The sequence below is a fragment of the Flavobacterium sp. N3904 genome, from assembly GCF_025947305.1.
GTDB lineage: Bacteria > Bacteroidota > Bacteroidia > Flavobacteriales > Flavobacteriaceae > Flavobacterium.
The window spans coordinates 1,892,843-1,950,350 of the sequence record NZ_CP110009.1; the positions used below are offsets into that span (position 1 = coordinate 1,892,843).

Genomic DNA, 57,508 nt, shown 5'->3' on the forward strand with positions numbered 1-57,508 from the left:
ACCGTTCTTTGCGTGTACTTGATGGTTTGGTTTTCTTATTTAGTGCGGTTGATGGTGTTGAGCCACAATCAGAAACTAACTGGAGATTAGCAGATCAATACAGAGTACCACGTATTGGATTTGTTAATAAAATGGATAGACAAGGATCTAACTTTTTGATGGTATGTCAACAAGTAAGAGATATGTTGAAATCAAATGCTGTTGCAATCACTTTGCCAATTGGTGAGGAAAATGATTTCAAAGGTGTTGTGGATTTGGTTAAAAATCAAGCTATAGTATGGCATGAAGAAGGTTTAGGAGCAACTTATGATATTGTGCCTATTCCAGAAGATATGCTTGAAGAAGTTAAAGAATACAGATCGATTCTTATTGAAGCAGTAGCTGATTATGATGAGACTTTGCTTGAAAAATTCATGGAAGATGAAAGCTCTATTACAGAGGAAGAAATCAACATTGCATTAAGAGCAGCTGTAATGGATATGGCTATCATTCCTATGATTGCTGGTTCTTCTTTCAAAAATAAAGGAGTTCAATTCATGTTAGATGCAGTATGTAAATATTTGCCATCTCCAATGGATAAAGAAGGTATTACGGGGATTCATCCTGATGATGCTGAATTATTAGAAGAAGATCAAACTAAAATATTGCGTAAGCCAGATGTTAAAGAGCCATTCGCTGCTTTAGCTTTTAAAATTGCTACTGACCCATTCGTAGGTCGTTTAGCTTTCTTCCGTGCTTACTCAGGACGTTTAGATGCTGGTTCTTATGTTTTGAACACTCGTTCAGGAAACAAAGAAAGAATTTCTCGTATCTACCAAATGCACGCAAACAAACAAAACCCAATCGAATATATCGAAGCAGGTGATATTGGAGCAGCAGTTGGTTTTAAAGATATTAAAACTGGAGATACATTGTGTGATGAAAAACACCCAATTATTCTTGAGTCAATGAAATTTCCTGCACCGGTAATTGGTATCGCAATTGAGCCTAAAACTAAAGCTGACGTAGATAAAATGGGTATGGCTTTGGCTAAATTAGCTGAAGAAGATCCAACATTTACTGTGAGAACAGATGAGGCTTCAGGTCAGACTATTATTTCTGGTATGGGTGAGCTTCACTTGGATATCTTGGTAGATAGAATGAGACGTGAATTCAAAGTTGAAGTGAACCAAGGTGAGCCTCAAGTTGAATACAAAGAAGCTTTTACAAAATCTGCTCAACACAGAGAAACGTACAAAAAACAATCTGGAGGTCGTGGTAAATTCGGTGATATCGTATTTAAGTTAGAGCCTGCTGATGAAGTTGACGGTAAAGCTGCTGTAGGTTTACAGTTTATTAATGCTGTAAAAGGTGGTAACGTTCCTAAAGAATATATTCCATCTGTAGAAAAAGGTTTCCGTGAAGCTATGAAAACTGGTCCTTTAGCGGGTTACCAAGTAGATAGTTTGAAAGTAACTTTATTAGACGGATCTTTCCATCCTGTGGATTCTGATGCACTTTCTTTTGAACTTGCGGCAAGAATGGGTTATAGAGAGGTTGCTAAAGCAGCTGGTGCTGTTATTTTAGAGCCAATCATGAAAATGGAAGTTATTACACCAGAAGAAAACATGGGAGATATCGTAGGTGATATTAACCGTCGTAGAGGTCAGGTGAATGACATGGGAGATAGAGCTGGTGCAAAAACCATTAAAGCAGATGTGCCATTATCAGAAATGTTTGGATATGTAACAACATTAAGAACATTGTCTTCAGGTAGAGCGACATCAACAATGGAATTTTCACACTACGCTGAAACACCTTCTAATATTTCAGAAGCAGTTATCAAAAAAGCAAAAGGAAACGCATAATCTTTAAGAAAATGAGTCAAAAAATCAGAATAAAATTAAAATCTTACGATCACATGTTGGTAGACAAGTCTGCTGAAAAGATTGTAAAAACGGTAAAAAGTACCGGTGCAGTTGTTACAGGACCAATTCCATTACCAACACACAAAAAACTTTTTACAGTTCTACGTTCTCCACACGTTAACAAAAAAGCGAGAGAACAATTTGAAGTAATGTCATACAAGAGATTGATTGATATTTATTCATCTTCATCTAAAACTATTGATGCTTTAATGAAACTTGAATTGCCAAGTGGAGTTGAAGTTGAAATCAAAGTTTAAGTACTTCAAGAGTAAAAAGGAGCGCTGTTTTTGAGTAAAAAATATTTTTTTGGTTTGTATGCAAATAAGTTATACTTTTGCACCCACTAAAAAAATAGGATTTGCTTAAAAGCTGCGTTCTATATTTATATTTAATAATTAATAATTAATATTTATGTCTGGGTTAATTGGTAGAAAAATCGGCATGACTAGTATTTTCGACGAAAACGGGAAGAATATTCCTTGTACAGTAATTGAAGCTGGTCCATGTGTTGTTACCCAAGTCAGAACCAAAGGTGTTGACGGGTATGAAGCGTTGCAACTTGGTTTCGATGACAAAAACGAGAAACATTCCACAAAAGCGGCTTTAGGTCACTTTAAAAAAGCGGGAACTGTAGCTAAGAAAAAAGTCGTTGAATTCCAAGATTTCGCAACAGAACAAAAATTAGGAGATCTTATTGATGTTTCTATTTTTGCTGAAGGAGAATTTGTAGATGTACAAGGTGTATCTAAAGGTAAAGGTTTTCAAGGGGTTGTAAAACGTCACGGTTTTGGTGGTGTTGGTCAAGCAACTCACGGTCAACACAACCGTTTAAGAGCGCCAGGTTCTGTAGGAGCTTCTTCTTATCCATCTAGAGTATTCAAAGGAATGCGTATGGCTGGAAGAATGGGAGGAGATAATGTAAAAGTTCAAAACCTTAGAGTTTTAAAAGTAGTGGCTGAAAAGAACCTACTTGTTATAAAAGGATGTGTTCCTGGATGTAACAACTCTTATGTAATCATTCAGAAGTAATGGAAGTAAAAGTATTAGATTTCAACGGAAAAGATACTGGAAGAAAAGTTCAACTTTCTGATTCAGTATATGCAATTGAGCCAAACAATCACGCAGTATATCTTGATGTTAAGCAATATCTTGCTAATCAAAGACAAGGAACGCACAAAGCTAAAGAAAGAGCTGAAGTAGCGGGAAGTACACGTAAGATTAAAAAACAAAAAGGAACTGGTACTGCTCGTGCGGGTAGTGCAAAAAACCCTTTGTTTAAAGGTGGTGGAACAGTTTTTGGACCAAGACCAAGAAGTTATTCATTCAAATTGAATAAAAGCTTAAAACGTCTTGCTAGAAAATCTGCTTTCTCTATTAAAGCAAAAGAGTCAAATATAATTGTACTTGAAGATTTTAATTTTGAAACACCAAACACTAAAAATTTCATTAATGTTTTGAAAGCTTTAGAGTTAGAAAACAAAAAATCACTGTTCGTGTTGGGTGATACAAATAAAAATGTATATTTGTCCTCACGTAATTTAAAGGCGGCTAATGTTGTAAGTAGTTATGAATTAAGCACTTACGCTATTTTAAATGCTAATAATTTAGTGCTTTTAGAGAGTTCTTTGGAAGTAATTGAAGAAAATTTAAGTAAATAATAGGATATGAGCATCATAATTAAACCTATAGTAACGGAAAAAGTAACCAAAGAAAGTGAAGTTTTAAACCGTTTTGGATTCGTTGTTAACAAAAAAGCAAATAAAGTTGAAATTAAGAAAGCTGTTGAAGCTGCTTATGGAGTAACTATTTTGAGTGTTAACACAATGAATGTAAGACCAGACAGAACTACTAAATACACTAAAAGTGGTTTAATCAGTGGAAAGACAAATGCTATTAAAAAAGCAATTGTACAAGTACAAGAAGGAGAAACAATTGATTTTTACAACAATATCTAAGATAAAATGTCAGTAAGAAAATTAAAACCTATTACCCCAGGTCAGCGATTTAGAGTTGTGAATGGTTATGACGCCATTACAACTGATAAGCCGGAACGCTCTTTGATAGCGCCGATAAAAAACTCTGGAGGTAGAAATAGTCAAGGAAAGATGACCATGCGTTATACGGGTGGTGGTCACAAGCAGAGATATCGTATTATTGATTTCAAACGTACAAAAGAAGGAATTCCAGCTACAGTGAAATCAATCGAATATGATCCAAATCGTACTGCGTTTATCGCATTATTAGCTTACGCTGATGGTGAGAAAACTTATGTTATTGCTCAAAACGGATTGAAAGTTGGTCAGAAATTAGTTTCTGGACCAGAATCTCAACCAGAAATTGGTAATACATTACCTTTAAGTAGAGTTCCACTTGGAACTGTAATTTCTTGTATCGAATTGAGACCAGGACAAGGAGCTGTAATCGCTCGTTCTGCTGGAACATTTGCTCAATTGATGGCAAGAGATGGAAAATATGCAACAATTAAAATGCCTTCTGGAGAAACAAGATTAATCTTGTTGACCTGTTCGGCTACAATTGGTGCGGTTTCTAATTCAGACCACCAATTAGTTGTATCAGGAAAAGCTGGTAGAACAAGATGGTTAGGAAGAAGACCTAGAACAAGACCTGTTGCAATGAACCCTGTCGATCACCCAATGGGTGGTGGTGAAGGACGTTCTTCTGGTGGACATCCACGTTCAAGAAATGGAATACCAGCTAAAGGTTATAGAACTCGTTCTAAGAAAAACCCGAGTAACAAGTATATCGTAGAACGTAGAAAGAAATAATAAGATATGGCACGTTCATTAAAAAAAGGACCTTTCGTTCATTATAAGTTAGACAAGAAAGTTCAAGAAAACATTGCAGGTGGAAATAAAGGAGTAGTTAAGACCTGGTCTAGAGCTTCTATGATTACTCCAGACTTTGTTGGACAAACTATCGCAGTTCATAACGGTCGTCAATTTGTACCAGTTTACGTAACAGAAAACATGGTAGGTCACAAATTAGGAGAATTTTCACCAACTAGATCTTTTAGAGGTCATGCTGGAGCAAAAAATAAAGGTAAAAAATAAGAAGCAATGGGAGTTCGTAAAAGAGAAACAGCAGATGCGAGAAAAGAGGCTAATAAGTCTTTAGCTTTCGCAAAATTGAATAACTGCCCTACTTCACCTAGAAAAATGCGCTTAGTAGCGGACTTGGTAAGAGGTCAGAAGGTAGAAAGAGCACTAAACATCTTAAGATTCAGTTCTAAAGAAGCTTCAAGAAAATTAGAAAAATTGGTTTTATCTGTAATTGCCAACTGGCAAGCAAAAAACCCTGACGCTAATATGGAAGAAGCTGGTTTATTTGTTAAGGAAATCCGTGTAGATGGTGGAATGATGTTGAAAAGACTTCGTCCAGCTCCACAAGGAAGAGCACACAGAATAAGAAAACGTTCAAATCACGTAACAATCGTGTTGGGAGCTATCAATAACACACAAAGCAATTCTTAAGCAGCATGGGACAAAAGACAAATCCAATTGGAAATAGACTTGGTATCATCAGAGGATGGGACTCAAACTGGTATGGTGGAAATGATTACGGCGATAAATTAGCCGAAGATTATAAAATCAGAAAGTATATCCACGCTCGTTTATCAAAAGCTAGTGTATCGAAAGTAATCATTGAGAGAACTTTAAAACTTGTAACCGTTACTATCACTACTGCTAGACCTGGTATCATTATCGGAAAAGGTGGACAAGAGGTAGACAAGTTGAAAGAGGAACTTAAAAAAGTTACTGACAAAGAGGTTCAAATCAACATCTTTGAAATTAAAAGACCTGAACTTGACGCGTATCTAGTTGCTACAAGCATCTGTCGTCAAATCGAAAGCAGAATTTCTTACAGACGTGCAATCAAAATGGCTATTGCTGCTTCTATGCGTATGAACGCAGAAGGTATCAAAGTTTTGATTTCTGGTCGTTTGAATGGTGCAGAGATGGCTCGTTCAGAAGGTTTCAAAGAAGGTAGAATTCCTCTATCAACTTTCAGAGCTGATATTGATTATGCACTTGCTGAAGCGCATACTACTTATGGTAGAATGGGAATCAAAGTGTGGATCATGAAAGGTGAAGTTTATGGAAAGAGAGATCTTTCTCCACTTGCAGGAATGGATAAAAAACAACCTGGTGGTGGTAAAGGTGGCGATGCTCCTAGAGGAGACAGAAAGCCTTTTAATAAAGGTGGAAAACCAGACGCTCGTAAACGAAAGTAAATTTTTAAACTAAAGAAAAATGTTACAGCCTAAAAGAACAAAATACCGTAAGGTACAAAAAGGTAAAATGAAAGGAAATTCTCAAAGAGGACATGAACTTTCAAATGGAATGTTTGGTATTAAATCTGTACATGAAGATGGAATGTTCTTAACCTCTCGTCAAATCGAAGCTGCGCGTATTGCTGCAACTCGTTTTATGAAAAGAGAAGGACAATTATGGATCAAAATATTTCCAGACAAACCTATCACTAAGAAGCCTCTTGAGGTACGTATGGGTAAAGGTAAAGGTGCAGTTGAGTATTGGGCTGCCGTTGTTAAACCCGGAAGAATTATGTTTGAAGTTGGAGGAGTTCCTTTATCAGTTGCAAAAGAGGCGTTACGTCTTGCAGCTCAAAAGCTTCCAGTAAAAACCAAATTCGTAGTTGCTAGAGATTTCGAAGCATAATCTATATTATATTATGAAACAATCAGAAATAAAAGATCTTTCTGCAGCGGAGTTGCAAGAAAAACTTAGCCAGACTAAGAAGGCATATGCCGACCTAAAAATGGCTCACGCTATTTCACCAATTGAGAACCCACTTCAAATTAGAAGTGTAAGAAGAACAGTTGCAAGATTAGCTACCGAACTTACTAAAAGAGAATTACAATAATTCTGCTGAAAGATGGAAGAAAAAAGAAATTTAAGAAAAGAAAGAGTTGGGGTTGTTACTTCAAACAAAATGGATAAATCCATTGTAGTTGCTCAGGTAACAAAAGTAAAACACCCATTATACGGTAAGTTCGTGTTGAAAACAAAGAAATTTGTAGCGCATGACGAAACAAACGACTGTAACATAGGAGATACTGTAAGAATTAGCGAAACGCGTCCTTTAAGTAAATCAAAATGTTGGAGATTAGTTGAAATCCTAGAAAGAGCTAAATAATTATGGTACAACAAGAATCAAGACTAAAAGTCGCAGATAACACTGGAGCTAAAGAAGTTTTAACTATCCGTGTTTTAGGAGGTACCAAAAGAAGGTATGCCTCTGTTGGAGACAAGATTGTAGTTTCTATCAAAGATACAGCGCCTAACGGAAGCGTTAAAAAAGGAGCTGTTTCAACTGCAGTTGTTGTACGTACCAAAAAAGAAGTAAGAAGAGCCGATGGTTCTTATATCCGTTTCGATGATAATGCATGTGTTCTTTTGAATGCAGCAGGGGAAATGAGAGGAACTCGTGTTTTTGGTCCGGTAGCAAGAGAACTTCGTGAAAAACAATTCATGAAAATTGTATCATTAGCACCAGAAGTGCTTTAATTCGTTTTAAGATGATAAAGCTAAAAATAAAATCAGGAGACATCGTAAGAGTAATTGCTGGAGACCATAAAGGTGCTGAAGGTAAAGTATTACGTGTATACCGTGAGAAAAACAAAGCAATTGTTGAAGGTGTAAATATGGTTTCAAAACATACGAAACCTAGTGCAAAAAGCCCTCAAGGTGGTATTGTAAAAAAGGAAGCTTCTATACAAATATCTAATATTTCTCTTATTGATCCTAAAACAAAGGAAACAACTAGAGTAGGTATCAGAGTTGAAGGAGATAAGAAAGTAAGATTTTCAAAAAAATCTAATCAAGTACTATAGTAATGGCATATATACCTAGACTAAAAGAAGAATATAAGAGTAGAGTTATCTCTGCTCTTAAAGAAGAATTCGGTTACACAAACGTAATGCAAGTTCCTAAATTGGAAAAAATCGTTTTGAGTAAAGGAGTTGGTGCAGCAGTATCTGATAAAAAATTGATTGACTATGCAGTTGATGAATTGACAAAGATCACTGGACAAAAAGCAGTATCTACTATTTCAAAGAAAGACGTTGCGTCTTTTAAATTAAGAAAAGGGATGCCTATTGGAGCAAAAGTAACTTTGCGTGGTGAAAGAATGTATGAGTTTTTAGATAGACTTATTACTTCAGCATTGCCACGTGTGAGAGACTTCAGTGGTATTAAAGCTACTGGTTTTGATGGTAGAGGAAATTATAATTTAGGTGTTTTAGAGCAAATCATTTTCCCTGAAATTGATATTGACAAAGTAAATAAAATATCTGGAATGGACATTTCTTTTGTAACTACTGCAAAAACAGACAAAGAAGCAAAGTCATTGTTGGCTGAATTAGGTTTACCTTTTAAAAAGAATTAAGATATGGCTAAAGAATCAATGAAAGCCCGTGAGGTTAAAAGAGAAAAAACGGTAGCTAAGTATGCTGAGAAAAGAAAAGCTTTGTTAGAAGCTGGAGATTTCGTAGGTTTGCAAAAATTACCGAAAAATGCTTCTCCAGTTCGTTTGCACAATCGTTGTAAATTAACAGGTAGACCAAGAGGGTATATGCGTCAATTCGGTATTTCACGTGTTACATTTCGTGAAATGGCTAATAATGGACTAATACCAGGTGTTAAAAAAGCATCTTGGTAGAAAAATATTCAGACGTGAGTAATCACGTCTGTTTTTCACATTTATAAACTGGTTTCAGGTTCGATTACGTTTAATCGAAAACCGTTACCGCAAATCAATACATATGTATACAGATCCAATTGCAGATTATTTGACGAGAGTTAGAAACGCTGTGGCTGCAAACCACAAAGTTGTCGAAATTCCAGCTTCTAATCTAAAAAAAGAAATAACAAAGATCTTATTTGATCAAGGTTATATCTTAAGTTACAAATTTGAAGACAACGCTGTACAGGGTTCAATCAAAATTGCTTTGAAGTACGATAAAGATACTAAAGAGCCTGTAATAAAAGATATCCAAAGAATTAGTAAACCAGGTTTACGTAAGTATGCAGGTGCTTCTAAAATACCAAGAATCCTTAACGGATTGGGAATTGCTATTGTTTCAACTTCAAAAGGGTTGATGACAGGTAAACAAGCCAAGCAATTAAATGTAGGTGGAGAAGTAATTTGTTACGTATACTAATTTTAAAGACTATATAAGATGTCAAGAATAGGTAAAAGCCCAGTAACAATACCAGCTGGAGTAACTGTTTCGGTTGCTGATGGTATTATTACAGTAAAAGGAAAAAATGGTCAACTGACACAGGAGTTTTCGGACGTAACTGTTACAGTTGAAGGAGATCAAGTTCAAGTAGAAAGATCTTCTGATCACAAAGACCAAAGAGCAAAACATGGTTTGTACAGATCTTTAATCAATAACATGATTATCGGAGTGTCTGAAGGTTTTACAAAATCTTTGGAATTGGTAGGAGTTGGTTATAGAGCTTCAAATCAAGGTCAAAAATTAGATTTGGCTTTAGGTTTTTCACACAATATTATTCTAGAAGTTGCACCAGAGGTAACTCTTGAAACAATATCTGAAAAAGGTAAAAATCCAATTGTAAAATTAACATCATTTGACAAACAACTTTTAGGTCAAGTTGCGGCAAAAATTAGAGGTTTCCGTAAACCTGAGCCGTACAAAGGAAAAGGTGTTAAATTTGTAGGTGAAGTATTAAGAAGAAAAGCAGGTAAATCAGCTTAAAAAATAACATTATGTCATTAACAAAACCTGAAAGAAGACAAAGAATTAGATTCAGAATTAGAAAAACGATCAGTGGTACTGCTACTAATCCAAGACTATCTGTTTTTAGAAGTAACAAAGAAATTTACGCTCAATTAATTGATGATGTAAACGGAGTTACTTTATTGGCTGCTTCTTCAAGAGAAAAAGAAATAGGAAAAGGTACGAACGTAGAAGTTGCAACTGCAGTTGGGAAACTAGTAGCAGAAAAAGCTTTGAAAGCCGGTATAGATGTTGTAACATTCGATAGAGGAGGTTATTTATATCATGGTCGTATTAAATCATTAGCGGAAGGCGCGAGAGCGGCTGGACTTAAATTCTAATATAGTATGTCTAATAGTAAATACAAGAATGTAGAGCTAGTAAAACCAAGTGGTCTTGAACTAAAAGATCGTTTGGTAAGTGTAAATCGTGTTACTAAAGTTACAAAGGGAGGTAGAGCTTTTGGTTTTTCTGCTATTGTAGTTGTAGGTGATGAAAATGGAGTGGTTGGTCACGGATTAGGAAAATCTAAAGACGTTTCTGAAGCAATTGCGAAAGCAGTAGAAGATGCTAAGAAAAATTTAGTAAAAATTCCTTTGAATGGACAATCTGTTCCTCACGAACAAAAAGGTAAATTTGGTGGTGCACGTGTATTCTTAATTCCTGCCTCTCATGGTACAGGAGTTATTGCTGGTGGAGCTGTTCGTTCAGTTCTTGAATCAGTAGGAATTCATGATGTATTGTCTAAATCACAAGGATCTTCAAATCCTCACAACGTAGTGAAAGCAACTTTTGATGCTTTATTACAAATGAGAAGTGCTTATACTGTTGCAAAACAAAGAGGCGTTTCTTTAGAAAAAGTTTTTAAAGGTTAATTCAAGGAAATTATGGCTAAATTATTAGTAAAACAAGTTAGAAGCAAAATCAACTGCCCTCTTACTCAAAAAAGAGGTTTGGAAGCTTTAGGTCTACGTAAAATGGGACAAGTTGTAGAGCATGATTCAAATCCTACAATCCTTGGGATGATAAATAAAGTTAAACACTTAGTTTCTGTTGAAGAAACTAAATAACAAATACTGTTATGAATTTAAGTAACTTACAACCTGCTGAAGGTTCTACACACAATCAAAATAAAAGATTAGGTAGAGGAGAAGGTTCTGGTAAAGGTGGTACCTCTGCAAGAGGACACAAAGGAGCAAAATCTCGTTCTGGTTATTCTAAAAAGATTGGTTTTGAAGGTGGGCAAATGCCTCTTCAAAGACGTGTGCCTAAGTTTGGTTTCACTAACATCAATCGTAAAGAATACGAGGGTGTTAATCTTGATACTCTTCAATTATTAGTTGATAATGGAGTAATTACAGATACTGTTGATATGACAGTTTATGTAGCTAATCGTCTTGCTACCAAAAATGAAATCGTTAAGATTTTAGGTAGAGGAGAATTGACAGCAAAATTAAAAGTAACTGCTCACAAATTTACTGCTACTGCAAAAGCTGCTATTGAAGCTGCTGGAGGAGAAGCTGTAATCATGTAATTTTTCAATTAAGATGAAGAAATTTATTGAATCAATAAGTAATGTTTGGAAAATAGAAGAACTAAAGAATAGAATTCTTATTACTTTAGGTCTACTTCTTGTTTATCGTTTTGGTGCTCATGTTACACTTCCAGGAATTGACGCAACTCAATTAACTGGTTTAGCAGGACAGACAAAAAATGGATTAGGATCTATTCTAGACATGTTTACCGGAGGTGCATTTTCTAAAGCTTCAGTTTTTGCTTTGGGAATTATGCCTTACATTTCTGCATCTATTGTAGTGCAACTTATGGGAATTGCAATTCCTTATTTGCAAAAACTTCAAAGCGATGGAGAGAGTGGTAGAAAAAAAATCAATCAAATTACCCGTTGGTTAACTATTGTTATTACATTAGTACAAGGACCAACTTATATCTACAATCTTTATAGAACTTTACCTAGTTCAGCATTTTTATTAGGGTTTAACTCTTTTGAATTCTTATTTTCTTCAGTGGTTATTCTAGTTACAGGTACAATTTTTGCCATGTGGTTAGGAGAAAAAATTACTGATAAAGGAATCGGAAACGGTATTTCCCTTTTGATTATGGTTGGTATATTAGCTAGGTTGCCTCAAGCTTTTATGCAAGAATTCACAACTAGAGTTACTAATAATAATGGAGGACCAATGTTATTGGTTATCGAAATCATTATTTGGTTGCTTGTTATTATTTCTTGTGTATTATTAGTTATGGCAATTAGAAAAATTCCAGTGCAGTATGCTCGTCGTACAACTTCTGGAGATTTCGAACAAGATATGATGGGTGGTAACAGACAATGGATTCCATTAAAGCTTAATGCATCTGGTGTAATGCCAATTATATTTGCACAAGCAATTATGTTTATTCCTGCTGCTGTCGCTGGTTTGTCTAAGTCAGATGCATCACAATCTATTGTTGGTGCTTTTAGTAACATGTTTGGATTTTGGTATAACCTTGTTTTTGCAACTTTGATAGTTGTATTTACTTTCTTTTATACTGCCATTACAGTACCTACTAACAAAATGTCTGATGATTTAAAGAGAAGCGGTGGTTTTATTCCTGGGATTAGACCCGGAGCAGAAACTTCTGATTATCTTGATAAAGTGATGTCTTTGATAACTTTTCCAGGATCTTTATTTCTTGCTTTGATAGCTGTGTTCCCAGCGATTGTTGTGAGTCTTATGGATGTTCAACAATCTTGGGCTATGTTTTTTGGAGGGACTTCATTGATAATTATGGTTGGAGTTGCAATTGATACAATTCAACAAATTAATTCATACTTGTTGAATAAACATTATGATGGTTTGATGAAAAGTGGTAAAAATAGAAAAGCGGTAGCTTAACTTATGGCAAAACAATCAGCAATAGAACAAGACGGATCCATCATCGAAGCATTATCAAATGCGATGTTCCGTGTAGAGTTAGAAAATGGACATATTGTAATTGCTCATATTTCTGGAAAAATGCGTATGCATTATATCAAATTATTACCTGGTGATAAAGTGAAACTAGAAATGAGTCCTTATGATTTGTCAAAAGCAAGAATTACTTATAGATATTAAAGGATATTCACTATGAAAGTTAGAGCATCAGTAAAAAAGAGAAGTCCCGAGTGCAAAATTGTGCGTAGAAAAGGGAGATTGTACGTAATAAACAAAAAGAATCCTAGATTTAAACAAAGACAAGGATAATTATGGCAAGAATAGCAGGGGTAGATATCCCGAAAAATAAGAGAGGTGTTATAGCACTTACCTACATCTTCGGATTAGGAAATAGTAGAGCAATTGAGATTTTAGAAAAAGCTCAAGTTAGCCAAGATAAAAAAGTTCAAGACTGGAATGATGACGAGATCGGAGCAATTCGTGAGGCGGTATCAGCTTTCAAAATTGAAGGAGAATTACGTTCTGAAGTTTCTTTAAACATCAAACGTTTAATGGATATTGGATGTTATAGAGGTATCCGTCATAGATCTGGTCTTCCATTAAGAGGACAAAGAACTAAAAACAACTCTAGAACAAGAAAAGGTAAAAGAAAAACTGTTGCGAACAAGAAAAAAGCAACTAAATAATAAGTAATATGGCTAAAGCAACTGCAAAAAAACGTAAAGTTATCGTTGAATCAACGGGAGAAGCTCATATTTCTGCTACCTTCAATAACATCATTATTTCTTTGACTAACAAAAAAGGTGAAGTTATTTCTTGGTCTTCAGCTGGTAAAATGGGTTTTAGAGGTTCTAAAAAGAACACTCCATACGCAGCTCAAATGGCAGCAGAAGATTGTAGTAAAGTAGCTCTTGAGGCTGGACTTAAAAAAGTAAAGGTTTATGTAAAAGGACCAGGAAACGGACGTGAGTCTGCTATCCGTTCTTTGCATAACGGTGGAATTGAAGTTACAGAGATTATCGATGTTACTCCAATGCCTCACAATGGATGTCGTCCTCCAAAAAGACGTAGAGTTTAATACTCAAAAATTTTTATAGTATAACCTAGATTGAATATAGATTATCGAAGGATAAGACCTGAATTCATAATCTCAATCTTAAACAATTTAAAATGGCAAGATATACTGGTCCTAGTACAAGAATCGCTCGTAAATTTGGCGAGGCAATTTTCGGAGACGATAAAGCTTTCGAAAAAAGAAATTATCCACCTGGTCAACACGGGATGGCTAAAAAAAGAGGGAAAAAATCTGAATATGCTGTCCAGTTAATGGAAAAGCAAAAAGCTAAATATTCTTATGGAATTTTAGAAAAACAATTCAGAAATTTATTCGAAAAAGCATCAGCTACCAAAGGTGTAACTGGTGAAGTATTGTTACAATTGTGTGAAGCAAGACTTGATAATGTAGTTTTTAGAATGGGGATTGCTCCATCTAGAAGAGGTGCACGTCAAATCGTTTCTCACCGTCACATTACAGTAAACGGAGAAAATGTAAATATTCCTTCTTATCACTTGAAACCAGGTGATGTTGTTGGTGTTCGTGAAAAGTCTAAATCTATAGAAGCTATCGAACGTTCTTTATCTAATTCAAGTCATGTTTATGAATGGATTACTTGGAATAATGAAACTAAATCAGGTACTTTTGTTACTGTTCCTGCTAGGCTTCAAATTCCAGAAAACATCAAAGAACAATTAATCGTAGAGTTGTACAACAAATAATAATTGACTTAGTCGAAATTTATGGCAATATTTAATTTTCAGAAGCCCGATAAAGTTATCATGATCGATTCAACCGATTTTGAAGGTAAGTTTGAATTCAGACCTTTAGAACCAGGATACGGATTGACCGTTGGTAATGCACTTAGAAGAGTTTTGCTTTCAGCATTAGAAGGTTATGCAATTACATCTGTTCGTATAGAAGGTGTAGATCATGAGTTTTCTACTATTTCAGGAGTTGTTGAAGACGTTACCGAAATTATCCTTAATCTTAAACAAGTACGTTTCAAACGTCAAATTGAAGATATAGATAATGAATCAGTTACTATTTCTGTTTCAGGTAAAGATCAATTGACAGCTGGTGATTTTCAAAAATTCATTTCAGGTTTCCAAGTTTTGAATCCAGAATTGGTTATCTGTAATTTGGATAGTAAAATCAAACTGAATTTCGATTTAACCATCGAAAAAGGTAGAGGATATGTTCCTGCTGAAGAGAACAAAAAACAAAATGCTGCAATAGGAACTATTTTTACTGACTCAATTTTTACTCCGGTAAAAAATGTTAAGTATTCAATTGAAAACTTCCGTGTAGAGCAAAAAACAGATTACGAAAAATTGGTTTTTGAAATAAAAACTGATGGTTCTATCAATCCTAAAGATGCTCTTACTGAAGCTGCAAAAGTTTTAATTCACCATTTTATGTTGTTTTCTGACGAAAGAATTACACTTGAGGCTGATGAAATTGCACAAACAGAATCGTATGATGAAGAATCATTACATATGAGACAATTGCTTAAAACTAAGCTTGTTGATATGGATTTGTCTGTTAGAGCATTAAATTGCTTGAAAGCGGCTGAAGTTGATACACTTGGAGATTTAGTATCGTTCAATAAAAATGACCTAATGAAATTCCGTAATTTCGGTAAAAAATCTTTAACGGAACTAGACGAACTAGTTGCGATTAAAAATTTGAACTTCGGAATGGATTTGGCAAAATACAAACTAGATAAAGAATAAATTACTTCATATTTTGCTCTCCAAAGTGGATAGTAGCAAGATGAAGTTATAAAAAACAAGTCATGAGACACGGAAAAAAATTCAATCACTTAAGCAGACAGACTGCACATAGAAGTTCTATGTTGGCTAATATGGCTTGTTCTCTTATTGAGCACAAACGTATTAACACTACTGTTGCTAAAGCTAAAGCGCTTAAACAATTTGTTGAACCGCTTATAACAAAATCAAAATCAGATACAACTCACAATCGTCGTATCGTTTTTGCTTACTTACGTAGTAAATATGCAGTAACTGACTTGTTCAGAGATGTAGCTGCTAAAGTAGGTGATCGTCCAGGAGGATACACACGTATCATTAAAGTTGGAAATCGTTTAGGAGATAATGCTGATATGGCAATGATCGAATTGGTAGATTTCAATGAGCTTTACAACGGAGGTAAGAAAGAAGTTAAAAAAGCAAAAAGCCGTCGTGGTGGGAAAGCTAAAAAAGCAGACGAAGCTACTGAAGCTCCAGCTGCTGAAGTTGAATCAACTGATACTGCTGCTGAATAATTATGAAAATAATCATTCGATAATAATCAAGGATAAACTATTTATAGTTTATCCTTTTTTTTTGTTTTCTAAAACCATTTTTGTTCATTTTACTAATTATCGAAAACAGAATTGTAATCATGGCATTTTGTAATGTAAAAGATTATTTCTTTCTTTTTTTTGAACAATTTTTTGTCTTTTTGTTACTCTTTGTTATCGAGTACCTCATTGATTGAATTATTTATTAAAAACATTGCATCCGCTGTTTTAAAAAATTAAATTTGCACAATATTAAATTACACATGAAATATACAACACGAAAAAGCGCTATTCTTCTATTAAGTGACGGAACAATTTTTCACGGAAAATCTATTGGAATAAGTGGTAAAACATTTGGAGAAGTTTGTTTTAATACAGGCATGACCGGTTATCAGGAGATTTTTACTGATCCTTCTTATTTTGGTCAGTTAATGGTTGCTACAAATGCCCATATTGGGAATTACGGGGTAAATGACAAAGAGGTTGAATCTAACAGTATTAAAATAGCAGGTTTAATTTGCAAAAATTTTAGTTTTAATTATTCTCGTGAAGATTCTGCGGGTAGTTTAGAAGATTATTTTATCAAAGAGAATTTGATCTGTATTTCAGATGTTGATACTCGAGCATTAGTAAGTTATATTCGTGAAAACGGGGCAATGAATGCTGTTATATGTACTGATGACACTGCTGTAGAAGAATTAAAAATCTTATTAGCTGAAGTTCCTGACATGAAAGGATTGGAATTGGCTTCAAAAGTTTCTACTAAAGCGCCTTATTTTTATGGAGATGAAAACGCTACTTATAAAATTTCTGCTTTAGATTTGGGAATTAAAGAAAATATACTTCGTAATCTGGCAAAAAGAGATTGTTATATTAAAGTGTTTCCTTATGATGCTACTTTTCAGGAATTGGCATCATTTGATCCTGATGGTTTTTTCTTGTCTAATGGTCCTGGAGATCCAGATCCTTTAGAAAGTGCCATAAACGTAGCTAAAGAGATAATCGTAAATGATAAACCTTTGTTTGGAATTTGTTTAGGGCATCAGGTTATTGCTTTGGCAAATGGTGTTTCAACTTATAAAATGTTCAATGGTCACAGAGGGATTAATCATCCTGTAAAAAATATAATAACGGGGCGTGGTGAAATCACTTCTCAGAATCATGGTTTTGCAGTAAATAAAGAAGAATTGGACGATCATCCTGATTTAGAAATTACTCATTTGCATTTGAACGATGGTACAGTTGCAGGTATGAGAATGAAAAATAAAAATTGTTTTTCTGTTCAATATCATCCTGAAGCTAGCCCTGGACCGCACGATTCTTCTTATCTTTTTGATCAGTTTATTGAAAATATCAAATCTGTACAAGACTAAAACGTTATCGTTAATAAATAAAAACATATTAACGTTTTAAGAATAAAGACTTGTGATTTTTTTTACTTAATTTTGAGTAAAATACAAATTAATAACATAAAAAATAAGAATAATGAGTATTATTATTAAAATTCACGCAAGACAAATTTTTGATTCAAGAGGTAATCCTACCGTAGAAGTTGATGTAATTACAGAGAATGGAGTTTTAGGTAGAGCCGCTGTTCCTTCAGGAGCTTCTACAGGAGAGCATGAAGCACATGAATTACGTGATGGTGGAAAAGCTTTTGTTGGAAAAGGTGTTTTGAAAGCGGTTGAAAATGTAAATACTAAAATTGCTGAAGAATTAATTGGAACTTCTGTTTTTGAGCAAAATCTAATCGATCAAATGATGATTGATTTAGACGGTACACCAACTAAATCTAGTTTGGGAGCTAATGCAATTCTTGGAGTTTCTCTTGCTGTTGCAAAAGCTGCTGCAAATGAATTGGGATTACCTTTATATAGATATGTTGGTGGTGTTTCTGCAAACACTTTGCCTTTACCAATGATGAATATTATCAATGGTGGGTCACATTCTGATGCACCTATTGCTTTTCAGGAGTTTATGATTATGCCAGTTAAGGCAACTTCTTTTGCACAAGCTTTACAAATGGGAACAGAAATTTTCCATAACCTTAAAAAAGTATTGCATGACAGAGGTCTTTCGACTGCTGTTGGCGATGAAGGTGGGTTTGCTCCAACTTTAGCTGGTGGTACTGAAGATGCTTTGGATACTATTAAAAAAGCTGTTGAATTGGCAGGTTATACTTTTGGTGACGAAATTATGATTGCTTTGGATTGTGCTTCTGCAGAATTTTATGTAGATGGTAAATATGATTATTCTAAATTTGAAGGTCCAACTGGAAAAATTAGAACTTCTGCTGAACAAGTTGAATATTTAGCTGAATTAGTAGCTAAGTATCCAATTATTTCTATCGAAGATGGTATGGATGAAAATGACTGGGATGGTTGGAAACTACTTACCGAAAAAATTGGTCATAAAGTACAGTTGGTTGGAGATGATTTATTTGTAACAAATGTAAAAAGATTATCTACAGGTATTGAGAAAGGTATAGCTAACTCTATATTGGTAAAAGTGAACCAAATTGGAACTTTAACGGAAACAATTGCTGCTGTGAATATGGCTAAAAATGCAGGATATACTTCAGTAATGTCTCACCGTTCAGGGGAAACTGAAGATTATACAATTGCAGATTTAGCAGTTGCATTAAACTGTGGTCAAATTAAAACAGGATCTGCTTCTCGTTCAGATCGTATGGCGAAATACAATCAATTATTAAGAATTGAAGAAGAACTTGGGAATTCTGCATATTTTCCTGGAAAAAACGCTTTTAAAATTAAGTAATACTAATAGGATTATAATAAAAAAGCCATTCATCTCAAGTGAATGGCTTTTTTATTGAATATTTAACAAATTGATTGACCATTTAGTTTTTAATTTAATGTGGAATTCCTTAGATTTGGTAAATTATAATTTAAATTTTATTTCATAAAAAAATATGTCAAAAATAGCGATATTAGAAATCGATGGTAATAAATTTGAGCTTCCGGTAATTATTGGAAGTGAGAATGAAGCTGCCGTAGATATTAGTAAATTACGTGATATGTCGGGGGTGATTACTCTTGATCCGGGTTATAAAAATTCTGGTGCTTGTAAAAGTGAAATTACTTTTTTGGATGGGGAACTTGGGATTTTACGTTACAGAGGTTATTCTATTGAAGAGTTAGCTGAAAAATCTCATTTTCTTGAAGTTTCTTATTTAATAATTTTTGGAAATTTGCCCTCAGTTGAAAGACTGCAACAATTTGAGAACGACATTCGCAAATTCACTTTGGTAAGTGAAGAAATGAAGATTATTCTAGATGGTTTCCCAAGAACTGCACATCCGATGGGAGTTTTGTCTGCCTTGACAAGTGCTTTGACCGCATTTAACCCTAAGTCTGTAGATGCCGATAATGAAAAAGACATGTATGACGCAGTTTGTAAAACTATTGCTAAATTTTTAGTTATTGCTACCTGGACTTATAGAAAAAGTATGGGATATCCTTTGAATTACTATGATAATACAATTGGATACGTTGAGAATTTTATGAATTTGATGTTTAAGTTGCCTACAGGGCCTTATACAGCAAATCCAATTATAATAGATGCATTAGATAAATTATTTATTTTACACGCAGATCATGAACAAAATTGTTCTACATCTACAGTTAGAATGGTAGGTTCATCTCATGCTGGTCTTTTTGCTTCAATTTCAGCAGGAGTTTCGGCTTTATGGGGTCCATTGCACGGAGGTGCTAACCAAGCCGTACTTGAAATGTTGGAAGAAATACATGCCACTGGTGGTGATGCAGACAAATATCTGGCCAAAGCAAAAGATAAAAATGATCCATTCAGATTAATGGGTTTTGGTCATAGAGTTTACAAAAATTTTGATCCAAGAGCCAAAATTATCAAAAAAGCGGCAGATGAAGTTCTTGCTACTTTGGGTGTAGAAGATCCAATTCTTGAAATTGCTAAAAAGTTGGAGATTGCCGCATTAGAAGATGAATATTTTAAATCAAGAAATTTATATCCGAATGTAGATTTTTATTCCGGAATTATTTATAGAGCATTAGGAATTCCAACAGATATGTTTACTGTATTGTTTGCAATAGGCAGATTACCAGGTTGGATCGCACAATGGAAAGAAATGAGGGAGAATAAAGAACCTATTGGAAGACCAAGACAGATTTATACTGGTTATCCTTTGAGAGAATATCCAAAGTCATAATATCATAAATACGATAAAAAGCTTCACTAATTGGTGAAGCTTTTTTTTTATCTTTGGCAAAAGTTTAAAAAAATGCTAGAATTAAATATTAAAAACGAGACTTCAAGATTGAGAGTGGTAGTGTTGGGATCAGCGGTTAATAACGGGCCAACTCCATTAGAGAACGAAGCTTACGATCCCAAATCTTTAGAACATATTTTAGCAAATACTTATCCTCTTGAAAAAGACATGGTGGTTGAAATGGAGGCTTTCAATAGTGTTTTTCAAAAGTATGGCGTTACTGTTTTGAGGCCTGAAATGATTGAAAATTACAATCAGATTTTTGCTAGAGACATTGGTTTTGTAATTGATGATACTTTTGTAAAATCAAATATATTACCTGATAGAGAACGAGAATTGGACGCCATTCAGTATGTTATTGATCAAATTAATCCGGCAAAAGTGGTTCGTCCACCTGAGGAAGTTCATATTGAAGGTGGTGATGTGATGCTTTGGAATGATTATGTTTTTGTAGGCACTTATAAAGGAAGTGACTATGCGAGTTATATAACTGCAAGGACCAATTGGCAGGGAGTAAATTTTATAAAAGAATTGTTTCCAAACAAAATTGTCAAAGAATTTGATTTGGTAAAATCGAAAATAGAAGCCCGTGATAATGCTTTACATTTGGATTGTTGTTTTCAACCGGTTGGAAACGATAAGGGAATTATATACAAAAGAGGATTTAGAGAAGAAGCTGACTATATGTTTCTGGTAGATTTATTCGGAAAAGAAAATTTGTTCCATATTACAAGAGACGAAATGTATCATATGAATTCGAATGTTTTTTCGATAGATACAAATGTTGTTGTTTCTGAAAAGAATTTCACAAGATTGAATAATTGGTTACGGGCAAATGGATTTGTAGTAGAAGAAATTCCATATGCCGAAATAGCAAAACAGGAAGGATTGTTGAGATGTTCTACTTTGCCATTAATTAGAGATTAACAAATCAATTTGGGTTTTATTGTTTAACTTTAAGCAATAGATTCTTTTAACGATATTACCATAAAAATATGAAATGCGCCTAAACGATTATTTGTAGCGAGTACTAATGAAGATATGCGAATTACGTATGACCAATAAAAAACAATAAATATCAACATATGAAACAAACAACAAACTCCATTTTGATGATTCGGCCAGTTGCATTCCGTATGAATGAACAAACGGCAGTGAATAATTATTATCAAAAAGTTTTAGACGGTCTTTTGCCAGCCACAGTAAATGCAAAAGCACAACAGGAATTTGATGTTTTTGTTGAAAAGCTTCGCGCGGTTGGGGTTGATGTAACCGTAGTAGATGACAAAGAAAATTCGGATACACCGGATAGTATTTTTCCAAACAATTGGATTTCTTTTCATGAAAATGGTGATGTAGCTTTATATCCTATGTTTGCCGAAAATCGACGTCATGAACGTCGTGAGGATATTTTGGATACACTAGAAGAGAAAGGATTTGTAATCGATAATATTATGGATTATACATCGGCAGAAGAGGATGGTTTTTTCTTGGAAGGTACTGGAAGTTTAGTATTAGACAGAGAGAATGGTAAAGCTTATTGTGCTCTTTCTCCGCGTGCCGATGAAGAATTATTTATTGAATTCTGTGAAGATTTTGAATTTACTCCCGTAATTTTCGAAGCATTTCAAACAGTCAATAACGAACGTAAATTAATCTATCACACCAATGTGATGATGTGTCTTGGTGAGACTTTTGCCGTTATTTGTGCAGATTGTATCGACGACAAAAAGGAAAGAAAAATGGTTCTGGATAGCCTAAAAGGGGATGAGAAAGAAGTGATTCTAATTACCGAAGAACAAGTCAATAATTTTGCGGGTAATATGCTTGAGGTTAAAGGCGCTGACGACAGAAGGTATTTGGTAATGAGTGCCTCAGCTCATCAAAGTTTGAGTAAAAAGCAAATTACTCAATTAGAAGAACATGTTACGATTTTGAGTTCTAGTCTTGATACGATTGAAGCTTGTGGTGGCGGAAGTGCCAGATGCATGATGGCAGAGATTTTTTTGCCAAGAGAATAAATTATAATTACAATGAAAAAAACCAGATTCCAATTTAAAAAAATGGGAATCTGGTTTTTTTGAAATCTTTTGGGCTCACATCAAATTTCCTTTGATGATATTGATAAGCGCACTCACTATATATTGAATTCCAATTGCAATTACTATAAAACCAACAATTCTAGAAATAGCAACTATACCAGATGCTCCAAGTAATTGAGCCAGAAAATGAGCGCTTTTCAGAATTATGAAAATAGCAACAGCTATAGCCAGTATGGCACAGGAAGCAATGATGAGTTCATTTGTTGCATGGTGCTCCTGATAAAACGCAATTAAAAGAGAGATAGATCCAGGTCCAGCTAACATTGGCATTGCCAGAGGAGTTAATGCTATATCATTTCGTTGCTGTGCATCAGTCTCTATCTTTTTGTTTATACCTCTTTTTTTATTGAATTTCCCAGAGAGGAGTGAAAAACCTGAACTAACAATTATTAAACCGCCAGCGATACGAAGGGAATCAATGCTGATTCCAAAAAAACTTAAAACGTATTTTCCAATAAAAAACGAAATTATCAGGATAAGAAAAACATTTATTGCTGTCCATAATGATATTCTTGATCGTTCTTTTTTTGAGTCTCCACTAGTTAATCCAACAAAAATAGGAACAGTTCCAATTGGGTTTAATACCGAAAATAGTGCGGCAAATAGATAGATAAATAAATCCATGCAGTTTTATTTTTTTATTGTAAAAATACACTTTTTTAAAGAACTGGTTTTATTGCCGTGTTAGGATATTGTTTTTTATTGCCGATAATTCATTTATTACTAACTTTCTCTTTTCGGTATTTTAATAAAATCATAAATATGCAAACCTATAAGTAGACAAATTGCAGGCACTTGCTCCTTTTTGTTTACTTTTGCAGTAGATATAGAAAAAAAATGATAAAAAATAAAAAAACGCTTATTCTAGGAGCAACTACAAAACCAGAAAGAGCAGCATACAAGGCCATCGAAATGTTGGTAGGCAAAGGTCACTCAGTTTTGGCTTTAGGGCAAAATATGGGAGAAGTTGCCGGAATTAAGATTAAAACCAAAGCAATTCCAATAAAAAATATAGACACAGTAAGCCTTTATATTAATCCTACCCGTCAAAAGGATTATTATAATTATATAGTTGAGGCAAAGCCTAAGCGTGTGGTCTTTAATCCTGGTACCGAAAATCCAGAGTTTTATCAGTTATTGGAATTAAACAATATCAAGGTTGAAGTTGCTTGTACATTAGTATTATTGACTTTAAATAAATATTAATTTATTTTAGTATTTATCTGGGACAACCAGAGACAAAACTGTTTATTAATAGCAACAATTTTATATTTTGCATTTGTTTTGCTTAAAAAAATGAAATTTGGATTTTAAAATAAGCCTAATTTTCTAAAAATGCAGTTTGTCAAATTGCTTACTTTTGTATCCATGGAATTTTCTTCAAAATTAATAGAAAAAGCAGTCAATGAAATGTCTCAGTTACCAGGAATTGGTAAGCGAACCGCATTGCGACTGGTTTTGCACATGTTGAAACAGCCCAAAGAGCAAGTCGCTTTTTTGTCACAGGCATTGTTATCCATGCGTGAAGACATTAAGTATTGCAACAGTTGTCATAATATTTCGGACAGTTCTACTTGTGAGATATGTGCCAATAAAAACAGAAACCATCAAATCATTTGCGTTGTCGAAGATATTCGGGATGTAATGGCTATAGAAAATACAGGTCAATTTAGAGGCATCTATCATGTTTTGGGAGGGAAAATTTCGCCTATAGATGGAGTAGGGCCCAGTCAATTGAACATTATTTCATTGGTCGAAAAAGTTAAATTGGGTCAAGTAAGCGAAATAATTTTTGCGTTAAGCTCTACAATGGAAGGAGATACGACTAATTTTTATATCTACAAACAAATTGCAGATAGTGCTATTATTGTATCTACAATTGCCAGAGGAATTTCTGTAGGAGACGAGTTAGAATACGCAGACGAAGTAACTCTCGGGCGCAGTATTTTGCATAGGGTGCCTTTTGAAAAATCTTTAAAAACCAATTAAGCAGTTTATTAAGCTATAATGCTTTTTAAATAGTAATTGAAAAACTATATTTGTTATTAAATTTTCAAAAATGAACAGACGTTTATTCTTTATATTCTTATTGATTAGTATCTTATTTACTTCTTGTATTCCGGTGAAGGATTTAGTTTATCTTCAAAAAAAAGGAGATCCTATAAGTGAAAATTCAATTGCAATGGTAGAGTCAAAACCTTATCGATTGCAAACACATGATGTTTTGAGCATTACTATAAAAGCAGCCGATCCAAAACTAGTTGCAATTTTTAATCCCACAACAGATGGTCAAGCTTCAGGTCAATCGGAATCAGGTTTATATTTTGACGGATTTACAGTAGACGATCATGGTAACATTAGAATACCTGTTTTGGGCGAGATGAATGTGATGGGATTTACTTTGGAAGAAGTAAGAGTAAGTATCGAGAAACAGTTGTTGACTGATTATTTTAAAGAAAATGCCAGTATTTTTGTCGTTGTCAAACTAGCAGGTTTTCGTTATACCATAAATGGTGAAGTACAAAGTACAGGTACCAAAACATTGTTTCAAGAGAAAGTAAATGTTATGGAAGCTATTGCAAATGCTGGAGATATAACCACAACAGGTGACCGGAAAGCAGTAACCATTATCAGGCAAACCCCCAACGGAACTGAGATGAAGGATATTGATTTGACAAATATCAGCGTAATGAATTCTCCGTACTATTATCTACAGCCTAATGACTATATCTATGTTAAGCCACTTAGACAAAAAACTTGGGGAACGGGCAGTACAGGGATTCAATCATTGACAACTATTATCACGCTTTTGTCATTGTTTACTACCACCTATTTATTGCTAAAAAATTAAAATCAATTTCAAAATATGTTAGATATTAAAGATTTTTCGGTTTTTGAAAATCAATCTAGTTTTGATTTTAAGGGTTTTTTAATAAAAATCTTAAGTTATTGGAAATGGTTTTTGGCAACAACATTTTTAGCCCTTTTTATCGCTTATCAAGTTAATATTCGTAAAGAAAAGATTTACGGTATCGAAACTCTTATTTCAATAAAAGAAGAAACAAATCCGCTTTTTACTTCCAATACGAGTTTGGTGTTTAATTGGGGAGGAACTTCAGATCAAATTCAAACCATTTCGACCACACTTCAATCGCGGTCCCATAATGAATTGGTAGTTGCTAATTTGCAATTTTACATTGATTATTTAATTCAAGGAAAATACAATCTGGAGGATGCTTATGGAGCAGTACCTTTTTATTTGGACATTGACAAAAAACAGGGACAAGTAACGGGACATCTTATAGGGATTAAATTTTTGAGCGAAAACGAATATCAAATAAGAATCCCTTTTGAAGGAACATCTGTCTCTTTGATTCACTATTCTGATAATAGCTATAGCAATACAGCGGTACAAGAAGGTGAATTCGTAAAAAAATACAAAGTAGGTGAACAAGTGACTTTGCCTTTTTTGAATTTGAAATTGCAAATAAAAGACAATCCCGGGCTTTACAAAGGGAATGAATACTTTGTACGATTTAATGATTTTGATGGGACAGTTTCAAACTATAGAGGGATAAATGTAAAAACGGATGACAAAGGAGGCTCTATCATTACCTTGGGAATGCAAGGGACAAATAAGGCCCGGATGGTTGATTATCTGAACGCGACTGTTAATATGTTGATAAAAAGACAATTGGACAGTAAGAATCAATTTGCAACCAATACAATTCGCTTTATTGACAGTACGCTCGTTGCTATGGAATCCCAATTAAAACAGACGGGTGATGAGCTAAAATCATTTAGGAAAGGGAAAAACATTTATGATGTAGAAGAAGGAGGAAGTGACAAATTTTCGAATAAAATTTTGGACTTTGATGTTCAGAAAGATGCTGTAAATAGAAAAATAACCTATTATAATTCATTAAAAACCTATTTAAAAAATAGCGTTGATTATTCAAAACTTCCAGCTCCATCAGTTGCGGGAATTGAAGATCCAAATATTGTTGTCAATGTTTCTAAATTAATTGCGCTTTCGGCCCAGAGATCTGAAATGGCATATGCTGTCAAGAGTGAAAAAATATTTCGTGATTTTGACAATCAGATGGAAGCGATAAAAAATGTTTTACTTGAAAATATTACTACCGCAAAAGCTTCACTCCAATATGATTTGGCCATGGTTGAAAGCAAAATCAATGAAGCGGAAAGTAAGATAAAAAGTCTTCCGGATGATCAGCAAGAGCTTATTAAAATCAAAAGAAAATATGATTTAAACGATAATATTTACAACACTTTTCTTCAAAAAAGAAGTGAAGCCGATATTGTAAAAGCTGCCAATTTATCGGATATACATTTTATAGATCCGGCAAAAGATATAGGTGGCGGTTTGATAGGTCCAAAAACGGGGGTAAACTATATCTTGGCGTTATTTTTGGGATTGTTACTCCCATTGCTAGTCATTGTTGGAATTTTCTTTATCAACAATGCGATTCACAATCCCGAGGACATAAAGGCGCTTACGGGTATTCCGTTAATCGGTATTATAGGGATAAACACCCAAAAAGACAGTTTGGCTGTTTACGAGAAACCAAATTCAGCTTTGTCAGAATCCTTTAGGGCGATTCGTTCTTCTCTTCAATTTTTATATAAAAAGAATAATGTTGCAGGAGCAAAAACGCTGATGATTACTTCTTCGGTAAGTGGTGAAGGAAAAACATTCTGTTCTATAAACATTGCTACAGTGTTTGCTTTAAGCGAAAAAAAGACAGTTATTGTTGGTTTGGATTTAAGAAAACCAAAATTATTTGAAGAATTTAATTTGACCAATCAAGTTGGAGTAGTCAATTACCTAATCAAGCAAAAAAAATTGGAAGAAATTGTAAATCACACTTCAGTTCCTTTCCTAGATGTAATTCTGTCTGGACCCGTACCGCCAAATCCATCCGAGTTAATATTGAGTGACGGAATGAGAGAATTAATAGAGGAACTCAAAGAAAAATACGACTATATAATTCTGGATACTCCTCCGGTAGGTTTGGTAGCAGATTCACTGGAACTGGTTCAATATAGTGATGTTACTTTGTATATAGTGAGACAAAATTTTACAAAGAAAGGGATGATCACCTTGTTGAATAATAGAGTAAATAGGGGGGAACTCCACAATACAAGTATTATTTTGAACGGTTTTGAAAATAAAGCTAAATACGGCGGAGGTTATGGATACGGATACGGTTATGGAAATGGGAATTATTCTAACGGATACCATGAGGCTGAAAAAAAGAAAAGTATTTTTGATATAATTTTTAGAAAATAAACGTTCAAAGTAAGATAAATTTTAAAGTAATCAACAATGCAAGAAATCAATAAAAAGACAATATTAGTAACAGGAGGTGCAGGATTTATAGGTTCTAACTTGTGTGAATATTTTTTGTCTAAAAATTGCAAGGTTGTTTGTTTGGATAATTTTGCTACAGGGCATCGTCATAATTTGAAGGACTTTATAAACAATGAGAATTTTACTTTAATTGAAGGGGACATCCGGAATCTGGTAACTTGCCAACAGGCTGTTCAAGGCGTAAACTATGTTTTGCACCAAGCGGCATTAGGTTCTGTGCCGAGATCTATAAATGATCCTATTACTACAAATGATGTAAACGTTTCCGGGTTTTTGAATATGTTGGTAGCTGCTCGTGATGCTAATGTACAACGATTTGTATACGCAGCGAGTTCTTCTACCTATGGGGATTCCGTTGGATTGCCAAAAGTAGAGGATGTTATAGGCAAACCATTATCTCCTTATGCCATTACAAAATATGTAAACGAGTTGTATGCAGAAATTTTCAGCAGAACATACGGATTGGAAACCATTGGATTGCGTTATTTTAATGTATTTGGAAGAAAGCAAGATCCCAACGGAGCCTATGCAGCAGTAATCCCAAAGTTTGTGATGCAATTGATGCAACATGAAAGCCCAAAAATAAACGGAGACGGAAATTATTCTCGCGATTTTACATACATAGACAATGTAGTTCAGATGAATGAGTTGGCAATGACTGCAGACAATCCTGCAGCGGTAAATACCGTTTACAACACCGCTTATGGAGACCGCAATACCTTAAATGATTTGGTAGGTTATTTAAAAACATTTTTATCCGAATACGATCCGAAGATTGCTGAAGTTGCTATTGAGTATGGACCAAACAGAGCTGGAGACATACCCCATTCGTTGGCAAGTATCGACAAGGCCAAAACAATTTTAGGATATGACCCCAAGTTTTCACTGCAACAAGGTTTGAAAGAAGCTGTAGGGTGGTATTGGGAGAATCTTAGCAAATAGATTTTAGAGTATAGATAAAATATATAGTGAAAATAGAACAGATATGAAAATTACAAAAATTTGCTGCATTGGTGCAGGATATGTTGGAGGACCAACAATGGCTGTTATTGCTCAAAAATGTCCACACATTCAGGTTACGGTTGTTGATTTGAATACCGAAAGAATCTTGGCTTGGAATGATGAAAATACAGATAATATTCCAATTTATGAACCGGGTTTGGATACAATTGTAGCAGAGGCCAGAGGCAGAAATTTATTTTTTTCTACCGAAGTTGACAAGGCCATAGACGAAGCCCAAATCATTTTTATATCGGTAAATACACCAACAAAAACTTACGGAAAAGGGAAAGGAATGGCTGCCGATTTGAAATATATCGAATTGTGTGCCCGCCAAATCGCCAAAGTTGCCAAAGACAATAAAATAGTGGTAGAGAAATCGACTTTGCCAGTACGAACTGCCGAAGCGCTCAAAAGTATTCTTGACAATACCGGAAATGGTGTTCAGTTCCAGATTTTGTCTAATCCTGAGTTTTTGGCCGAAGGTACCGCAGTTCAGGATTTATTGAGTCCGGATCGCATCTTAATCGGTGGAGATACCTCGATAGAAGGTCAAAAAGCGATTCAGGCTTTGGTTGATGTATATTCAAATTGGGTGAGTCCAGAAAAGATATTGACAACCAATGTCTGGTCATCAGAATTGTCAAAATTGACTGCCAATGCCTTTTTGGCGCAACGCATATCATCTATCAACGCGATGTCTGAACTTTGCGAAAAAACTGGAGCCGATGTCAATGAAGTGGCCAAAGCCATTGGTATGGACAGCCGAATTGGGTCAAAATTCCTGAAAGCTTCAGTAGGATTTGGGGGCTCGTGTTTTCAAAAAGACATTTTGAATTTGGTTTATATCGCCAAATCATACGGATTGAGAGAGGTTGCCGATTACTGGGAACAGGTTATTATTATGAACGACCATCAAAAGCGTCGTTTCTCCAATAATGTAGTGCGAACACTTTATAACACAGTTGCCGACAAAAAAATTACTTTTTTGGGTTGGGCTTTCAAGAAAGACACTAATGATACCAGAGAATCTGCAGCGATATATGTTGCCGATGACCTGATAAACGAGCAGGCAAAAATTGCGGTATTCGATCCTAAAGTGTCGCGCAAAAAGATACTTTCAGATCTTGATTATCTGGAAACACGAGGAACAGAAGAGAATGCAAAAAGCATATTTACTTTTGAAGATCCTTATCTGTCCTGCGAAAATGCACATGCAATTGCTGTACTTACCGAGTGGGATGAATTTGTAAGTTATGATTGGCAAAAGATATACGATGGGATGCAGAAACCAGCTTTTGTCTTTGACGGAAGAAATATACTGAATAAGGCCAAATTGGAAAGCATTGGTTTTGTGTATCAGGCTATCGGTTCTTGATGGTTAATAGTTAATAGTGAGTAGTGAATGGTGATCATAAGGTCTATCTGGCAAAATTATTATAAAGAAAGAGAGCTAATTTTAAAAGTTAGCTCTTTTTTTGCACCTTTTTTTTAGGTAATAAACAAAACTGTTTTAATAAAGACAGGGTTGGATTAATGGCATCGCTATTCTTCAGAAATGATTTTTGATAAAATTAATGTTCCTAACTACAAAACTGTAAAATTGCAGTTCTAAACAGTATTTTTACAGTTAAGAACTATAAAATTGGTATCGACATCAATGATGGTTTTAAGAAAATAGGAAACTATGCAGCTGTGGACATTACAACTTGATGTTTCGCTTTGGTTGCAGTAATGCCAACTGCCGCAACTACAGCATATAGAGCCTTGCCAAAAACATGGCCTTCTATTTGGGCGTGACCCCGTTGTGCAAAGGGGCTTACTTATAGCGCTGCTTACACAGCCCCTTTGCACAACTCGGTCGGGCTATTGCCATTACTGCGGTAATTTGGCGCTATCCCTCACGCGTGCTGAGGAGTGACTATAGACAGAAAGAAGATTTGGTATTTTTTTGAGCATTGTTTTACTGCCGGAAAAAAAGAAATTTTGCCCGATTAATAAGTATTTATTTATACTTTAGCAAAACCAAAAAGGAGGATGTTTATTAGACTTATTTACTAGTTGGGCAAAATTAAAAAAGAAACGAACGCTATGATTTTAGAATTAAAAACATTGATTGACTCTACTCCAATTGAAGTGAAATTTTCGAATATTGTGGATTTTGATAGACTTGACGAAAGGATATCAGCAGTTGGAGTTTTATATGTAAATACCATTGGAGTTTGCGATGGTTACATAGAGTTTTGCCCTGACAATGAACCTCTTTTGACATCTGAAATAATATCGTGGATTTGGGTATTTAGACCTGACTTAAGTGCTGATATCTTAAAACTAACTCTTCAAAACGACTTGAAATTATTAATTGAATCATATCAGACAGAAGATATGGATAAATGGTGGAATTACATAAATGGGAACTGATAACATTATTGAAATTGAGATTGATGAATCTGAAAGGCTTTTAATTAAACCTGAAACAGAAAAATTCCCAATGATTTATAGAAGTGCATCAGAAGTACATTGGGATAATAATAAAAATTGTCTTTATTCGCCAAAGCCAAGAGAATGGTCATATTTAGATTGGTACAAACATATAGTATCTCTCATTGTTACAGATTGTAATTGTAGATTATTAATTACAGAATCGACAGAGTGGATAAATGTGCCAGAGGATTTGAAAATTGAAATAAAGGAATTTAAAAATTAACGTTGCCCAACACACGCTACAAGCAATTTGGGTATTAGGCTTAATTTGAATTGGGTTTTGTATTTGGAAGATTTGGCAAATCCGAATAATGGGCTTAATTTAGTCCCAAACTACTTGTAGCGCAAGAACGTTGGGAGATATTTTAACAGAAATCATGTAAATTAAAAAAACATATAAATGAAATATATTTTAGGGTTATTATTTTTAGGAATGAGTGTAAATATTAATGCACAAGATGTTAGTGTTGAGAAATCAATGTTTGGAATTCAAACAGGGTTTTCAGGAATTTGGTTAAATAATGAGTTTAAACTCACGAATAGTTTAGCGTTAAGAAGCGAAATTGGAATAGAATATGATTTTGCGGTTGGAGATCATTATGATGGTGCTGGATTTATACTGCAACCCGTTTTAACAGTAGAACCACGGTATTATTATAACTTAAAAAACAGAAATTCTAAAGGGAAAAACATATCAAAAAATAGTGGGAATTATATTTCACTTAAAACAAGTTATCATCCAGATTGGTTTGTAATTAATTTAGACGAAAACATAACTAAAACTGCAGACTTAACTATAATCCCAACTTGGGGCTTAAAACGCCAAATAGGAAATCATCTCACTTACGAAACTGGCGTTGGATTGGGAGTTAGAATTGTATATTTGAAGCCAAATTATTACAATGGTAACGCGCAAAATGTTGACGGAGTTGCAGAAAATGAAATTCAATACACACCCTATTTTACTTTAAGGATTGGATATACATTTTAACAATTAAAAAACATCTCCCAACAGCTACTCCTATGTAAAGCATCGTAAAGTTATTCACAACTTTTGAGAGGGTTATATGTCGTTTATTTTTCGAGTATAGAATTCCGTTCCAACGGCTTGTTGAAAAAGTTGGAAACAACTTTTTGTCCGCCGAAGGCTTGGATTGAAAAAGTTATTCTAACTTTTTCAATAATGCCAGGAATTTATATCTCTTTTATTACATAGTCTTTCTTTTAAAATTCTTAAAACTCATACTCCTATATGTGGTCTGTTTTGTGCAGCCACCAGCATCTGTTTGATTGTAAGAAAAAAAATAGCTGCCTACTACAAAATGCGGCTTCATTTTATAGAACCGCCATAGCTGTTTTGCAGTCTATTTTTGGTATAACTGAGTTTTTTAAGAAGATTGTTTTTATTTTTCTAACACTAAATTTCTATTGATTTGATAGGGCGTTTCGGTTTTAATTACTGAGAGTATTCTTCGTGCCATTTTATGGGCTATTTTAATAATGACGTTCTTTACGTTCTTGCCTTGATGTTTGCGGTAATAGTTTTGCATTTCGGCATCTTTTCTAATGGCAATCCAAGCTGCTTCCACTAAATAACTTCGTAATTGTGAACGGCTTCTAGGGGTTATTCCCAAACACTTTTCCGAACCGCCGCTATTGTAAATCCCGGGCACCAATCCGATGTAAGAGCTAAATTGTCCCTCGTTATTGAATCGGCGCAAATCACCACATTCGGCCAGAATTACACTTGCCAGATAACCTCCAATTCCAGGAATGCTCCTCAAGAGATTATAATCTTTCTTATGGGTCTTTCGGCAATGAGCACGCATTTGATTAGCGATTTCCAAATACTCTGACTTGATAAATTTGTACATCCGTATTTTGCCCTGCAAAGCCAATTCTCCGCAGCTGGTGCTGAATTTTATTTTTTCCAGCCATACAATAAAATCTTGGTTCCAATTCGGGCTATCAAACTCATCTGGAATCTTTATGCCATGAAACAGCAGCATGCTTTTGATATGCAGTTTGGTTTGTCGGAGTTTCTTAGTGACTTGGGTTCTATGACGGGCCAAAGTCGTAAACTGTTCGTGTTCTTCAATAGGAATATAAACTCCCCTGAGAACTCCAGCCTTTAATTGATTGGACAGGTTTTTGGAATCTAAGGCGTCTGTTTTTTGATACCGCTCCTTGTCTCCTGTCTTGACATCGGATGGATTGACCACCGAAACATTCCAACCTAAGTTTAAAAAATAGCGGGCTGCGGAAAACCCGCAGCAACCTGCTTCGTAAACCAGATCCACTTCGTGATTAGGAAATGTCTGCTCCACATATTGAAATAAATCCTCGGCGACAGAAGGCATCGAGTACGTTCTGTGAAAAAACAAATCAGTTTGAATGGAAACGGTCCAGCTTTTTTTGTGAATATCTAAAGCAATGAATATCTTTGGTTTTATTAAGGCATCTTGTAATTGCATAATCTTCGTTTTTAGTAACTCTAAGTTATGCTTTTACATAGATGCTACAACGGATTTGGGCATTTGGCTTAATGGAAAAATGGTTTTGTATTGGGGATGATTTGGCAAATCCGAAAATAGGGCTTAATTTAGTCCCAAACCCGCTGTAGTAGCGGGACGTTGGCAGTAATTTTGCCCGAAAAAAGCGAAAATAAAATTTTGAATATGAAAAAAATACTTAAAATTATAGGGATTTACCTTTTTTTGATTGTTGCAAGTCAAAGTTGTTCACCAGAACATTATTTGATTTCGAGTATTGAATTTAATGGAGCAACAGTAAGTGAAAGAAAAAGTGAAAGAGAATTAAATAATTTCAAGCAAACGAGTGTTTTAAAAAATGATATAGTTTTTATTGTTTCATATTACACTGATTTTATTGCCAGTTTAGATTTAGGATTATCAGGAAAATGTTACGCTTTTACAAAAGGAAGTGTAATAGATAATTACTTACTTGAAAATACATATTCCATAAAATTCGACCATCCATTCACATATAAAAATGTAACCATAAATGCTAATCAAAATTTATTAGAAATAGATGAGATAAAAAAACAAATTGCAATTTACGAAACAAATAATGGATATTATTAGGAGCCGATAAAGTATTTGAATTTAGCCAATCATTTAAAAATGAAAGTGTTTTTTCAACAGACGACTATGAAGTTACTTTTAATTGTAGCACTTCCGACAATAGAAATTTTGAAAAAAAGATTATAGTAAAAATTGAAAATTAAAAAAAAAACTACTGCCAACACACGCTACAAGCAATTTGGGGATTTGGCTTAATCGAAAAATTGGTTTTGTATTTGGGAGATTTGGCAAATCCGAATAATGGGCTTAATTTAGTCCCAAACTACTTGTAGCGCGGGGACGTTAGCGATTATTGCTCCGTTTGACAAATCCTGAAATAGGTTGACTAAAAATTAAACACTTTTAGTAAACTATGGAACCCACAAAAAAAGAACACTGTCCAAAAATTGAGTACAAAAAAATCGGTTTTGACTTAAAACTTTCCATCATTGACCAAATTTCTAACGGTCAAATTTCCCTAAATCATGCTTCAAAATTACATGGAATTTCTCGCTCTTCAATAACGTATTGGATGAAAAAATTACGTTCCTTTGAACAAAACTCCAAAACTATGAGCAAAAATCAAGAACTAAAAAAACTTAAAGAGCGTATCGAAGAACTGGAATTCATTAAAGACTTTCAACAAATGATAATTGCTGATTTTGAAGTAAGTACTAATCTTGATTTTGCAAAAAAGTCATTGCCCGAAGCATTGCTAAAAGAAGTGGAGAAAAAGAAAAAAGACCTTTTAAAATCAAATGGTTCTCCAGGTGCTTCGGAATAAGCACTCAGGCTTATTACAAACGAATTAATAAACAGAATATTGAGGATTTAGAGGCTCAAAAAATCAAAAAACTCATCACTCCTATTCGCCAAAAAATGGCTCGATATGGAGCCAAAAAACTCTATCTTGACTTGAAAGATGACTTTAAAAAAAATGATATAAAAATAGGTAGAGACAAGTTCTTTCATTTTTTAAGATATCACAATTTATTAATACCAAAAACAAAGCTTTATCACATTACAACCGACTCTAAACATGGATTTTACAAATCAAAAGACTTACTTGTCAACCTTGAAATAAAACATGCTGAACAGGTATTTGTCAGTGATATAACTTACATTAAACTCACATCTCAGCATGCCTATTTAGCCTTAGTCACAGACGTTTATTCAAAGAAAATCATGGGTTATAAAATTGATACAAATATGCGCGTACAATTGGTCAAAGATGCTTTAGTAATGGCTGTTAAAAATAGACGTTACATCAATATAAATCTAATCCATCATTCCGATAGAGGGATGCAATATTGTTGTCCAGATTTTGCTGAATTTGCTAAATCTAAGAACATTATTTTAAGTACAACACAAAATTCCAGCCCATATGAAAATGCTGTTGCAGAAAGAATTAATGGAATATTAAAACACGAATTTGGATTAAATAAAACAATTCCAAACTTAAAAACAGCTCAAAAAATGGTAAAACAAGCAATAGAAATTTACAACAACGAACGTAGACATTGCTCTCTGGGAATGAAAACACCTGAATTTGCACACGTGAATCAAATCCACAAATACAAATCCTATAAGAAGAATAAAATCGCTATTTTAGTTGCGTAGGAATGTTGACAAGTTTGGAAAAAAATCCCTTCAAAGATTTTTTCTAAACTTATCAATATTACGGCTACAATCACCTATTTTTGAAATTATAAAACAACCAAAAATAGTCAACCTATATCAGGACAAGACAATATGGTGAAGATTTAAGTGCAAAAAAATAATTTATAAAAAAAGCAAACTAAGCAAATTAGATTAAAACATGAAAAAATTAATAATCATTATTTTACTTATTACAGGAATAAATAAATCTTTTTCCCAAATCACAAACATCGAAATAATAACCAAAGAAAATGACACTTTAAAAAATGTTGAATTAAAAGTAAACTATTTGTCCAAAGTTGAGTTAAATTATAAATTACAAGAAAAGTTAATTGTTTTAGATAAAAATGGAAATAAAAAAGTGTTACTACCTTCCGATGTAAGTTCATTTAGTTTGAAATATGAGGATAACATTTTAAATTATGAAAATGTAGAAAATGAAGGATTTGCTTTAGTAATGTATTCAAATAAATTAAAATTACTTAGGTATATTAAACCTAACTACTCTGCAATACGTATATACATTATTAAAAGACCAAACAATGGTAAAGTCTCATATATGGAAGCTATGGGTTTAAGCAGACTTATCTCGAAAAAAGTAATTGCTAGAGAAATCACTGATTGTCCAAGTACTATTTACAAAGTTGAGAGTAAAGAATTAGCTATTCAGGGAGAAGCTGGCGTTTTAGAACTAATAAAAGATTACGAGGCAAGTTGTTTTAAATAATGGACTACAGATTTTTTGCTTAATAATAGGTGTTTTATTTATTTACCGAAAATTGATATTAATCAGCAAAACTTTAAGTAATAATAGCGGAAAAGTAACTTTGGCTAACGGGTACAACGGACTTGGACAATAGACTTAACTGAAAGTTGTTTTTGTATTTGGGTCACGATAGTTATTGGGATTGCTTCGCCTGTTCGCAATTGCTCGAGTGGTAAATCCAAAAACAGGGTTTAGTTCCAAATCCGCAGTAGCACCAGAACTTTATATTTTAAAAATACTCGAATGATAAAATTTGAAACATTAGAAACGAATAGATTAATTTTAAGAAAAATTACGCCTGAAATAATTGGATATATGTTTGACAATTATTCAGATAATAAAATTAAAAAATACCTTGGATTGGTAGATGAAGATGAATTCACTCTAGAAAAAATGAAGCGCGAAGGAGGTTACAAAACATATAATAGAACAATTTTATCTTTTCTAATAGTTCTGAAAAGCAATAATGAAATAATTGGAAGATGCGGATATCACAATTGGTATAATGATCATCGTCGAGCAGAGTTAGGCTATTCTTTAAGTAAAGATGAAAATAAAAAAAAAGGATATATGAGCGAAGCTGTTATTTCGATTTTAGAATATGGTTTCAACTGTATGGATTTAAATAGAATTGAAGCCTATATTAGTCCTTTAAATATTGCATCCCAAAGCATAGTTAAAAAAAACGGGTTTGTTCAAGAAGGGATTTTAAAAGAGCATTTTATAGAAAATGGAATTGTACATGATTCTTTAGTTTTTTCGTTATTAAAAGAATACTATAAATAGTAAAATAACACAACAGTAAACAACTCTTAATACGGATTTGGCAATTGGCTTAATGGGAAAATTGTTTTGTATTTGGGATTATTTAAATCGGACAACAAGATTGAATTGGTTCCAATCCAATTATGGTAATGAAATTGCAAAACACTCCTATTTGTTGAATTGTATTTGCAATTATTTGTACATTGTTATTGTGCATATCTATAGAATTACGTTATAAAAACTTACAAAAAAATAAAATTTCATCTTTTGTCGGTATCACTAAAAACAATGATTTTTTGCTGTAATTTGCAATTATTAAAAAATATTTTATTGACTATGAGTAGTTTACCATTGTAATTTTAAAAAACATTTATTTTGCTTTCGGTATGGCTTTTTTTGATTCGATTCGATTCTTATTTTTTGTACCTTTGTGGGCTTAATTCAGAGAAAATTTGTGCTCATTTATGAAAACACTGACTCTGTTTTTTATGGATAGTACTTTTAAAACCAACAATAGTTTAAGAAATTGAATAAAGACATCAAAATTGCAGTAATAGGTTTGGGTTATGTTGGTTTGCCTTTGGCTCGATTGTTTGCTACCCAATTTTCAGTTGTTGGTTTTGATATTAATACATCAAGAGTTGAAGCATTACAATCAGGTACAGACAATACTCTTGAGGTTGATAATGAAACTTTGCAAAAAGTATTGGTTCAAAAAGCAAATACTGGAAAAGGATTATATTGTACCTCAAAAATAGCCGATATAGCCGCTTGTACTTATTTTATTGTTACCGTTCCCACTCCAGTAGACAAAAATAATCGTCCCGATTTGACACCATTGTTTAAATCCAGCGAAACCGTTGGTTCAGTTCTGAAAAAGGGAGACATCGTTATTTACGAATCTACTGTTTATCCGGGTGTTACCGAAGAAGAATGTGTACCTGTTCTGGAAAGAGTTTCGGGATTGCAATTCAATGTCGACTTCTTTGCAGGCTATTCTCCAGAAAGAATCAATCCAGGTGACAAAGAGCATACGGTTGAGAAAATATTAAAAATAACTTCAGGTTCCACACCTGAAATTGGACAAAAGGTAAATGAATTGTACCAATCGGTTATACTGGCAGGGACGCATCTTGCCCCTTCGATAAAAGTGGCTGAAGCTGCCAAGGTAATTGAAAATTCCCAGCGGGATATCAATATTGCTTTTGTCAATGAATTGGCCAAAATCTTTAATCTTTTAGACATTGATACTGCCGCTGTGCTTAAGGCGGCGGGTACCAAATGGAATTTTTTACCCTTCAAACCAGGTCTGGTTGGTGGGCATTGCATAGGAGTTGATCCTTATTATTTGGCACAAAAAGCACAAGAAAAAGGTTACCACCCTGAAATAATATTGGCCGGACGCCGTTTGAATGACAGTATGGGTGATTATGTGGCTTCGCAAGTAGTGAAGCTAATGATAAAAAAAGGAGTGACTATCAATGGTGCACGTTTGTTAATGTTGGGAATTACTTTCAAAGAAAACTGTCCTGATGTTCGCAACACCAAAATCGTAGATGTGATTAAAGCATTTGAAGATTATGGCATTCAAGTGATTATTTTTGATCCTTGGGCCAATCCTGCTGAAGTACAGCACGAATATGGACTGAATGTTATTAATGAAGCACCCAAGGCCACTTTTGATGCCGTAGTACTCGGTGTTGCCCATGCAGCATTTTTGAATTTAGACATTCATTCGTTACGAAAAACATGCAGTATATTGTATGACGTCAAGGGCGTTTTGACTGATGGGGTTGATGGGAAGTTGTAGATGTGAATAGTGATAAGTGAATGGCTAGAAGTGAATAGTGAGAAGTGAATAGTGAAGGTGTTAGAAGAAACAAAATTGACAATATAAAATATATAAATGAAAAAGATACTTATTACGGGAGGGGCGGGGTTTATTGGTTCACATGTCGTAAGACGGTTTGTGCAAAACTATCCGGATTATCAAATATTTAATTTGGATGCTTTGACGTATGCAGGAAATTTGGAGAATATCAAGGATATCGAAAAAGAACCGAATTATACTTTTGTAAAAGGAGATATTACCGATGAAAATTTTATAGACGTTTTGTTTCAAGACCAACAGTTTGACGGTGTGATTCATCTCGCTGCTGAGTCACATGTGGATCGTTCGATTGAAGATCCTTTGGCTTTTGTAAAAACCAATGTAATCGGTACAATGAATTTATTGAATGCCGCCAAAAAACAATGGGTAGGGAATTTTGATGGCAAACGTTTTTACCACGTGAGTACTGATGAGGTTTATGGTTCACTAGGTGCTGAGGGTTTATTTACTGAGACAACCGCTTACGATCCTAATTCACCTTATTCGGCTTCCAAAGCAAGCTCGGATCACTTTGTTCGTGCTTATGGAGAAACATACGGATTACCCTACGTTATCACAAACTGTTCCAACAATTACGGCCCTTTTCATTTTCCGGAGAAATTGATTCCGTTGTTTATCAATAATATTATCAATAAAAAACCATTGCCGGTTTACGGAGATGGAAATTATACGAGAGATTGGTTGTTTGTAAAAGACCATGCTGTGGCTATCGATTTGGTTTTTCATGATGGGAAGAACCATGAAACCTATAATATTGGTGGATTCAACGAATGGAAAAACATTGATTTGGTCAAAGTATTATGCCAAATTATGGATCAAAAACTAGGTCGAACTGAAGGTGAATCAGCAAAATTGATCACTTACGTGAAAGATCGACCAGGGCACGATTTGCGTTATGCCATTGATGCAACTAAAATTAATACACAATTGGGATGGAAGCCATCTGTTACTTTCGAACAAGGCCTCGAAATCACTATCGATTGGTATTTGAATAACCAAGATTGGTTGAATAATGTGACTTCGGGAGCGTATGCTTCGTATTATGAGAAGCAGTATTCGTAGGATATAGTGGATAGTGGAGGTGAAAAGTGAATGGTGAGCTGAAATTCGATATAAAGCTTGCTCGTACATAAAGGAATTAATAAGAAATAAAAGCATGAACTGGTACGTAATTTACACCAAGCCCAAATGGGAAAAGAAAGTTGCGGAACGTTTGAATGAAATCGGGATTATTGCCTATTGTCCTTTGATTACTAAAGTCAGTCAATGGTCTGATCGCAAGAAGAAAGTGCAAGTGCCATTGTTTAACTCCTATGTTTTTGTTAAAATCAATGAAAAGGAACGGAATGTTATTTTTGAAATACCCGGTGCCCTACGGTACTTGTTTTGGTTGGGGAAACCTGCCATTGTAAAAGATAAAGAAATTGAGGCCATTCAGGATTGGCTGAATGTACCAGATAGTTTTGAAGTGATGGTATCAACATGGAAAAAAGGTGATAAAATTGTACTGGAATCGGGGCCGTTTGTTGCCCGAACTGCCATGGTGCAGGAAGTAAAACACAACCATTATGTACTTGTTTTGGAGTCTTTGGGATGTATTCTTAAAGTGGAAAAGAAATAAGTGATTGGTTTTTTATAAAATGCCATAAAAATGATATGAAATTAATATGATGCTAATTTTATAATTTTATTTCATTTAACAAACAATATTTTTTTGAGATTGAATTTTGATTTTGTTTGTAAAATGTTCAAACAATTTCAGTTTTATTTCGAAATTCTAATAAAAGGTGAGCCAAAATGGGACTTACTGCGGCGAAGCCGTGTCCGTTCATTACCCATTTTATAAGATAAATAAGTAAAATCACTAAAGTTTCGGTAAATTTGTTTTAATAAATTTGCACTATCATAAAATTAAAAAACTGATTTTAATTTGAAAACTATTTATCAGATTAAAAGAAATATAATAACATTCAACGATATTTCAGCAAAAGCAAAAAAGTTAGTTTTAATTCAAGTCATAAACTAAAATATTCAAAAACAGCATGAAAAAAATAATCACAGCAATTGTCCTTTTAATAGCCCTTTTTCAATCTTCTTCTCTAAAGGCTCAAGATATTTTGAATGCAAGTGATCTTAGTTCGGTAAGAGTCGAATATTTATCGGATATTGACATCGACAAGATAAGATTGCAATTACAAAGTAATAATATTACGATAGTTCAAGCTGAGGGAATGGCCTTGTCCAAAGGAATGAGTGCTGCTGAGTTCGCCAAATTGAAAAAGCGTTTGGAAACTTCGGCGGGAGGAAAACTAAGTGCCAATAATAGTGGAGGGAATGAAGATGCTGTTCGACAACAAGAAAAAATTGAAAATAATAAAGTAAAGGACAATTTAAATTCTCTTGTTTTTGGATCGGAGTTGTTTGATAATCCCACTTTGAATTTTGAACCTAATCTGAAACTGGCAACTCCAGTAAACTACATATTAGGTCCTGGTGATGAGCTTCAAATAAGTGTTAATGGAGTACAGGAATTTAACGCAAGTGCCCCTGTTTCAGCTGAAGGAAAGGTAAGTATACAATATGTTGGACAAATTTCAGTATCGGGGATGACAATTGAAGCGGCTACTCAAAAAATAAAAGGTGCTATGTCCCGAATCTATAGTACTGTACGTTCTGGACAGTCACAAGTTAATGTAAGTTTGAGTCGCATTCGTACCATAAAAGTGACACTGATAGGGAGCAGACAACCCGGAAATTATTCTATTTCGTCGTTGGCAACAGTCTACAACGCCCTGTTTTTAGGCGGAGGACCAGGAAAAAATGGGAGTTACAGAAATATAGAGTTGATTCGAAACAACAAAGTATTTAGGAATATCGATATTTATCGGTTTTTAGTTTCAGGCGATCAATCGGATAATGTTGGATTGAAAGACAATGATGTTATTCGTATACCAGTTTACACCAATCGAGTTACCCTTGAGGGAGAGGTAAAACGTCCCGGTATTTTTGAAATGAAAAAAGGAGAGTATTTTTCTAACTTATTGACTTTTGCTTCCGGATTTAATGAATTTGCCTATACAGCTTCTGTAAATGTTGTGCAAAAAACTTCCAAAGAGTTCAAAGTCGCAGATATACAAGCTTCACAATACAATACTTATGTTCCATTAAATGGCGATGTGTATCGTGTTTCCAAAATCTTGGACCGATTTGAAAACAGAATTATTATAAAAGGAGCAGTGTTCAGACCTGATACCTATTCGTTTTATGAAGGGATGCGGGTTTCGGATTTGATCCGTCAAGCCGAAGGATTAAAAGAGGATGCCTATCTACAAAGAGCCCGAATCATTCGTTTAAAGTCTGATTTAACTTACGAGAACGTCAATATTGATTTGTCTAAAGCAATGTCGGGTGATTTCAATGCCGATTTAGCTTTAAAAAAAGAGGATGTAGTGACGGTGTATTCTATTTTAGATTTTACGGAAGAATATAAGGTGACTATTGAGGGCGAAATCAAAAGACCTAATTTGTATGATTATCAAGAGAATTTTACACTGAATGATTTAATTGTTGCTGCGGGTGGACTAACAGGCTCAGCCTCCAAGCGAGTTGAAATTGCGAGAATGATTAAAGCTGAAACTATTGACGATACAAATCCGAACAAGATTGAATTGTTTAATATTGAAATCACACCCGATTCAAATGAACAAGCTATTAATTTTCAGTTAAAACCTTTTGATGTGGTAAATATCAGAAGGATGGCTGTTATTGAGAAACCAAAGATGGTTGAGGTAACAGGTTCAGTGAGTTATCCTGGGAAATATGTCTTAGCCAATAAAAAAGAAAAAATTTACGACATTATCAAAAGAGCCGGCGGATTAACATCTGTGGCAAGTTTGAATGGAGTAAAAATAAAAAGATCAGTCCAGAAAACTCAAATTGAGCAAATTGAAAATGTGGATTTAAATTTGGGCGGAAAAGACACTATACAAAAAAAATTAGTAGCAGATTTGAAATATGCAATTATACCTGTAGATTGGTTGAAAGTAAGCAAAAATCAAAATGACAATGCAAATGTTACGTTATTGCCTGGCGATGTTATTGAGGTTTCTGCCTTTAATGAGACCGTTAAAGTTGCTGGTAATGTGCTCTTGACTTCTGACATTCCTTATGTAAAAGGTAGAAGTATTAATTATTATTTGGATGCCGTTGGTGGCTTGGATGCCAAAGGATGGAGAAAAAAAGCTTATATCATTTATCCCAATGGCAAAGCTGCAGTAACTCATACTATTTTATTTGTTTTTAGAAATAATCCAGAGGTTTTGCCTGGTTCTCAAATTGTAGTTCCCGAAAAACCAGAAGGTACAAAGATGAGTACTGGAGAATGGGTGAGTATTGCGTCTGTACTCGTTAGTATGGGAGTACTTTTGGTGACGGCCATAAAACCATAGTTTTGATTTTAAAGATTTAAATTTTTTGGATAACATAAAATCGAATATAATATAAAGAATTAAAAGTAAAATTTCTACGTAATGAATACAGATTAACTTTTAGATCTGAACCGATAAACCGATAATGGAAATATGAAAGAACAAACACCCAATGACGAGATTTCTTTAAAAGAATTTATTGAAAAAGGCAAGGAACTGTATGCTTATTTGCTGGCCCAATATAAGATTATTGTATTTGCAGGAATTCTTGGAGCAGCTTTGGGATTAACTTATTCTTTTCTCAAAAAGCCTATTTACACAGCTACTTTGACTTTTGCTATAGAAGATGAAAATTCTGGAGGGGGATTGGGGGGAGCTTTAGGATTAGCCAACTCGTTTGGCATTGACCTTGGCGCTAGTGGCGGTAGTATCTTTACTGGATCCAATTTGACTGAGTTGTTCAAGTCTCGAACAATGGTAGAACAAACTTTAATGACTCCCGTAACGGTAAAAGGTAAGGTAATTTCTTTGGCTGAAATGTACATTCAAAATAAAGAATGGAGAGACAAATGGGATGATGACATTAAATTAAAAAAATTGCAGTTTTTGCCCAATACCAAGCGTAAATATTTTACTAGAGTGCACGATAGTATTTTAGGTGTAATTTATGATAATTTATCAAAAAAATCTTTATCAGTAGACCAAAAAAATATAAAAGTTTCTATTATTAGTATGGATGTAGCTTCTGCCGATGAATTGTTTTCATTTTATTTTTGCGAAGCTTTGGCGAGGCAGGTAGGAAAATTTTATATTGATACCAAAAGTAAAAAAGCTAGAATGAATATGGCTATTTTGCAAAAGCAAACAGATTCTATTCGTGCTGCGTTGAATAGTGCTATTACTGGTGTTGCCGTGGCTACTGATAATACGTTCATGTTGAATCCTGCCTTGAATATAAAACGTACTTCATCTGCCCACAGACAGGTTGATGTACAGGCTAATACTGCTATATTAACTGAATTGGTTAAACAGACGGAATTAGCTAAAGTAACATTACGCAAGGAAACACCTTTAATACAAATAATTGACCGTCCTATTCTGCCTTTACCAAATGATAGAATTGGTAAAGTATTTGGTGTTTTATTTGGAGGTTTTTTAATGGGGATTTTGACTTTGTTATACTTGTTTTTCAGGAAAATTTTGGTAAATTAAAGCTGGTTGTGTTTTTTTTTTGAGATTTATTAATCAAAATTAAATTTGCTTTAAAAGTATTTGTTCACTTTCTGTTCTAAGCAATAAAAATTAAAATTTAAAAGAAAATGAAAATATTAGTAACTGGAGCTGCCGGTTTTATTGGCTATCATTTGGTTAAATCTTTGCTTAAAAATGGGAATGAAGTTATTGGGATTGATAATATTAATGATTATTATGACGTCAATTTAAAATATTCCCGTTTGATGAAAACGGGTATTGATAGTAAACTGATAACCGAAAATAAAGAGTTAATGCAAAGTAGTATTTATCACAAATATAGTTTTGCCAAAATTGATATTACTGACTTAATACGATTAGAAGAGTTATTCAATCAAGAAAAATTTACTCATGTGGTTAATCTTGCAGCTCAGGCAGGGGTTCGTTATTCTTTAGAAAATCCCCATGCTTACATTCAATCTAATATAGTCGGCTTTGTTAATATTTTAGAATGTTGTCGTCACAATAAAATAGTGCATTTGCTTTATGCTTCTAGTTCGTCTGTTTATGGAACAAATTCCAAAATTCCATTTTCTGAAGACGATCGCGTAGATCATCCAGTTAGTTTATATGCAGCAACAAAGAAAAGCAACGAGTTGATGGCATTTTCCTATAGTCATTTATATAACCTACCAACAACAGGATTACGTTTTTTTACAGTTTATGGCCCTTGGGGAAGACCAGATATGGCTCCTATGCTTTTTGCCAATGCCATAACAAAAGGAGAATCAATAAAGGTTTTTAATAATGGTGACATGCAACGTGATTTTACTTATATTGATGATGTAGTTGAGGGTATAGTGAGATGTATTGCCATTTTACCCAGAACAGAACCTAAAGCAGATATTTTTAATGTAGGAAATTCCAAACCGGTAAAATTAATGGATTTCATATCTATAATGGAAGATTGTATTGGAAAAAAAGCTTTGAAACAATTTTTACCTATGCAAGATGGAGATGTTAAGGTTACTTATGCAGACACTTCATTGATTCAAAAAGCAAAAGGCTACAGTCCCGATTCTGATTTGAAAATGGGGACTCAATTATTTATCAAATGGTTTAATGAATATTATTAAGTTTAGAATTTGAAACTCTAACTTGGTATAAGTTTTCAGCATTCTTCGCCTATAGGTACTAAACAAATTCTAAAATGAAAGACGAAATTAAAAGTTAATTAAACATCAGTTTTTAGTCATCCCAATCTATTAGAATAGTTAGATTAATTTGAAATGTCAAACGTAAAAGAGGTAGGAAATTTATCAGAGAAATAAATTTCAATATTCTGGTTATCAGTAGTTTAATCTCTAATTTCAAGAGTGAAATGTTTTTAGAAGGAATTAGTGAAAAGTAATTCTATCTTCAGTTAAGATTGGAAATATCATAAAAATTGAAAGAGGGAACTTTTATCTTAATCAGTTTAAAAATATTATAAAAAAAATGCCAAATTCAAATTCAAAAAGAATTGTCAAAAATACTCTTTTACTCTACGTAAGAATGTTTTTCACAATGGGTATATCGCTATATACTTCTAGAGTAGTCTTAAATACGTTAGGGGTAAATGATTATGGTGTTTACACGATTGTAGGCGGAATTGTGACATTGTTTAGTTTTTTTAATGGAGCTATGTCATCAGCAACACAAAGGTTTCTGACTTTTGACATAGGTAGAAATGATTCGGAACAATTAAAAAAAACGTTTAATGCTACATTAAATATTCATATAGCCATAAGTATTCTAGTGTTTGTTTTAGCTGAGACATTCGGGTTGTGGTTTGTTAATAATAAGTTAAATTTGCCTTTGGAAAGAATGGTGGCAGTTAATTGGGTATACCAGTTTTCAGTATTTACTTTTTTATTAGGAGTAGTACAAGTTCCTTATGATGCATTAATTATTGCAAGAGAAAAAATGAATATTTATGCTTATATGAGCATTGTCGAAGTCTTTTTAAAATTGATAATTCTTTATTTACTTTATTTTTTTGCATTTGACAAACTTATTCTCTATGCTGGTTTGTTATTTTTTGTTTCCTTTTTAGTAAGAACGGCACATAAGATTTATTGTAAAATAAATTATGAGGAAAGTAAATATGAATTTTACTTTGAAAAGGAATTGTATACTAAATTAATCGCTTATTCAGGATGGAATTTATTTGGAAACATTGCTATAGTTGCAAGGGGGCAAGGGATGAACGTGATTATTAATCTTTTTTTTGGCACAGTTTTAAATGCAGCTTATGGAATAACACTTCAAGTACAATCGGCGGTAAATGTTTTTGTTATGAATTTTCAAATGGCTGTAAATCCTCAAATTATTAAAAATTACGCAAAAGACCATATCGAATTATGTAAAAGCCTTATTTTTCAAAGTGCAAAATTTTCATATTTTTTGATGTTAATCATTGTTTGTCCCATCTTGACAAATGTAGATTTTGTCTTAAAAGTATGGCTCAAAACCCCTCCGCATTATACGTCGCAGTTTGTCACTCTTTGTTTGTTAAATTTATTAATAGATTGTATTTCAGGTCCTTTGATGACCGGAGCCCAGGCAACAGGAAAGATTAAATGGTATCAAATTGTTGTAGGTAGTTTGGTTTTTTTAAACCTGCCAATAGTGTATCTGTTACTGAAGATATACAATAAGCCAGAATTGATTTTTTATACGAGTATTTTAATTTCTATCTTTTCATTCTCGTTCAGGCTTTATTTTGTAAATAAATACTTAAATTTATCTGTTAAACAGTTCATTACAGAAGTCATTGGTAGAATTGCAGTAGTTAGTTTGATTGCTATGATAATTTTTATCTTATTAAATAATTTTTTTTATATATCAAACGAATGGATTTCAGTTTGTGTTAGGGTATTTTTTGTAGAATTTGTCCTAGTAGGCTGTATTCTTATTTTTGGAATTAATAAACGAGAGCGGGAGTTGATTCGTCATACTATTTTTGAGAAATTTTTAAAACGATAGTTTAGAATGAAATTCAGCAGAAAAAAAAGCTAATTCAAAAATATAATCCATGAGAATACATTATTTGGCTTTCAAACAAAACAAAATTTAAATTTTACATATACCATATAATCAACGAAATATCAAAGATATAATTGATTTTGAAAAAATAAAATATTTGCAAATTATTTAAAATCTAAAGTTTATGTTTAATAAAAATATCGAATTTAATTTAAAATATTTTTGGTTTTCAATAATTTATTAATGAATCTTTCTTTAAACAATTAGTAAAAAAAATTAAATGAATACTATTTTCATGTATTGGTTCAGAATGGAAGGCGATAGACAAAATTTCGGAGATGTCTTAGGTCCTTATTTAGTTGAAAAATTAACTGGAGCTAAAGTTACTTATGTGCCAATTAAATGCAGTACTTTGAAAGGAGTCGCGATATACATATATAGGATTTTGTGGGGTAGTAACAAAATTAAAGACCTTATTTCCTTATTAAAAAAAGACAGGAGAAAACCTACGCTGATTTCTATAGGCAGTATTATTGGATGGTATAATTCTCCAAATTGCAATATATGGGGTTCTGGAATAATGTTCAAAAATGATGCTATTACTAATGCCAATTTTTATGCAGTTAGAGGAAGATGCACGCAGCAGAGATTAAAAGAATTAGGATATCAGGTGCCAGATGTCATTGGAGACCCAGCATTACTATTGCCTTTGGTTTATAATCCTATTCAAGAAAAAAAATATAAATTAGGGATCATTCCTCATTTTGTTCATTTTGATCAAACCTCAAAACAAATAAATAATCCTGATGTCCTGATTATTAATTTACTTGACAATATAGAAAAAGTGGTTAAAGATTTAAAATCATGTCAATTCACTATTTCCAGTTCTTTGCATGGAATAATTGTTTCCCATGCTTATGGAATTCCTTCGCTTTGGTATAATTTGCCTGGTGAAAAATTACATGGGGATAATATTAAGTTTTTAGACTATTTTTCTTCAATTGAAATTGATAATTATGAACCTTTTGAAATTCAATTTTCAACTAAAATTGAAATTGACTCGATAATAAAAAATATTGATGATCATTGTGATATTTTAGCCATTAGTGATGTTTTGAAAAAACTTCAAAAAGGATTGTTGGAAGTTGCTCCATTTGAATTATTAATGGAATATAAAGTTAATGTTTTAAAATTTTAATTTCCTATTTGTTACTATTTAGATAAATTATATATCACCTAATATAAGTACTTTTAAATTTAACATCTTTTGTTCAAAATAAAAACGATTAAGTTGCGTCTGTAGGGAGTTTAGAATTATAGTCACTTTAAAGTAAAATTGTATTTACTTTTAGAATCCTAAATAAAGCAAAACTTTAAAAGAGTTGAAATTTTAATTACTGATAAAAAATTTAAAATTTATTATGAAAAAATTATATTATTTTGGGCATTCAGTAAAAGGCAGTTGCGATGGAGGGAGTTCCAGAAACAAGGCTTTTAGAAGTTCTTTTTTGAAGAAAAAAGCAATAATGGTTCCCATATATAATACTAATCTTTTTATTCGTTTTGGATCGCTGCTAAATGTTTTGAGAATCATGATTTTATCGAAGGATAATATCTTATTTATTCATCAAGGAACACTCATTTTTTTATTTCCGATTTCTATTCTGAAATTTAGTTGGATAAGGGTACTCGTATTTAAATTAATTCAACATACAGTAAACCGAAATGATGTAACTATTGAGGTTAACGATTTGCCCTATGAGCAAGCTATAGATTTAGAATTGTTTGTTGAAGAAACCCATAAAATTTTTCAAGACCAATTATATGCTTTAAAAAATGCTAAATATGTATTTGCCTCACATGAAATGGGGAAATATGTATATGATACTTTCAAATTGAATTACAAAGTGATCATCAATGGCTCAAACGAAATAAATGAGTCATCAGATTCAGGAAAGATTCATGAATGTTTTAACAGTACTGAAACTAAGTTTATTTATGCAGGAAGTTTGAATAAAGGCAGACAAATTGAAGCTTTAATTTCAATTTTTAGTAATCGAAAAGAAATTTTAATACTTATAGGTGAATGGGGAGAATGGATGTTAGATTATAAGTTGTCCAGCAATATTTTTTATTTGGGAAAATTTCAGGAAGAACATGCCCATTATTTGACTTCAAAATGTGACGTTGGCATCATTCCTTACGATGAAACTCGATTTTATTATAATATTTGTTATCCCACAAAAGCCTCTTTTTATATTACTGCAGGAATTCCTTTCTTGTCTACTCCATTATTGGAATTAAAAAATGTTTTCGAAGATAGTGGAATTGTCTATTTTGTTCCTTTTAAAGAATGGGAGTCTTTTATCAATGATTTTGACATTGCTAGTTTTTTTGATATAAAAAAAAGAATAAAAAACGAAAAGTATAAATTCTATTGGAATGATTTATTGAATTGATTTTTAAGAATTAATGCAATAGAGTTAGTAGTTGTTATTTCAGAAATTAATTTGAAGGTACTGTTAAATAGAGACCGAATTATTCACGGTCTCTTGGATATAAAAGATAATTAAAATATGGTGTATGTTATTATTACAGTATTTATAGCACTTTCTGTTTTTGTGATTGTTCCTCAGAAATCAAATATTAACAAGAGTATTTGTTTTTTATCAATTGGTTTTTTTCTTGTTCTTATTGCTGGTTTTCGTAACGATGATGTTGATAGAGATTACAAAAATTATCTATTAGCTTATTACAGTAATTATGAAACAACTAGATTTGAACCCACTCTTACAATTATAGTAACATTTGTAAAATATACATTTAATAATCCCATTTTTCTTTTTGTAATATACGCGATAATTGGAGTGAGTTTAAAGTTTGTCGCTATTAAACAGCTTTCAAAATTGTACCTATTATCTGCACTTTTATATGTAAGTAATTTTTTTATATTACAAGAGATGACCCAAATCCGTGTAGGCATAGCTTCTGGAATTTTGCTTCTGTGTATTAAGCCTTTATATGAACGAAATTTTAAAAACTTTTTTTTTCTGACTTTAATTGCGATAAGTTTTCATTATTCATCTGTCATTATATTGCCACTTTGGTTTTTAAATCCATTTTCTTTAAAAAGGAATTTATATTTCAGCATTGTACCTTTATCTTATCTAATGGTTTTTTGCGGTTTAACGCTTGGTTTTTTAATAGAGCGACTACCAATAGAGCAAGTTCAAAAATTGTATACCATGTATAAGTTGCAGATAGAAAATGGTGAAGGAGATGTTATTAATTTATTTAATTCTTTACAAGTTTTACGATGTTGCATTCTTTTGTTTTTGATTTATAAAATCGACATATTGTCATTAAGAAATAGATACTCTATCCTCCTTGTTAAAATTTATACAATCGCTTTAAGTTGCTTTGTCATTTTTTCCGACATTCCAGTGGTTAGTTTTAGGATAAGTGAGTTGTTATCAATCGTTGAAATAGTATTAATTCCATTTTTACTATATGTTTTCAAAGAAAAAAAGATAGCTGTTTTGTTCCCTATAACTATAGGTTTATTTATGTTATTGATCAATTTGTTTTATATAAAACTCATTTTATAAATTGAAACTAAATTATTATTTTCATTCTTAAATTTTTGTAAAAAGAGATTTGTAATGAAAATAGATTAATTAGATTAAGCTAAAAGAATACAAATATGATCAAGGATAAAATTCTTATTTTACTGTCAACCTATAATGGGGAGAATTATTTGGAAGAGCAATTAGATAGTTTATGTACACAGGAAGGAGTTGAAATTCATTATTTGATAAGGGATGATGGATCTACAGATAGTACACAGGATATTTTAAAAGCTTTTTCATCTAAAAATTTAACTGCTGAACTAATTTTTGGCAAAAACATCGGTTGTATTAATAGTTTTACTGAGCTTCTTAAATTGGCGGGCAATTATACACACTCTTTTGATTATTTCGCTTTTTGTGATCAAGACGATATTTGGTTAAAGAATAAATTATTTGTTGCAATTCAAAAACTAAAAAAAATGTCTTTTAGTAAGCCTGCGATGTATTGTTCTAATTTATATTTGATTGATGAAGAGGGAAATTCTATTGGGGAAATGCATAAAAGAGGCAATGTAACATTTTCTAAAGGACGATCTTTAGTAGAAAGTATAGCAACTGGATGCACAGTAGTTTTTAACAGAAAAGTTGTTGACTTTTTTTTGCAATATCAGCCTAGTTACATGACTATGCATGATTTATGGATTTTTCATATGTGTGCTTTTTTAGGAGAGGTTTTTTATGATGATGTGCCTCATATTTTATACAGACAGCATAGCAATAATGTTATAGGCTCAAAAGCAACATTAATTTCTCGTTGGAAAAATAGAATGAAGTCTATCAAGACATTATCTAATCAGCATTACAGAGAATTAGAAGCAAAGGAGATGCTTAGACTATATAACGATATTCTTTTAAGTCAAGATCGGCAAATAATAAGTATTGTTGCTTATTACAAAAAAAATTTATTTTCGCGATTAAGATTTCTTTTACCACCCCGGAGGAGTGATTTAAATATGAGTAAGCTAGAATTGAACTTTTGGCTTAAAATACGTATTGTATTAGGTTTCGTATAATTGATGCTTTGTCAATTATAGAACAATGTTCTTTAATAATCTTTAAATAATTTTAATGCTCAACAGGATTTATATATATCCCCGTTATTCCTCTAAAGGGCCAAGTAGTAGGTATCGTATTTATAATTATCTAGAATATTATAAAGAAGAGGGTTATTCCATTAGTGTACATCCCTTATTTGGCGATTGGTATCTGGACTCTATTTGGGAACATCGTCCCAAATGGAAAATTTTCCATAAAATATTTTTTGCTTATTTTAAAAGATTGATTCTAATTTTATCAATGCCTTCAAATTCGATAGCTTATATTGGCGCAGAATTATTTCCTTATTTGCCATATGGTTTTGAGAACATATTCAAATTAAAAAAAGTAAAATACATTATAGAATTTGACGATGCTATTTTTCACTATTATGATATGAATGCCTCAAAGCACATTAGGAAATTTTTAGGAAATAAAACAGCAAAGGCAATTGTAAATGCCTCTTATGTGATTACCGGTGCAGAATATTTGACTAATTTTGCTATGCAATATAATCAATCGGTTCTTGAGATTCCAACTGCAATAAATGCCGAAAAATACATTAGCAGTGAGCCAATTTCCGGTGAGGAGTTTGTGGTTGGTTGGATTGGGTCTTTTTCTCAGAGTATTCATATAATTAACCTTCTGCCTGTATTTAAGCGTCTTTCAGAAAATTATAGGTTTAAATTACGTTTGGTTGGTTTCGATAAATATTTAGAAAAATATTTAAAAGGAATACCGTATGAAATTATTGTATGGACAGATGAAGGTGAAATTGCAGAGATGTCAAAGTTTTCAGTTGGGATTATGCCCCTTGATGATTCCCCATTTAGTAATGGGAAATGTGCTTTTAAATTGATACAATATATGGGTGTTGGTATCCCAACTATTTCAACTCCATTACGATCCAACATAAATGTAAATCGAGATTCAGCAAATATTTTTGCGTCAACTCAAGAAGAATGGTATATAGCTTTTGAAAAAGTTATTCAAAATAAAGAGCACTATATTAAAGTGGGCCAAAAAAATAAAGAGATTGCAATGGAGTTTTATACAATACAAGCTAATTATGCAAAATATCTGTCTGTTTTTAAGTCACTTTTTAGCAGGCAATAGCGGCAAATGATTCCAAATTAATCAAAAAGAATTCATTTATTAAATTAATATAATTTTTATAAGTATGAAGAATTCAGTGATACTATCTTTTCTGTTTTGTGTTTTTCTTTTTTTTTCTTTTCAAATTGTAAAGAATCAAGACGTTTTCGTATATAAGGATTCACCTGAAAAATATAAAAGCAACAAAGGTAATTTTGGAAAAACTACTTTGATCTCCAAAAAAATGATTGATGCTTCATATCCTATAGTGAAGAGTTTGCCAGTTGGTTATGATACAATGGGTAAAACAGATTATACTGATTTAATTCAGTCGGTTCTCGATACCTATAATAATGTTACTTTTCCGGGATTCCCATTATTAGTTAATCCCAAAGGGTTAAGTTTAAAAAGTAATAGTCAAATTATTTTTAATAAAGGTGCTAAATTATTGATGGAACCAAATTCCAAGCAAAAGTATGAGGTTCTCAGATTACATGGAGTAACCAATGTAAAAGTCTATTCTCCTACTATTATTGGAGACAGAGAAGGGCATACGGGTACAACAGGCGAATGGGGCTTCGGAATCTCAATTCGAGGATCCCAAAAAATTAAAATTTTCAATGCAGTAATTAAAAATTGTTGGGGAGATGGCATATATCTTGGCACCACAGGAACTTTAACTAATTCAGATATACTAATTCAAGATTGTTATTTAGACAATAATAGAAGAAATGGAATTTCAATTATATCGGGTATTAATATTTCTATTTCAAATACATTAATTTCAAATACAAATGGTACTGCACCTATGAGTGGAATTGATATAGAACCTAATACAAATAAAGAAGAGTTAGGTAATATTATTATTAAAGATGTAATCACTTTCAATAATAAAAATGAAGGAATTTTAATCGCTTTAAGAGGTTTGTATGGTAAAAATAATAAGGACATAACTGTGGCTATAAATAATCATTTAGATGATAATTCTGGTTCAGCAATGGGGTTTGCATTTCCAAAGGAGAATACTACTTTTAAGAATATTGGAGGAAATATAGTTGTTACTAACTCTGTCTGGAAAGGGGATTACCCTAATTTAGTTAAGTTTCACGACAATAATAGTAATTTCGTTACTGTTAAATTAGTACGTCCTAAAGCACTAAATAAAGATGATAACTTATCTACTGAAAAAATGAAAGAATTAAAAACCAAATTAAAAAAAGGGAATAATTTTTTACTAACGGAATAATTTTTTTACAACTAATATAATTTATAATATGAAAATAGCCCTAGTGGAGAATTTTGGAGCTGATTTTGTAGGGGCAAGACTGCGATATGCATTGTTTTTAAAAGAGAATGGTATAGAAGTGACGGCTATTATACCACAAGATGGTCATCGGGAGGTAATTGTAAGGCAAGGAATAAGAGTTATAGAAGTAGGAGCAAATATTCGCGGGAATGGAATCGCAAATAAAATAAATTATGCCATACAATTAAAATCTGTCTTAAAAAGCGAATCATTTGACATTGTGCATTTTTATCGATTGCAACCTAATATTATTGGAACCTTTATTGCCGGATCATTTACAAATTCCAAAATTGTAAATCATGTTACTGGTTTAGGGGTAGCATTTACAAACAGAAGTTTAAAGAACACATTCTTGCAGTTTGTCATTAAGAAATTATATCATACTAATAATTTTTGTTTTTCTCCTTTTACAATTTATCAAAATAAACAAGATGCTTTTGATTTAGGAATTCATAGAAAATCTATCTGCATAGAAGGCAGTGCCGTAAATGAAACTAAGTTTGATAAAGAGATTATACAAACAAAAAGAGAGGCGATTTTTAATTTAAAAAAAGAAATCGGAATAACTGTCGATAACACTAAAGTGTTTTTGTTTGTATCACGCCTTTTAAAGGAAAAGGGTATTTTAGAACTAATAGAAGGTTTTATTGAAGCCCAAAAAAAACTCAAAACACCGATTTTTTTATTGATTGTTGGATGGAGTGATATAGAAAATCCATCATCAGTATCACTTAAAGCATTAGAAGAGCGTATAAAAGATTATAGCAATGTGAAACTTCTTGGCAAAAGATCAGATGTAGATTTGTTATTAGCATTAAGTGATATCAGTATTTTACCAACCTATTATAGAGAAGGAACACCTCGATTTTTATTAGAATCAATGTCAATGGGTAAGGCAATAATTACTACAGATATGCCTGGATGTAATCATTTAATTCCGACCGGTGAAAATGGAGAACTAATTCAACCCAAAAGTGTTACTGCAATTGAGAATGCTATTTTGCGTATTTTAAATCGCGATTTAATTGATTTAGGCATTAAAAGTAATGAGTTGTATCAAGAGAAGTTTTCAGAAAAAAAAGTATACCCTGCAATTTTGAAACTATATAAAACGATTTTGAGCTAAATGAATATTTTACTTACCGGGAGTTCAGGCTTTGTTGGCACTAATCTTAAAAATTATTTAGAAAATTCGAGCGAGATTCGTTGTCTTTCTGTTCGTTATAAGGAAAATCAGTTTTTTAAATTTGATGAAGGTGCCCTAATTCATCTAGCTGGTAAAGCCCATGATTTAAAAAAAGTTTCCAGTTCACAGGATTATTACGATGCCAATTTTAAGTTGACCAAGCAATTGTTTGATGCTTTCCTAGTTTCGGAGTTGGGAGTTTTTATTTTCATGAGTACTGTAAAAGCTGTGGCAGATGAGGTTGAAGGAATATTGGATGAAGATGCAAAACCAAATCCTAAAACGCATTATGGCATTGCGAAACACCAAGCAGAGGAATATATATTAAGCCAGAAATTGCCGAAAGGCAAAAGAGTTTATATCTTAAGACCCTGCATGATTCATGGGCCGGAAAACAAAGGAAATCTCAATTTATTATACCAATTGGTTGCCAAAGGACTGCCCTGGCCATTGGGTACATTTGAGAATCAACGCTCTTTTTTGAGTATCGAAAATTTGTGTTTTGTTATTAAGGAACTGTTGGAAAATGAAATGATTCCTTCTGGGGTTTATCAAGTGGCTGATGATGAAGTTTTTTCTACCAATGAATTGATTCGATTGTTAGCAACTACTTTGGGCAAGAAAAGTAAAATATTGAACTTATCAAAAAATATGATAAGGGCTATTGCAAAATCAGGAGACTATTTGCACTTACCCTTAAATTCCGAGCGTTTGCAAAAGCTAACGGAGAATTATGTTGTGAGTAATCAAAAGATAGTAAAAGCTATCGGAAAATCGCTACCTGTTTCTTCGAAGGAAGGTTTGATTAAAACTTTTAAATCGTTTAGGAAAATAATATAAATAAAATCATAAAAATGAAAATAGCACTTATCACAGGAATTACAGGACAAGACGGTGCGTATCTTGCTGATTTATTATTAAAAAAAGGATATGAAGTTCATGGTGTCAAACGCCGTAGTTCTTTGTTTAATACCGATCGTATTGATCATTTGTATCAAGATCCTCATGAAAAAAATGTGCGTTTCAAATTGCATTATGGGGATTTGAGTGATTCTACGAATTTGATACGTATCATTCAGGAGGTACAACCCGATGAGATTTACAACTTGGGTGCGATGAGCCACGTAAAAGTCAGTTTTGATACGCCAGAATATACTGCAAATGCTGATGGTATTGGTACTTTGCGTTTGTTGGAGGCAATGCGTATCTTGAAACTAACCAA

67 protein-coding genes (2 of these 67 cut by a window edge) are annotated in these 57,508 nt (G+C 33.1%); 65 read left to right on the plus strand and 2 right to left on the minus strand.

All coding sequences use genetic code 11. The features are described from left to right. The 35 genes from fusA to ctlX all read left to right on the plus strand — a co-directional run. A protein-coding gene (fusA, locus tag OLM57_RS07760; RefSeq protein WP_264566652.1) for an elongation factor G crosses the window boundary here: on the plus strand, positions 1-1,847 show its 3' portion. Its footprint begins 310 nt before the window's first position; only the last 1,847 of its 2,157 coding nucleotides appear in the window; its start codon lies off the left edge, out of view; its stop codon occupies positions 1,845-1,847. Between the two features lie 11 nt (positions 1,848-1,858). Further along, on the plus strand, positions 1,859-2,164 hold the full coding sequence (gene rpsJ, locus OLM57_RS07765) for a 30S ribosomal protein S10 (protein WP_011963470.1): 306 nt from the start codon (positions 1,859-1,861) through the stop codon (positions 2,162-2,164). Positions 2,165-2,318: 154 nt separating this feature from the next. After that, complete coding sequence (gene rplC / locus OLM57_RS07770; RefSeq protein WP_066081043.1) at positions 2,319-2,936, plus strand: 50S ribosomal protein L3; 618 nt, start codon at positions 2,319-2,321, stop codon at positions 2,934-2,936. After that, the gene (rplD, locus tag OLM57_RS07775) at positions 2,936-3,565 is read left to right on the plus strand and encodes a 50S ribosomal protein L4 (protein WP_116761843.1); all 630 of its coding nucleotides are present in this window, start codon (positions 2,936-2,938) and stop codon (positions 3,563-3,565) included. The genes rplC and rplD overlap by 1 nt, the downstream gene beginning before the upstream one ends. Positions 3,566-3,571: 6 nt before the next feature. Next, positions 3,572-3,862, plus strand: coding sequence for a 50S ribosomal protein L23 (rplW, locus tag OLM57_RS07780; protein ID WP_264566653.1), 291 nt, complete (start codon positions 3,572-3,574; stop codon positions 3,860-3,862). Positions 3,863-3,868: 6 nt separating this feature from the next. After that, on the plus strand, positions 3,869-4,693 hold the full coding sequence (gene rplB, locus OLM57_RS07785; RefSeq protein WP_035668122.1) for a 50S ribosomal protein L2: 825 nt from the start codon (positions 3,869-3,871) through the stop codon (positions 4,691-4,693). A gap of 6 nt (positions 4,694-4,699) precedes the next feature. After that, on the plus strand, positions 4,700-4,978 hold the full coding sequence (gene rpsS / locus OLM57_RS07790; protein ID WP_007136562.1) for a 30S ribosomal protein S19: 279 nt from the start codon (positions 4,700-4,702) through the stop codon (positions 4,976-4,978). A gap of 6 nt (positions 4,979-4,984) precedes the next feature. Continuing rightward, a complete protein-coding gene (gene rplV, locus OLM57_RS07795) occupies positions 4,985-5,398 on the plus strand; it encodes a 50S ribosomal protein L22 (RefSeq protein WP_113636701.1) in 414 nt (137 codons plus the stop codon). A 5-nt stretch (positions 5,399-5,403) separates the two neighbouring features. Further along, positions 5,404-6,159: a 30S ribosomal protein S3 gene (gene rpsC / locus OLM57_RS07800; RefSeq protein WP_264566654.1), complete on the plus strand. Its 756-nt coding sequence runs from the start codon at positions 5,404-5,406 to the stop codon at positions 6,157-6,159. 19 nt (positions 6,160-6,178) lie between these two features. Then, positions 6,179-6,604, plus strand: coding sequence for a 50S ribosomal protein L16 (gene rplP, locus OLM57_RS07805; protein WP_007803637.1), 426 nt, complete (start codon positions 6,179-6,181; stop codon positions 6,602-6,604). Between the two features lie 13 nt (positions 6,605-6,617). Further along, a complete protein-coding gene (gene rpmC / locus OLM57_RS07810) occupies positions 6,618-6,809 on the plus strand; it encodes a 50S ribosomal protein L29 (RefSeq protein ID WP_035668115.1) in 192 nt (63 codons plus the stop codon). Between the two features lie 12 nt (positions 6,810-6,821). Beyond that, on the plus strand, positions 6,822-7,082 hold the full coding sequence (rpsQ, locus tag OLM57_RS07815) for a 30S ribosomal protein S17 (RefSeq protein ID WP_026707010.1): 261 nt from the start codon (positions 6,822-6,824) through the stop codon (positions 7,080-7,082). Between the two features lie 2 nt (positions 7,083-7,084). Then, positions 7,085-7,453: a 50S ribosomal protein L14 gene (rplN, locus tag OLM57_RS07820; protein ID WP_026717863.1), complete on the plus strand. Its 369-nt coding sequence runs from the start codon at positions 7,085-7,087 to the stop codon at positions 7,451-7,453. A gap of 11 nt (positions 7,454-7,464) precedes the next feature. Beyond that, positions 7,465-7,779, plus strand: coding sequence for a 50S ribosomal protein L24 (gene rplX / locus OLM57_RS07825; RefSeq protein ID WP_035668111.1), 315 nt, complete (start codon positions 7,465-7,467; stop codon positions 7,777-7,779). Between the two features lie 2 nt (positions 7,780-7,781). Next, a complete protein-coding gene (rplE, locus tag OLM57_RS07830) occupies positions 7,782-8,333 on the plus strand; it encodes a 50S ribosomal protein L5 (RefSeq protein WP_077377755.1) in 552 nt (183 codons plus the stop codon). Between the two features lie 3 nt (positions 8,334-8,336). Continuing rightward, positions 8,337-8,606, plus strand: a complete 270-nt coding sequence (rpsN, locus tag OLM57_RS07835; RefSeq protein ID WP_026707007.1) for a 30S ribosomal protein S14 — start codon at positions 8,337-8,339, stop codon at positions 8,604-8,606. 103 nt (positions 8,607-8,709) lie between these two features. Beyond that, positions 8,710-9,108 carry a 30S ribosomal protein S8 gene (gene rpsH / locus OLM57_RS07840; RefSeq protein ID WP_077377752.1) on the plus strand — a complete coding sequence of 133 codons (399 nt, stop codon included), beginning with the start codon at positions 8,710-8,712 and terminating at the stop codon, positions 9,106-9,108. A gap of 18 nt (positions 9,109-9,126) precedes the next feature. Continuing rightward, on the plus strand, positions 9,127-9,669 hold the full coding sequence (rplF, locus tag OLM57_RS07845) for a 50S ribosomal protein L6 (RefSeq protein ID WP_264566655.1): 543 nt from the start codon (positions 9,127-9,129) through the stop codon (positions 9,667-9,669). Positions 9,670-9,680: 11 nt separating this feature from the next. After that, positions 9,681-10,031, plus strand: a complete 351-nt coding sequence (gene rplR, locus OLM57_RS07850) for a 50S ribosomal protein L18 (protein WP_264566656.1) — start codon at positions 9,681-9,683, stop codon at positions 10,029-10,031. A 6-nt stretch (positions 10,032-10,037) separates the two neighbouring features. After that, on the plus strand, positions 10,038-10,565 hold the full coding sequence (gene rpsE, locus OLM57_RS07855) for a 30S ribosomal protein S5 (RefSeq protein ID WP_035668102.1): 528 nt from the start codon (positions 10,038-10,040) through the stop codon (positions 10,563-10,565). Between the two features lie 12 nt (positions 10,566-10,577). Next, positions 10,578-10,760 (plus strand): 50S ribosomal protein L30, encoded by a 183-nt coding sequence (gene rpmD, locus OLM57_RS07860; RefSeq protein WP_035668100.1) that lies wholly within the window; start codon positions 10,578-10,580, stop codon positions 10,758-10,760. An 11-nt stretch (positions 10,761-10,771) separates the two neighbouring features. After that, positions 10,772-11,224, plus strand: coding sequence for a 50S ribosomal protein L15 (rplO, locus tag OLM57_RS07865; protein WP_264566657.1), 453 nt, complete (start codon positions 10,772-10,774; stop codon positions 11,222-11,224). 13 nt (positions 11,225-11,237) lie between these two features. Beyond that, positions 11,238-12,584 (plus strand): preprotein translocase subunit SecY, encoded by a 1,347-nt coding sequence (secY, locus tag OLM57_RS07870; RefSeq protein WP_264566658.1) that lies wholly within the window; start codon positions 11,238-11,240, stop codon positions 12,582-12,584. A gap of 3 nt (positions 12,585-12,587) precedes the next feature. Continuing rightward, on the plus strand, positions 12,588-12,803 hold the full coding sequence (gene infA, locus OLM57_RS07875; protein ID WP_007136545.1) for a translation initiation factor IF-1: 216 nt from the start codon (positions 12,588-12,590) through the stop codon (positions 12,801-12,803). Positions 12,804-12,815: 12 nt separating this feature from the next. Next, positions 12,816-12,932: a type B 50S ribosomal protein L36 gene (gene ykgO, locus OLM57_RS07880; protein WP_008992256.1), complete on the plus strand. Its 117-nt coding sequence runs from the start codon at positions 12,816-12,818 to the stop codon at positions 12,930-12,932. 2 nt (positions 12,933-12,934) lie between these two features. After that, positions 12,935-13,309: a 30S ribosomal protein S13 gene (gene rpsM, locus OLM57_RS07885; protein WP_264566659.1), complete on the plus strand. Its 375-nt coding sequence runs from the start codon at positions 12,935-12,937 to the stop codon at positions 13,307-13,309. Positions 13,310-13,317: 8 nt separating this feature from the next. Continuing rightward, positions 13,318-13,701 carry a 30S ribosomal protein S11 gene (gene rpsK, locus OLM57_RS07890; RefSeq protein ID WP_024981527.1) on the plus strand — a complete coding sequence of 128 codons (384 nt, stop codon included), beginning with the start codon at positions 13,318-13,320 and terminating at the stop codon, positions 13,699-13,701. A 92-nt stretch (positions 13,702-13,793) separates the two neighbouring features. Then, positions 13,794-14,399: a 30S ribosomal protein S4 gene (gene rpsD / locus OLM57_RS07895; RefSeq protein ID WP_035668090.1), complete on the plus strand. Its 606-nt coding sequence runs from the start codon at positions 13,794-13,796 to the stop codon at positions 14,397-14,399. 21 nt (positions 14,400-14,420) lie between these two features. Then, the gene (locus OLM57_RS07900) at positions 14,421-15,413 is read left to right on the plus strand and encodes a DNA-directed RNA polymerase subunit alpha (RefSeq protein ID WP_264566660.1); all 993 of its coding nucleotides are present in this window, start codon (positions 14,421-14,423) and stop codon (positions 15,411-15,413) included. Positions 15,414-15,475: 62 nt separating this feature from the next. After that, positions 15,476-15,964, plus strand: a complete 489-nt coding sequence (gene rplQ, locus OLM57_RS07905; protein WP_264566661.1) for a 50S ribosomal protein L17 — start codon at positions 15,476-15,478, stop codon at positions 15,962-15,964. Positions 15,965-16,245: 281 nt separating this feature from the next. Beyond that, a complete protein-coding gene (gene carA, locus OLM57_RS07910) occupies positions 16,246-17,355 on the plus strand; it encodes a glutamine-hydrolyzing carbamoyl-phosphate synthase small subunit (protein WP_264566662.1) in 1,110 nt (369 codons plus the stop codon). 112 nt (positions 17,356-17,467) lie between these two features. Beyond that, positions 17,468-18,760 (plus strand): phosphopyruvate hydratase, encoded by a 1,293-nt coding sequence (eno, locus tag OLM57_RS07915; protein WP_264566663.1) that lies wholly within the window; start codon positions 17,468-17,470, stop codon positions 18,758-18,760. Between the two features lie 154 nt (positions 18,761-18,914). After that, positions 18,915-20,189 (plus strand): citrate synthase, encoded by a 1,275-nt coding sequence (locus tag OLM57_RS07920; protein ID WP_264566664.1) that lies wholly within the window; start codon positions 18,915-18,917, stop codon positions 20,187-20,189. Positions 20,190-20,261: 72 nt separating this feature from the next. Then, positions 20,262-21,176, plus strand: a complete 915-nt coding sequence (locus tag OLM57_RS07925) for a dimethylarginine dimethylaminohydrolase family protein (protein WP_264566665.1) — start codon at positions 20,262-20,264, stop codon at positions 21,174-21,176. Between the two features lie 158 nt (positions 21,177-21,334). Then, positions 21,335-22,270, plus strand: a complete 936-nt coding sequence (gene ctlX / locus OLM57_RS07930; RefSeq protein WP_264566666.1) for a citrulline utilization hydrolase CtlX — start codon at positions 21,335-21,337, stop codon at positions 22,268-22,270. 75 nt (positions 22,271-22,345) lie between these two features. On the opposite strand, the gene OLM57_RS07935 is transcribed toward ctlX, so the two are convergent. Continuing rightward, positions 22,346-22,975, minus strand: a complete 630-nt coding sequence (locus OLM57_RS07935; RefSeq protein WP_264566667.1) for a MarC family NAAT transporter — start codon at positions 22,973-22,975, stop codon at positions 22,346-22,348. Between the two features lie 216 nt (positions 22,976-23,191). Here OLM57_RS07935 and OLM57_RS07940 point away from each other — a divergent pair, with 216 nt between their 5' ends. From OLM57_RS07940 to OLM57_RS07980, 9 genes are all read left to right on the plus strand, one after another. Continuing rightward, on the plus strand, positions 23,192-23,557 hold the full coding sequence (locus OLM57_RS07940; RefSeq protein WP_264566893.1) for a CoA-binding protein: 366 nt from the start codon (positions 23,192-23,194) through the stop codon (positions 23,555-23,557). Between the two features lie 162 nt (positions 23,558-23,719). After that, the gene (gene recR, locus OLM57_RS07945; protein WP_264566894.1) at positions 23,720-24,340 is read left to right on the plus strand and encodes a recombination mediator RecR; all 621 of its coding nucleotides are present in this window, start codon (positions 23,720-23,722) and stop codon (positions 24,338-24,340) included. Positions 24,341-24,410: 70 nt separating this feature from the next. Then, complete coding sequence (locus tag OLM57_RS07950; protein ID WP_264566668.1) at positions 24,411-25,202, plus strand: polysaccharide biosynthesis/export family protein; 792 nt, start codon at positions 24,411-24,413, stop codon at positions 25,200-25,202. A 15-nt stretch (positions 25,203-25,217) separates the two neighbouring features. Further along, positions 25,218-27,662: a polysaccharide biosynthesis tyrosine autokinase gene (locus tag OLM57_RS07955; protein ID WP_264566669.1), complete on the plus strand. Its 2,445-nt coding sequence runs from the start codon at positions 25,218-25,220 to the stop codon at positions 27,660-27,662. A gap of 36 nt (positions 27,663-27,698) precedes the next feature. Continuing rightward, on the plus strand, positions 27,699-28,685 hold the full coding sequence (locus tag OLM57_RS07960) for an SDR family oxidoreductase (protein WP_264566670.1): 987 nt from the start codon (positions 27,699-27,701) through the stop codon (positions 28,683-28,685). A gap of 43 nt (positions 28,686-28,728) precedes the next feature. Continuing rightward, positions 28,729-30,120, plus strand: a complete 1,392-nt coding sequence (locus OLM57_RS07965; RefSeq protein WP_264566671.1) for a UDP-glucose 6-dehydrogenase — start codon at positions 28,729-28,731, stop codon at positions 30,118-30,120. 734 nt (positions 30,121-30,854) lie between these two features. Beyond that, positions 30,855-31,163 carry a hypothetical protein gene (locus tag OLM57_RS07970; protein WP_264566672.1) on the plus strand — a complete coding sequence of 103 codons (309 nt, stop codon included), beginning with the start codon at positions 30,855-30,857 and terminating at the stop codon, positions 31,161-31,163. Next, positions 31,153-31,449, plus strand: a complete 297-nt coding sequence (locus OLM57_RS07975; protein ID WP_264566673.1) for a hypothetical protein — start codon at positions 31,153-31,155, stop codon at positions 31,447-31,449. Before OLM57_RS07970 ends, OLM57_RS07975 begins: the two co-directional genes overlap by 11 nt. A 177-nt stretch (positions 31,450-31,626) precedes the next feature. Then, the gene (locus OLM57_RS07980; RefSeq protein ID WP_264566674.1) at positions 31,627-32,217 is read left to right on the plus strand and encodes a hypothetical protein; all 591 of its coding nucleotides are present in this window, start codon (positions 31,627-31,629) and stop codon (positions 32,215-32,217) included. A gap of 412 nt (positions 32,218-32,629) precedes the next feature. Here the strand turns inward: OLM57_RS07980 and OLM57_RS07985 are convergent, their stop codons facing one another. After that, the gene (locus OLM57_RS07985; RefSeq protein ID WP_264566675.1) at positions 32,630-33,700 is read right to left on the minus strand and encodes an IS110 family transposase; all 1,071 of its coding nucleotides are present in this window, start codon (positions 33,698-33,700) and stop codon (positions 32,630-32,632) included. 204 nt (positions 33,701-33,904) lie between these two features. Here OLM57_RS07985 and OLM57_RS07990 point away from each other — a divergent pair, with 204 nt between their 5' ends. From OLM57_RS07990 to gmd, 21 genes are all read left to right on the plus strand, one after another. Then, entirely contained in the window at positions 33,905-34,330 is a 426-nt protein-coding gene (locus OLM57_RS07990) for a hypothetical protein (protein ID WP_264566676.1), read from the plus strand. Positions 34,331-34,682: 352 nt separating this feature from the next. Next, complete coding sequence (locus OLM57_RS07995; RefSeq protein ID WP_264564824.1) at positions 34,683-35,093, plus strand: helix-turn-helix domain-containing protein; 411 nt, start codon at positions 34,683-34,685, stop codon at positions 35,091-35,093. Beyond that, a complete protein-coding gene (locus OLM57_RS08000) occupies positions 35,090-35,929 on the plus strand; it encodes an IS3 family transposase (RefSeq protein ID WP_264566895.1) in 840 nt (279 codons plus the stop codon). The genes OLM57_RS07995 and OLM57_RS08000 overlap by 4 nt, the downstream gene beginning before the upstream one ends. Before the next feature lie 199 nt (positions 35,930-36,128). Continuing rightward, positions 36,129-36,695, plus strand: coding sequence for a hypothetical protein (locus OLM57_RS08005; protein WP_264566677.1), 567 nt, complete (start codon positions 36,129-36,131; stop codon positions 36,693-36,695). 282 nt (positions 36,696-36,977) lie between these two features. Continuing rightward, entirely contained in the window at positions 36,978-37,520 is a 543-nt protein-coding gene (locus OLM57_RS08010; protein ID WP_264566678.1) for a GNAT family N-acetyltransferase, read from the plus strand. Between the two features lie 505 nt (positions 37,521-38,025). Continuing rightward, positions 38,026-39,309, plus strand: a complete 1,284-nt coding sequence (locus tag OLM57_RS08015; protein ID WP_264566679.1) for a nucleotide sugar dehydrogenase — start codon at positions 38,026-38,028, stop codon at positions 39,307-39,309. 96 nt (positions 39,310-39,405) lie between these two features. Then, on the plus strand, positions 39,406-40,452 hold the full coding sequence (rfbB, locus tag OLM57_RS08020) for a dTDP-glucose 4,6-dehydratase (protein ID WP_264566680.1): 1,047 nt from the start codon (positions 39,406-39,408) through the stop codon (positions 40,450-40,452). Positions 40,453-40,546: 94 nt separating this feature from the next. After that, positions 40,547-41,011: a UpxY family transcription antiterminator gene (locus OLM57_RS08025; protein WP_264566681.1), complete on the plus strand. Its 465-nt coding sequence runs from the start codon at positions 40,547-40,549 to the stop codon at positions 41,009-41,011. A 421-nt stretch (positions 41,012-41,432) separates the two neighbouring features. After that, a complete protein-coding gene (locus tag OLM57_RS08030) occupies positions 41,433-43,838 on the plus strand; it encodes an SLBB domain-containing protein (RefSeq protein WP_264566682.1) in 2,406 nt (801 codons plus the stop codon). Positions 43,839-43,970: 132 nt separating this feature from the next. Beyond that, positions 43,971-45,029, plus strand: coding sequence for a Wzz/FepE/Etk N-terminal domain-containing protein (locus OLM57_RS08035; RefSeq protein ID WP_264566683.1), 1,059 nt, complete (start codon positions 43,971-43,973; stop codon positions 45,027-45,029). Positions 45,030-45,136: 107 nt separating this feature from the next. Then, a complete protein-coding gene (locus OLM57_RS08040; protein ID WP_264566684.1) occupies positions 45,137-46,144 on the plus strand; it encodes an NAD-dependent epimerase/dehydratase family protein in 1,008 nt (335 codons plus the stop codon). Positions 46,145-46,505: 361 nt separating this feature from the next. Further along, entirely contained in the window at positions 46,506-48,035 is a 1,530-nt protein-coding gene (locus tag OLM57_RS08045) for a lipopolysaccharide biosynthesis protein (protein WP_264566685.1), read from the plus strand. A gap of 280 nt (positions 48,036-48,315) precedes the next feature. Beyond that, positions 48,316-49,233 (plus strand): polysaccharide pyruvyl transferase family protein, encoded by a 918-nt coding sequence (locus OLM57_RS08050; protein ID WP_264566686.1) that lies wholly within the window; start codon positions 48,316-48,318, stop codon positions 49,231-49,233. 223 nt (positions 49,234-49,456) lie between these two features. Then, positions 49,457-50,494, plus strand: coding sequence for a hypothetical protein (locus OLM57_RS08055; RefSeq protein WP_264566687.1), 1,038 nt, complete (start codon positions 49,457-49,459; stop codon positions 50,492-50,494). 117 nt (positions 50,495-50,611) lie between these two features. Next, positions 50,612-51,643, plus strand: coding sequence for an EpsG family protein (locus OLM57_RS08060; protein ID WP_264566688.1), 1,032 nt, complete (start codon positions 50,612-50,614; stop codon positions 51,641-51,643). Between the two features lie 95 nt (positions 51,644-51,738). Then, positions 51,739-52,677 (plus strand): glycosyltransferase family 2 protein, encoded by a 939-nt coding sequence (locus OLM57_RS08065; protein WP_264566689.1) that lies wholly within the window; start codon positions 51,739-51,741, stop codon positions 52,675-52,677. Positions 52,678-52,732: 55 nt separating this feature from the next. Beyond that, positions 52,733-53,815 (plus strand): glycosyltransferase, encoded by a 1,083-nt coding sequence (locus OLM57_RS08070; protein WP_264566690.1) that lies wholly within the window; start codon positions 52,733-52,735, stop codon positions 53,813-53,815. Between the two features lie 64 nt (positions 53,816-53,879). Continuing rightward, positions 53,880-55,040: a right-handed parallel beta-helix repeat-containing protein gene (locus OLM57_RS08075; protein ID WP_264566691.1), complete on the plus strand. Its 1,161-nt coding sequence runs from the start codon at positions 53,880-53,882 to the stop codon at positions 55,038-55,040. Between the two features lie 28 nt (positions 55,041-55,068). After that, the gene (locus OLM57_RS08080) at positions 55,069-56,226 is read left to right on the plus strand and encodes a glycosyltransferase (protein WP_264566692.1); all 1,158 of its coding nucleotides are present in this window, start codon (positions 55,069-55,071) and stop codon (positions 56,224-56,226) included. Continuing rightward, the gene (locus OLM57_RS08085; protein ID WP_264566693.1) at positions 56,227-57,126 is read left to right on the plus strand and encodes an NAD-dependent epimerase/dehydratase family protein; all 900 of its coding nucleotides are present in this window, start codon (positions 56,227-56,229) and stop codon (positions 57,124-57,126) included. 14 nt (positions 57,127-57,140) lie between these two features. Continuing rightward, positions 57,141-57,508, plus strand: the 5' end (the start) of a protein-coding gene (gmd, locus tag OLM57_RS08090; RefSeq protein ID WP_264566694.1) for a GDP-mannose 4,6-dehydratase. 745 nt of this gene lie beyond the right edge of the window; 368 of the gene's 1,113 nt are visible here — the first part of the coding sequence; it begins with the start codon at positions 57,141-57,143; the stop codon falls past the right edge of the window.

What these genes read in the sequence shown, in the direction of transcription:
- OLM57_RS07980 (WP_264566674.1), top strand. Translation starts at nt 31,627, where the DNA reads ATGAAATATATTTTAGGGTTATTATTTTTAGGAATGAGTGTAAATATT.
- secY (WP_264566658.1), top strand. Translation starts at nt 11,238, where the DNA reads ATGAAGAAATTTATTGAATCAATAAGTAATGTTTGGAAAATAGAAGAA.
- OLM57_RS07995 (WP_264564824.1), top strand. Translation starts at nt 34,683, where the DNA reads ATGGAACCCACAAAAAAAGAACACTGTCCAAAAATTGAGTACAAAAAA.
- rpsJ (WP_011963470.1), top strand. Translation starts at nt 1,859, where the DNA reads ATGAGTCAAAAAATCAGAATAAAATTAAAATCTTACGATCACATGTTG.
- OLM57_RS08055 (WP_264566687.1), top strand. Translation starts at nt 49,457, where the DNA reads ATGAAAAAATTATATTATTTTGGGCATTCAGTAAAAGGCAGTTGCGAT.
- rpsK (WP_024981527.1), top strand. Translation starts at nt 13,318, where the DNA reads ATGGCTAAAGCAACTGCAAAAAAACGTAAAGTTATCGTTGAATCAACG.
- OLM57_RS07965 (WP_264566671.1), top strand. Translation starts at nt 28,729, where the DNA reads ATGAAAATTACAAAAATTTGCTGCATTGGTGCAGGATATGTTGGAGGA.
- rpsH (WP_077377752.1), top strand. Translation starts at nt 8,710, where the DNA reads ATGTATACAGATCCAATTGCAGATTATTTGACGAGAGTTAGAAACGCT.
- rpsN (WP_026707007.1), top strand. Translation starts at nt 8,337, where the DNA reads ATGGCTAAAGAATCAATGAAAGCCCGTGAGGTTAAAAGAGAAAAAACG.
- rplX (WP_035668111.1), top strand. Translation starts at nt 7,465, where the DNA reads ATGATAAAGCTAAAAATAAAATCAGGAGACATCGTAAGAGTAATTGCT.
- OLM57_RS08005 (WP_264566677.1), top strand. Translation starts at nt 36,129, where the DNA reads ATGAAAAAATTAATAATCATTATTTTACTTATTACAGGAATAAATAAA.
- rpsS (WP_007136562.1), top strand. Translation starts at nt 4,700, where the DNA reads ATGGCACGTTCATTAAAAAAAGGACCTTTCGTTCATTATAAGTTAGAC.
- eno (WP_264566663.1), top strand. Translation starts at nt 17,468, where the DNA reads ATGAGTATTATTATTAAAATTCACGCAAGACAAATTTTTGATTCAAGA.
- rplW (WP_264566653.1), top strand. Translation starts at nt 3,572, where the DNA reads ATGAGCATCATAATTAAACCTATAGTAACGGAAAAAGTAACCAAAGAA.
- rplB (WP_035668122.1), top strand. Translation starts at nt 3,869, where the DNA reads ATGTCAGTAAGAAAATTAAAACCTATTACCCCAGGTCAGCGATTTAGA.
- OLM57_RS07985 (WP_264566675.1), bottom strand. Translation starts at nt 33,700, where the DNA reads ATGCAATTACAAGATGCCTTAATAAAACCAAAGATATTCATTGCTTTA.
- rplP (WP_007803637.1), top strand. Translation starts at nt 6,179, where the DNA reads ATGTTACAGCCTAAAAGAACAAAATACCGTAAGGTACAAAAAGGTAAA.
- infA (WP_007136545.1), top strand. Translation starts at nt 12,588, where the DNA reads ATGGCAAAACAATCAGCAATAGAACAAGACGGATCCATCATCGAAGCA.
- OLM57_RS07925 (WP_264566665.1), top strand. Translation starts at nt 20,262, where the DNA reads ATGCTAGAATTAAATATTAAAAACGAGACTTCAAGATTGAGAGTGGTA.
- OLM57_RS08075 (WP_264566691.1), top strand. Translation starts at nt 53,880, where the DNA reads ATGAAGAATTCAGTGATACTATCTTTTCTGTTTTGTGTTTTTCTTTTT.
- ykgO (WP_008992256.1), top strand. Translation starts at nt 12,816, where the DNA reads ATGAAAGTTAGAGCATCAGTAAAAAAGAGAAGTCCCGAGTGCAAAATT.
- rplN (WP_026717863.1), top strand. Translation starts at nt 7,085, where the DNA reads ATGGTACAACAAGAATCAAGACTAAAAGTCGCAGATAACACTGGAGCT.
- rpmC (WP_035668115.1), top strand. Translation starts at nt 6,618, where the DNA reads ATGAAACAATCAGAAATAAAAGATCTTTCTGCAGCGGAGTTGCAAGAA.
- rplC (WP_066081043.1), top strand. Translation starts at nt 2,319, where the DNA reads ATGTCTGGGTTAATTGGTAGAAAAATCGGCATGACTAGTATTTTCGAC.
- rpsQ (WP_026707010.1), top strand. Translation starts at nt 6,822, where the DNA reads ATGGAAGAAAAAAGAAATTTAAGAAAAGAAAGAGTTGGGGTTGTTACT.
- OLM57_RS08045 (WP_264566685.1), top strand. Translation starts at nt 46,506, where the DNA reads ATGCCAAATTCAAATTCAAAAAGAATTGTCAAAAATACTCTTTTACTC.
- rpsD (WP_035668090.1), top strand. Translation starts at nt 13,794, where the DNA reads ATGGCAAGATATACTGGTCCTAGTACAAGAATCGCTCGTAAATTTGGC.
- rplV (WP_113636701.1), top strand. Translation starts at nt 4,985, where the DNA reads ATGGGAGTTCGTAAAAGAGAAACAGCAGATGCGAGAAAAGAGGCTAAT.
- rplO (WP_264566657.1), top strand. Translation starts at nt 10,772, where the DNA reads ATGAATTTAAGTAACTTACAACCTGCTGAAGGTTCTACACACAATCAA.
- rplD (WP_116761843.1), top strand. Translation starts at nt 2,936, where the DNA reads ATGGAAGTAAAAGTATTAGATTTCAACGGAAAAGATACTGGAAGAAAA.
- rplE (WP_077377755.1), top strand. Translation starts at nt 7,782, where the DNA reads ATGGCATATATACCTAGACTAAAAGAAGAATATAAGAGTAGAGTTATC.
- rpsC (WP_264566654.1), top strand. Translation starts at nt 5,404, where the DNA reads ATGGGACAAAAGACAAATCCAATTGGAAATAGACTTGGTATCATCAGA.
- OLM57_RS08060 (WP_264566688.1), top strand. Translation starts at nt 50,612, where the DNA reads ATGGTGTATGTTATTATTACAGTATTTATAGCACTTTCTGTTTTTGTG.
- OLM57_RS07990 (WP_264566676.1), top strand. Translation starts at nt 33,905, where the DNA reads ATGAAAAAAATACTTAAAATTATAGGGATTTACCTTTTTTTGATTGTT.
- OLM57_RS08030 (WP_264566682.1), top strand. Translation starts at nt 41,433, where the DNA reads ATGAAAAAAATAATCACAGCAATTGTCCTTTTAATAGCCCTTTTTCAA.
- ctlX (WP_264566666.1), top strand. Translation starts at nt 21,335, where the DNA reads ATGAAACAAACAACAAACTCCATTTTGATGATTCGGCCAGTTGCATTC.
- OLM57_RS08065 (WP_264566689.1), top strand. Translation starts at nt 51,739, where the DNA reads ATGATCAAGGATAAAATTCTTATTTTACTGTCAACCTATAATGGGGAG.
- OLM57_RS07935 (WP_264566667.1), bottom strand. Translation starts at nt 22,975, where the DNA reads ATGGATTTATTTATCTATCTATTTGCCGCACTATTTTCGGTATTAAAC.
- rplR (WP_264566656.1), top strand. Translation starts at nt 9,681, where the DNA reads ATGTCATTAACAAAACCTGAAAGAAGACAAAGAATTAGATTCAGAATT.
- OLM57_RS07920 (WP_264566664.1), top strand. Translation starts at nt 18,915, where the DNA reads ATGTCAAAAATAGCGATATTAGAAATCGATGGTAATAAATTTGAGCTT.
- rfbB (WP_264566680.1), top strand. Translation starts at nt 39,406, where the DNA reads ATGAAAAAGATACTTATTACGGGAGGGGCGGGGTTTATTGGTTCACAT.
- rplQ (WP_264566661.1), top strand. Translation starts at nt 15,476, where the DNA reads ATGAGACACGGAAAAAAATTCAATCACTTAAGCAGACAGACTGCACAT.
- rpsM (WP_264566659.1), top strand. Translation starts at nt 12,935, where the DNA reads ATGGCAAGAATAGCAGGGGTAGATATCCCGAAAAATAAGAGAGGTGTT.
- rpsE (WP_035668102.1), top strand. Translation starts at nt 10,038, where the DNA reads ATGTCTAATAGTAAATACAAGAATGTAGAGCTAGTAAAACCAAGTGGT.
- OLM57_RS07955 (WP_264566669.1), top strand. Translation starts at nt 25,218, where the DNA reads ATGTTAGATATTAAAGATTTTTCGGTTTTTGAAAATCAATCTAGTTTT.
- OLM57_RS08040 (WP_264566684.1), top strand. Translation starts at nt 45,137, where the DNA reads ATGAAAATATTAGTAACTGGAGCTGCCGGTTTTATTGGCTATCATTTG.
- OLM57_RS08010 (WP_264566678.1), top strand. Translation starts at nt 36,978, where the DNA reads ATGATAAAATTTGAAACATTAGAAACGAATAGATTAATTTTAAGAAAA.
- OLM57_RS08050 (WP_264566686.1), top strand. Translation starts at nt 48,316, where the DNA reads ATGAATACTATTTTCATGTATTGGTTCAGAATGGAAGGCGATAGACAA.
- rplF (WP_264566655.1), top strand. Translation starts at nt 9,127, where the DNA reads ATGTCAAGAATAGGTAAAAGCCCAGTAACAATACCAGCTGGAGTAACT.
- OLM57_RS07900 (WP_264566660.1), top strand. Translation starts at nt 14,421, where the DNA reads ATGGCAATATTTAATTTTCAGAAGCCCGATAAAGTTATCATGATCGAT.
- carA (WP_264566662.1), top strand. Translation starts at nt 16,246, where the DNA reads ATGAAATATACAACACGAAAAAGCGCTATTCTTCTATTAAGTGACGGA.
- rpmD (WP_035668100.1), top strand. Translation starts at nt 10,578, where the DNA reads ATGGCTAAATTATTAGTAAAACAAGTTAGAAGCAAAATCAACTGCCCT.
- OLM57_RS07950 (WP_264566668.1), top strand. Translation starts at nt 24,411, where the DNA reads ATGAACAGACGTTTATTCTTTATATTCTTATTGATTAGTATCTTATTT.
- OLM57_RS08025 (WP_264566681.1), top strand. Translation starts at nt 40,547, where the DNA reads ATGAACTGGTACGTAATTTACACCAAGCCCAAATGGGAAAAGAAAGTT.
- OLM57_RS08080 (WP_264566692.1), top strand. Translation starts at nt 55,069, where the DNA reads ATGAAAATAGCCCTAGTGGAGAATTTTGGAGCTGATTTTGTAGGGGCA.
- OLM57_RS07960 (WP_264566670.1), top strand. Translation starts at nt 27,699, where the DNA reads ATGCAAGAAATCAATAAAAAGACAATATTAGTAACAGGAGGTGCAGGA.
- OLM57_RS07975 (WP_264566673.1), top strand. Translation starts at nt 31,153, where the DNA reads ATGGGAACTGATAACATTATTGAAATTGAGATTGATGAATCTGAAAGG.
- recR (WP_264566894.1), top strand. Translation starts at nt 23,720, where the DNA reads ATGGAATTTTCTTCAAAATTAATAGAAAAAGCAGTCAATGAAATGTCT.
- OLM57_RS08035 (WP_264566683.1), top strand. Translation starts at nt 43,971, where the DNA reads ATGAAAGAACAAACACCCAATGACGAGATTTCTTTAAAAGAATTTATT.
- OLM57_RS08085 (WP_264566693.1), top strand. Translation starts at nt 56,227, where the DNA reads ATGAATATTTTACTTACCGGGAGTTCAGGCTTTGTTGGCACTAATCTT.
- OLM57_RS08070 (WP_264566690.1), top strand. Translation starts at nt 52,733, where the DNA reads ATGCTCAACAGGATTTATATATATCCCCGTTATTCCTCTAAAGGGCCA.